The following is a 55,828-nucleotide window of genomic DNA, read 5'->3' as shown; positions in this document are numbered from 1 at the left end:
GGCACGATGCCGGTGGGATTGATCTGCCGGTGGCTCTGGTAGTAGTGCCGTTTGATGTGGTCGAAGTCGACGGTCGGCGCGACCGCCGGGTGGCGATACAGCCGCTGGGTGTAGGCGAGCAGGGCGGGATAGTCGACCAGCCGGCGCAGATTGCACTTGAAGTGCCCGTGGTAGACCGCGTCGAAGCGCAGCAGCGTGGTGAACAGGCGCCAGTCGGCCTCGGTCAGTTGCTGGCCGCACAGGAACGGCTCGCCCGACAGCCGCAGCTCCAGCCATTCGAGAGTCGCGAACACCGCCTCGACGGCCTCGTTGTACGCCGCCTGGCGGGTCGCAAAGCCCGCCTTGTAGACGCCGTTGTTGAGCCCGTCGTAGATGCGCGCATTGACCGCGTCGATCTCCTCGCGCAGGGCCTGGGGGTAGTAGTCGCCCTCGGCCGCGCCGACGCCGTCGAAGGCGCTGTTGAACATGCGGATGATGTCGGCCGATTCGTTGCTGACGATGGTGCCGCGCTGGGTGTCCCACAGCACCGGCACGCTGACCCGGCCGGTGTAGCGCGGGTCGGCGGCGGTGTAGAGCTGCCACACCGTCTCCGCGCCGTTGATCTGGTCGGGCACGACGCCCGGCGCCTGCGCGAAGGTCCAGCCGTCGTCGGCCATCAGCCAGTGGGTGACCGACAGGCCGATCATGTCCTGCAGGCCCTTGAGCTCGCGGAACAGGGTCGCGCGGTGCGCCCAGGGGCAGGCGCGTGCCACGTAGAGGTGGTAGCGCCCGGGGTCTGCGGCGAACCCGGCCGTTCCGGTGGGGCCGGCGCTGCCGTCGGCGGTGATCCAGTTGCGGAACTGCGTCTGCGGCCGGGCCAGGCGTCCGTCGCCGTCGACCAGTCCGTCATCGTCGCGATGCCAGCGGCCTTCGATCAGCATGCCCATCGTGCGAGGTCTCCAAGCGGTAGGCCTGCAGTGTGCCGCCTGCGGCCTCAAGCGCGCGTGCCTGTCGGGCCGCGACCGGCGCTTGACGCATCGGCGCGCAGACTGCGCGCTTACCCGCACGAGCATGCCAATGCACAGCCCACCGCAGAACCCGCACGACCTCTCGCGCCACGACATCCCCGGCATTCTGGCGACGATCGATGCGGAGGTGCGCGCGCGCTTCGATGCAGGCGAGGGCAAGGTCGCCGATTACATCCCGGCACTGGCGTCGGTGCCGCGCGCGCGCTTTGGCATGGCGGTCGCCACGCTCGACGGCGACGTCTACAGCGTCGGCGACGCCCAGATGCCGTTCTCGATCCAGAGCATCTCCAAGGTGCACACGCTTACGCTCGCCCTCGACGCGGCGGGCGATGCGCTGTGGAAGCGGGTCGGGCGCGAGCCCTCGGGCGATCCGTTCAACTCGTTGGTGCAGCTCGAACACGAGTGCGGCATTCCGCGCAATCCATTCATCAATGCCGGGGCGCTCGTGGTCGCCGATGTGCTGTTGTCGAAGTACTCCGACCCGGAGGCCGCGCTGCTGGCCTTCATGCGCGAGCGCTCGGGCAATGCCGAGGTCGGCCGCGACGAAGAGATCTCGACCTCGGAGCGCCGCAGCGGCTATCGCAACATCGCGCTGGCGAACTTCATCCGCAGCTTCGGCAATATCGAAAACGAGGTCGACGCAGTGCTCGACCTGTACTTCTTCCAGTGCGCGCTGCGCATGAACTGCGTGGATCTGGCGCGCAGCGTGCGTTATCTGGCCGGTCGCGGGGTGTGTCCGGGCACCGGCACGCGCGTGACCAGCGTCGAGCGCAGCACGCGCATCAATGCGGTGATGATGACCTGCGGCACCTACGATGCCGCAGGCGAATTCGCCTTCCACGTCGGCTTGCCGGCCAAGAGCGGGGTCGGCGGTGGCATCGTCGCGGTGGTGCCCAACGTGCTCAGCCTGTGCGTGTGGTCGCCGCCGCTCGACGACAAGGGCAACTCGCTGCTCGGCGGGTACGCGCTGCATCGGTTCACGCGGATGACCGGGCTGTCGGTGTTCTAGGGGCATCGCGCGCGCACCGCCCCTGGACGGTGCGCGCGATTGCGATCACGGGCTTTGGTAGTAGACGTCGTCGATGAACAGGTCGACCGGCTGGCCGGGGGCATCGCCGGCGAGCATGAAGAACTGCTTGACCGCGTGCAGGTCGAGATCGTGGAACGCGGAGAACGGGATGCTGACTTCGTGCCAGGCGCCGTCGCGGACCAGGCCGTACTGCTGGCCACCCGGTGCGAAGGGAATCCAGCTGTCGCCGAACGAGGTGTTGATGCCGACACGGAACGGTGCCTGGCTGGCGGTGCGCATGCGGAACTTCAGGCTGCCGCCGGCGTAGGCCCCCATGTTGCGCACGTCGGTGATGATGCCCAGCCCGAACCAGTTGCCTGGGTTGGCGCGAAACGCCATCAGTTCGCTGCCCTCGAACGGCGCGTCGGCGATCGGCGTGAGGTTGTTCCACAGGAACAGGTCGGTGTTGCTGCCGAAATCCAGTGCGCCGGCCAGGCCGCTGCGCTCGGTGAACACCCCGAACTGGCCGGCCGGTGCGGCGTTGTTGCTGCCCAGGTACAACTCGCTGTCGGGATGGTCCTGATAGAGCCGTATCCAGTCGACTTCCATGCGCCCGGGCAGCGGCGCGGTGACGTCCTGCGGCGTGTGCACACCGGTGTAAGTGCCACCGACGGCGATGTTGAGCAGCAGGAAGTGCGGGGCGTGGAACTCGTGCACCTGCGGCCCTTCGACATCGGAGATGTCGAACTCGAAGTACTGCTGGCCGTCGATCGAGACGCGGATGAAGTTCGGGTCCCAGGTCAGCTTGTAGATATGGAAGTCCTGGTGCAGGGCGACCGGGCTGTCGTACACCGTGGCGTGCGAGGCGTGCGAGCCGTTGTAGTCCCAGTGCACGGCGGCCCCGATCCGGCGATTGGCCATGCCGTCGGCGATCGCCTGCGCCGAGCCGGCCTCCATCATGTCGATCTCGCCGCGCGCCGGCCATACCCCCACCGCACCGAGCATCCAGTAGGCCGGCCACACGCCATTGCCGGCCTCGGGAATCTTGATCCGTGCCTCGAGCGTGCCGTACTTGAACTGCACACGCCCCTCGGTCTTGAGCCGCGCCGAGGTAAACGGGCTGCCGTCGAAGTTCTCGCGCCGCGCCTCGATGATCAGGCGGCCGTTCTCGATACGCGCGTTCTCCGGACGGCTGGTGTAGTACTGCATTTCAGAATTGCCCCAGCCGCACAGGCCGATCTGGCACCCCGTGCCCACGTCGTAGGTCCAGGTGTTGCCATCGATCGACGGGCCGTCGAAGTTCTCCTGCCAGACGGGGGTCTGGGCATGGGCGGCGGGGGCGAACGTGGCGGCTGCGCCCAGGCAGGCGACGAGCGGCAGGGCGAACAGGCGTACGCGATCCATGACGGACTCCTTGCATTCGAAAGGGGAACGGCGCGGTGGGGACGGCCGGCGTCGAGCCTGCGTGTGCTTGACAGCGCTGTCAGCCATCTTGAAGCGGTGATGTCGCGTTCCGCGATTGGGGTCACGGATTGGCGTCGGCGTCGAGTGAAATCAGCACGGCGCGTGAGCCGAGCATGTTGCGCGGCAGCACAGGGATGCGCCGGTGCGCACGCTTCGCGCACCTGCGGGGCATCTCGCTGAGGCGCTGCACGGGCGACGCAGCCCCGCTAAGCTGGGCGATCCGCCTTCCGTCCCTTGACCCCAATGCCGATTCGTCTGTGGTTGCTGTGTTGCGGACTGCTCGCCGGATGCGCCGGCGGCAGTGCGCCGCGCGACCCGTCGCCGGCGCAGGAGACCGTCTTGCCTACGACACCGTCCATCTCCGAGACCGCATTCGCTGTGCCCAGCGGCTATCCCGCTGCCGTCGCCGCGGCGACAGCGGCGGTGCCGCCCGCACTGCCTGACGTCGAAGGCCTGCGGCTGGGCCGGTATGCCGGCATCGAGGCGCTGCTGGTGGAGACGCCGCTGGCGACGGCTGCGATCGCGCTGCACGGCGGGCATCTGCTCTCGTATGTGCCAGCCGGACAGGAAGATGCGCTGTGGCTGTCGCCGTCGGTCAAGCCACTGCCGGACGCGATCCGTGGCGGCACGCCGGTGGTATGGCCGTACTTCGGCCGGCAGGGCCAGACCGGCGAGGTGCCAGCGCACGGATTCGTGCGCACGGTGCGCTGGCGGGTGCTCGCGGCCGCGCGTGCCGACGACGGCAGCGTCGCCATCGAACTGGCGCCGCCGGATTTCCCGGAGCTGGGTCTGCAACTGCGGATGACGCTGCGCATCGGCCAGGCGCTGGAACAGACGCTGGTGACCACCAACATCGGCCCGCGTCCGGTTGCGATCACCCAGGCGCTGCACACCTACTTCCGGGTCTCCGATGTCGCCCAGGTCCGCGTGTCCGGACTCGACGGCCTGACCTATCTCGACAAGAACGACGGCTACGCCGCGCATGTGCAGGCCGGAGACTGGCGATTCGACGATCCGCGCGATCCGAACCGCAGCGACCGCATCTATGGCGATGCGCCCGGACGCTACGTGCTCGACGATCCAGGCCTGGATCGCAGGATCGCGCTCGACGTTGCGGGCAGCCGGTCGCTGGTGGTCTGGAACCCGGGCGCCGCGGCCGCGGCGCGCATGGACGACATCGGCCAGGCCTGGCGCGGGTTTTTGTGTCTGGAGGCGGCCAACGCCGGGCCGGATGTCGTCGCGCTGGCGCCCGGCGCCACGCACCGCTTGACCCAGACCGTGCGCGTGCTTGCGGGCGCTGAGCGCGGGTGACCAATGGCCGGGGCGCGGCCGCAGCGTGCCCGGTATGCTTGGCAGTCGGCCGCCCGGCACTCGCCGTTGGCGGCATTCCGACCGCGTTTCGATGGAGATCGCGCTTGAAGAAGACCCTGCTGTCCGCGGCGACCGCCGTGGCGATGACGATGGCGGCCACCGCCGCTGCCCACGACCACCGCTGTCTCGAGGAGACCTGCACGCTGCAGGCGTTGTTCGCGAGCGAGCCAAGCGCCGGCGGCGCCTCCGCCTCGGGCGCTCCCGTCGCTGCGCAGCGCATGGGCAGCTGGGGCATCGACACCGCGGGCATGGACACCTCGGTACGGCCAGGCGAGGACTTCTTCGGCTACGTGAGCGGCAACTGGGCCAAGACCACGCAGATTCCGTCCGATAAATCGAGCTATGGCGCGTTCCTGGTCCTGCGCGATCTGTCGGAGGCGCGCGTGCGTCAGCTGGTCGAGGGGTACGACGCGGCCGACACCGCGCATCCCGACCGCGCCAAGGTCGCCACGCTCTATGCCGGCTTCATGGACCAGGCCGCGATCGAGGCGCTGGGCGCCCAGCCGCTGGCGCCCAAGCTCGCCGCGATCCGCGCGGCCGGCGACAAGGATGCGCTGGCCAGGCTGATGGGCCAGAGCCAGGGCGACTTCGGTCGCAGCTTCTTCGGCCTGGGCGTGTCCGACGACCAGCGCGACCCCGACCGCTATACGCTGTACATGAGTCAGTCGGGCCTGGGCCTGGGCGATCGCGAGATGTATCTGCGCGAGACCTTTGCGCCGCAGCGCGAGCGCTATCAGGCCTACATCGCGCAGATGCTCGAGCTTGGCGGCTGGGCGAACCCGCAGCGCAATGCCGAAGCGATCCTCGCGCTGGAGACCAAGATCGCCGAGGCGCACTGGACGCGCGCCGAGAGTCGCGACCGCGACAAGACCTACAACCCGGTCGAGCTGTCGGCGTTCGCGACCACCGCGCCGGGCTTCCCGTGGGCCACGTACTTCGCCGCGGCCGGCGTGCCGCAGGCACCGCGCGCGGTGGTGCGTCAGAGCACCGCGATCCCGAAGCTGGCCGCGATCTTCGGCCAGACCGATGTCGCCACGCTGCAGGCCTGGCAGGCGTTCCACACCATCGACAACGCCGCGCCGCTGCTGTCGAAGGCGTTCTCCGATGCACGCTTCGAGTTCCGCAACAAGTTCCTGTCCGGCCAGCCCGAGGAGCAGGAGCGCTGGAAGCGCGGCGTGGCGTTCGCCGAGAACACGATGGGCGAGGCGATCGGCCGCGACTATGTCGCCCTGTACTTCCCGGCCGATTCCAAGGCCAAGATGGATGCGCTGGTCGCCAACGTGAAGGTGGCGATGGGCGCGCGACTGGAAAAGCTCGACTGGATGGGCCCGGCGACCAAGGCCGAGGCGCGCAGGAAGCTCGACGGGTTCGGCCTGAAGATCGGCCACCCGGACCAGTGGCGCGACTACAGCGGCCTGGAGGTCGAGCCCGGCGATGTGTTCGGCAATGCCGAGCGCTCGATGGCGTTCGAGTGGGACTACCGCCGCAACCGCCTGGGCAAGGAAGTCGACAAGGGCGAGTGGGGCATGACCCCGCAGACGGTCAACGCCTACTACAACTCGGTCAAGAACGAGATCGTGTTCCCGGCCGCGATCCTGCAACCGCCGTTCTTCGATCCCGAGGCCGATCCGGCGGTCAACTACGGCGCGATCGGCGGCGTGATCGGCCACGAAATCATCCACGGCTTCGACGACCAGGGCCGCAAGTCCGACGGCGAGGGCGTGCTGCGCGACTGGTGGACGGCCGAGGACGCGGCCAAGTTCGAGGCGCAGGCGGCCAAGCTCGGCGCGCAGTACGAGGCCTACACCTTCCCGCAGCTGCCGGGCATGCACATCAACGGCAAGGTCGCGATGGGCGAGAACATCGGTGACCTGGGCGGCATCACGATCGCGCTGGAGGCCTACCGTCGTTCGCTGGACGGCAAGCCGGCACCGCAGATCGACGGCTTCAGCGGCGAGCAGCGGCTGTTCATGGGCTGGGCGCAAGTGTGGCGCACGCTGTGGCGCGACGATGCCCTGCGCCAGCAGCTGGTCAACGGCACCCATTCGCCGGGCCACATCCGCGCGTTCGCGCCGTTGCGCAACGTCGATGCGTGGTACGACGCATTCGACGTGCGCGAAGGCGATGCGCTGTGGATCGCACCCGAGGACCGCGTCCGGATCTGGTGATCGCCCGCCAGCGGTGACGGACCCAAAGCCGCCGGGCGATCCCCGGCGGCTTTTTCGTGTCCTTTCCTGCCATAGGTGTCCACCTATACCAGGACGGGTACATCGTTGATTGCGACGCCGGCTGCAGCGAACGCCGATCGGAGCTTTCGTGCTAATCGCGCTCCGAGGGCGGCAGTTCGAACGATGCGTGGAAGAGCCGCCGGCCCTCTGCGGCGATCGCCTCCCACTCCGAATCGCTGAATGCATCGGTGGGATAGCGAACCGGGCCGTCGCGCAACAGCGTGCTGAACGCGTCCGGCTGCGAGCGGCCGCCCAGTTCCACCCGTCGCCTTTCGACCCGGGCCTGGATCGCGGCCGTTCGAGGATCGAGTCTGCGGGGCTGTCGCATCGCCAGCGCTTCGACGTAGCCATAGACCTGTGCGGCGCGCCGGTCCTCGGGGTAGAGCGGGCCGCGTCCGTTCTGCGCCCGAGCGTAGCGCTGCAGCGCCTCGCGATTGCCGGCTTGGACCGCTTCCTCAAGATACGTGCGGGCTAGTGTCCGCCTACGCCGCGCCTCAAGCGGGTTGCGGATGATGCCTTCGCGGCTATCGAATTCACGCATCGCCACGTCGGGGTAGGCGTGCCGCGCACCGATATGTCCCGCTGCCGCCGCCTGCTCCAGCCAGGGGACGGCTTTGGCGAGAATATCGCTTGGAATTGCGCGGCATTCGTTGAAGCGGTCGCTGCTCGCGACCAGTTGGCGCTCGACGTTGTCCCGGATGACTTCACTGTTCGGGTGGTCGTCATCGATGTGGTCAATTCCCCGCCGGTAATCCGCCAGGGTCGCCTGCGGTGTGTACTCGCGCAGGGTGCGGTGGCAACTCCCGACCCGCGCGCCGACGATATAAGCAGCTTTTACATCGCCTGCGTCAGCCGGGCCGGCGTACCTGGCGACGACCTCGGCGATCGGGATGCGCCAGACCTCCAGTGCGTCGGCTGCAGCGCCGTCCAGGGTCGGGGAGGAGGTCAAGGCGGTGGAGGGCTGCGCGGTTACCGCCTCCCGGATGCGCGCGATGTCTTTCTTCGGCGAGTCATGCTGCGATACGGGGGATTGCGGGGGGGCACACGCCGTCAGGGCAAGCCCGATGCAGGCCGCCGACGCGCACTTGAAGAGCGAGTGCATCGGTTCACCGTCCTTGGAAGCTGTGCAGGATCTGGGCGGCCTGCTCGGCCGCGCGAGCACGCTGCGCCAGCGTGGTGGCGTCTTCGAGTTTGGCCAGGCGCTCGGTCGCCAGCGTTTCGGGAATCTCTTGAAACGCAGGGGTCTGCGCGTATGCCAACCAGAATGCCAGCGCACGCTCGGGGTCTGGGGGGAGCCAGCCGTCGCTGCCGTAGGCACGCGACGACGCCAGCAGTGCGTCAGGCTCGCCCATGCGCACCGCTGTCGCCAGCAGGTCACGCGCTTGGTTGCGGCGCTGCTCGACTTCGTCGGCGTTGTCGATGAGTGCGTTCAGCGAGGCGAACTCTCGGAACGCGAGATCGGGATACAGCGCCATCGCGCCGGGATGCCCCCGCACGGCCGCAAGCCGGACGAAATGGAATGCGTCCATATCCGGTGGATTCGCGCGAACACTGTCGGTGTCGGAACAGTGGCGGCGCGCTTGCTCCTGGATGAACAGTGTCAGGTCGATGTTGCGTGCATCGCTGAGCGGCCGGCCATCAATGGTGATGCTTGAGCCCATCGTGGCAATGGCTTCAGCAATCATCCCAGTCAATCGATTGTGGGCAGTCGGCGTATAGTCCAGACAGTAAGCCAGCACCATCCCGATCCGGAACGCCGCGTCGGCATCGCCCGCGCGCGCGGCCGCCTCCAACTGCGGGCGCATGACATCGAAGGGACCGTCGGGCACGTGCTGGGCCGCCGACGGTGCTGGGCCCCGTGTCGATATGGCATATGCTGGCGTTGAACTAGCCGGGGCGACAGACGGGGCCATGCGACGCGGCACCGAGTGCAAGATGAGTCCGACGATTGCCACCGTCGCTGCAGCGAGCAGCGCCCAGCGTCGGCGACTCATAGGCTAGCCGCCGCCGCACGGCAGAAGCCAATCGCATGTCTATTGTAGCCGTAGAACAAGCCAGGCCGATCAGAGCGGCTGGCGAGATCCGTACATGCCAGCGTCGGTGCAAAAAGGATGACACGCAACGTATCGTAACCTCCTGTCGAACGATGTTGCGAGTCTAACGCAGTCATGCGGCGGGAGCGGATGTGCCGGCTTCACTGGGCATGTCCGAACGCGTGGCATCGGCGATATAGGCGTCGACTTCGCGCTCGAGCAGGTCGAGTGGCACGACGCCTGTCAGCAGCACGCGGTTGTGGAATGCGCGCGGATCGAAACGGTCGCCGAGCGCGGTGCGCGCTTTGTCGCGCAGCCGGACGATCTCCAACTGGCCGATCATGTACGAGGTTGCCTGTCCGGGCATGACCACGTAGCGGTCGACCTCCGACGGCGGGATGCCGTAGTCGATCGCCTGTTGCCGGGTCCAGCGCATCGCGTGCAGTCCGGTGTCGACGACCAGACGTCGGGCGCGGAACAGCTCGGCGTCGAGCTGCCCGAGCCGGCCTTCCGGGTCGTCCGCGTACCAGCCTTCCTCGGCCGCCAGGCGTTCGGCGTACAGCGCCCAGCCTTCGCTGAAGGCCGAGATGCCGCCCAGCGCGCGGGTCTGGCGGAACTTCGGCAGCGCGGCGTTCTCGACCGATAGCGCGACCTGGAAGTGATGGCCCGGTACGGTCTCGTGGTAGACGAGCGTGCGCAGCCCAAAGCGCGTGAGCCGCTCGGGCCGCAGCGGCATCTGATAGACCCCTGGACGCGAGCCATCGAGCGGCGGCGCGGTGTAGCTGGCGGCCGCGCTGGCCCAGCGGTACTCGGGATAGGGCCGGGCGATCACCGCCGAGCGCGGGCGGATGTCGAACAGCGCATCGCTCCGGCGCTCGGCATCGCGCATCATCGTCTCGATGTCGGCCATGATCGCCGCGCGCCCGGCGACGTCGTCGGGGTACGCGAGATCGCGACGCAATTGCGCCAGCCGCGTTTCGACGCTGCCCTCACTGCGGCTAAGTGCGCGCAGGACCGCGTCCATCTCGCCCTCGATGCGCGCGACTTCGCGCAGCCCGATCTGGTGGATCCGCTGCGCGTCCAGGTCGGTCGAGGTGAAGCGGCGCAGCTGATAGGCGTAGGCCTGCTCGCCGTCGGGGAAGCGCCACAGGCCAGCGTCGTCGGTCGCGCGCGGCAACTGAGACTGGAGTTCGGCGATCGCGCGCGACCAAGCCGGATACACGCCGTCGCGCACCACGCGCGTCGCCGCATCCACCCGCGACCGGCGCGCAGCGGCACCGAGCGCATCGACGCCCTGCAACCGTTCGTCGAACGTCGCGACCAGTGGATTGCGCTGCGGGGGCGCGGCGATGAACTGGCGCATCTGCGCGATCGTCGCCTCGAGGATGAAGCGCGGCGGCAGAATACCGCGTGCGGCCAGCGCGCGCGCCTGCGCAGTGGCCTCGTCCATCCGAGTCTCGAACAGGCCCAGCCGCGCGAGGTAGTTGTCGGCGTCGCCGGCATCGCCGACCGGATGCACCACCGTCATCAGGTTCGGCAGGCTGACGTTGGCGCCGCTGAACTGCTGTAGCGGATAGGCGTAGTCGCCGTAGCGCTCGCCCTCCACCAGGCTGCGCAGTTGCCAGGCCATGAGTTCGGCCGACACGCGCTCGGTGTCGGACATCGCCGCCGCGTCGAAGCGGGCGAGCTCGGCCAGGCCGCGCTCTGCGAGCGCGATCGTCTGCGCACGGAAGGCCGGTGTCTGCGGCGTGAGTTCGCGATCCAGTTGCCGTTGCAAGGCTGGGTCGAAGTAGCGGCTGGCGGTCGCGGCCGACGGCTGTCGGCGCATCCAGTCGTCGGAGAACCGCTCGAAGAACGTCGACACCGAGTTGTCCGTGCGCGCAGCGCTGGTCGGCTGCGCTGTGTCCGCTACCGAGGCCGTCGGCGTTGTGCCGCACGCGGTGACAGTCAGCACCGCGGTCAGGGCAAGGGCCAGGGGCACGATGCGGCAGGATGCGGTCACGGGCGGCTCCGTCGGAAGCAGGGATCTTGGATTCTACGCACGCCGCTCAGGCGAGCAGCAGCACCGCGCCGATGATCACGCCCGATGCCAGCAGCAGCATCAGGCAGTAGCCCATGATGTCCTTGATCTTGAGTCCCGCGATCGCCAGCAGCGGCAACGCGAAGAACGGCTGCAGCATGCTCGTCCACGCATCGCCCCAGGCGACCGCCATCGCCACGCGCGCAAGGTCGGCGTCGAGCGCCTGCGCGGCGGGCACCATCACCGGCGCCTGCACCGCCCATTGGCCACCGCCGGACGGCACGAACATGTTGATCAGCCCGGCCGACAGGAACGTCCACAGCGGCAGCGTGGACGCGCTCGCGAACGAGACGAACCACTCCGACAGTGTGGTCGCCAGCCCCGATCCGACCAGGATCGCCATGATCCCGGCGTAGAACGGGAACTGCACCACGATGCCGGCGCCGCCCTTGATCGCTTCCTGCAGCGCGGCGAGCAGCCGGGCGGGCGTGCGATGCAGCACGATGCCCAGCATCAGGAAACCGTAGTTGACGATGTTGAGATTCAGGCCGCCACCGGAGGCGAAGTGGTCGACCAGGTAGACCAGACCGGCGGCACCGATCGCCAGCGACAGGATCCAGCCGTGCTCGAGGCGCATGGCCGGGGTGGCGTCGTGTGCCAGCGCCGGCGGCGCGGGATCGTCGGGCGGCGAAAAGAGCACCGCCTCGTCGTCGCCGGGCGTCATTGCACGGTTGATCAGTGGCACCGCGATCGCCAGCAGGGCGACGATCGTCAGGTTGAACGGCGCGAAGATCGTCTCACTGGTCGGGATCAATCCCATTGTGTCCTGCAGGAAATGGCCCTCGGTGGCGATCGTCAGCGGGATCGAACCCGAGAGGCCGCCGTGCCAGACGAGGAAGCCGGAGTAGGCACTGGCGACGAGCAGGCGGTAATCCACGCGCACATGGCGGGCGACCTCGCGCGCGAACAGCGCGCCGATGACCAGACCGAAGCCCCAGTTGATCCAGTTGGCCACCAGGGCCACCAGCGTGACCACGACGATCGCATTGCGCGGCGTGCGGCAGCGCGAGGCCAGCGCGGTGAGCGTGCGCGCGACAGGCGGCGTGCGCGCGAGGATGAAGCCGGTCACCAGCACCAGCAACATCTGCATCGAAAAGCCCAGAAGCTCCCAGAAGCCGTTGCCCCAATGGCGCACGAGGTCCAGGGGCGGTGTGCGTTCGATCGCGAGCGCGGCGCCGGCGGCGATCGCGGTGAAGATCAGCACAAAGACGTAGGCGTCGGGCAGATAGCGTTCGACCAGGCGGACGGACAGGCGCGTGGCGCGCTGGAACATGCGGGCGGCTCCGGAACACGGAAAAGCCGCCGAAGATACCCCGAATGGGCGACGCGACGCCCTGGGACGATGGTCGATACCCGGGCGTTGCACCGGCCGGCCGCGGCGCCGTCGCACGGCGCCGCGGCGCGGGGGCTCAGCCGTGCACGCGGAAGCGCAGCGCGTCGTCGATGAAGTCCTTGTCGCCGAACGGGGCCTCGTTGGAGCCGAACGGCATCTGAGCGCGCAATGTCCAGCTTGCCGGCAGCGACCACTGCGCAGCCGCGGCGGCGTCGGGCAGGGGGTTGTAATGCTGCAGGCTGGCGCCGATGCCGGCGTTGGCGAGCGCGCTCCAGACCGAGAACTGTGCGATCGCGCTCGCGTGCTCGGACCAGACCGGGAAGTTGTCCGCATACAGCGGGAACTGCTGCTGCAGGCTGCGGACCACGTCCTGGTCTTCGTAGAACAGCACGGTGCCGGCACCGGCGGCGAAGCTGTCGATCTTTGCTTCGGTGGCGGCGAAGCCGTCGGCCGGCACGATCGCGCGCAGCGCATCCTTGACGATGTTCCAGAACGTCTGGCTCTGATCACCGAACAGGATCACCGCCCGCGAGCTTTGCGAGTTGAACGACGACGGGCTCAGGCGCACGGCCTCCTGGATCAGTTCGGTCGTCGCCTGCTGCGAGATCGGCAGCGTCCGACCGAGGCTGTACTGGGTGCGGCGGCGGCGCGAGGCGTCGAGAAACGGATTGCTGGACATGCTGGGCTTTCCTGGTTGCGAGAGAGACAGGCCGCGATGCGGCGACCGGGAAAGTGTGGCGTCACCAGCGCGCCGCGGTAGCGCGGGGGACGGAAAGGATCGTTTCAGGCACAAAAAAAAGCCGGCAGCCCGTGGGATGCCGGCGCGTAAGCTGCTTTGGAATTCAGCGATAGACGCGATCGCAGCGTGTCTCGACGATACGGTCGCCGCGGGTCTCCTGGCGATTGCCCTGGACATTGCGGCCGATCGCGCCGCCAGCCACGGCGCCACCCACGGTCGCAAGCTTGCGACCGTTGCCGCCCCCGATCTGGTTACCGATCAGCCCACCGATGACCGCGCCCGCCGCCGTGCCGCCGATGCGATTGGGATCGGAGCTGTTGCGCTGGACTTCCACATCCTTGCAGACCACGCGGCTGCCGTCGTTGAAACGGCGCCCTTCGTCCTGCGGGCCGTAGTGCTGGGCATGGGCAGTTCCTGCGGCGGCCAGCGAGAACAGGCCGAGGCAGGCGAACGTGCGCAACGTGTTCATGACGATCTCCACAGGGATGATGGGGCGATGCTCGCAGCCAACCGGCCAACCGCGCATGAAACCCGCCCGGTCCCCGCGTTCTGGTTCAGCCGCCAGGGCGCCGCGTGACGTCGGCGTCGTCGTGCTCAGGCGTACTGCATCTTTCGGGTCATGCCCCCGTCGACGACGATGTGTTGACCGGTCACAAAGCCCGATGCAGGCGAGAGCAGATAGACCGCGAGCGCGGCAATGTCCTCGGGTGTGCCGACACGCCCTGCCGGGTGCTGCGCGTGGTCGCGCCTGGACAGCGCCGGACGGCGGCGCGATGCCGGCCGACGCCAGGCCTCGGTTGCGATCCAGCCCGGGCCGATCGCATTGGCGCGGACGCGCGGTCCCTCGCTGATCGCCATTGCATGGGTCAACGCCACCAGGCCGCCCTTGGCAGCGGCGTAGGGTTCGGTATGCGGCTCGGACTGGAGCACACGACTGGATGCGATCGTGACGATCGCGCCGTGTCGCTCGCGCAGCGCGGGCAACGCGTACTTGCAGCACAGGAAGGCGCCGGTCAGATGGGCATCGATGAACCGGCGCCATTGCGACAACGGCAGCGTCGCGAGATCGTCGACGTGGGGATCGGCGGGCCCGGCGTTGTTAATCAGCCCGTCGAGGCCGCCCAGGCGCGTGCAGGCCTTGGCGAAGAAGCTGCGCACCGACGCCTCGCGGGCGACATCGAGCGGGAAGAACCAGGCCCGATCGCCGACATCCCACTCCGCCAGACAGGCCGCGCCGGCGTCCCGGTCCAGGTCGCCGATCGCCACGCGTCCGCCGGCGCCGAGCACGGCCTGGGCGATGCCGCGGCCGATGCCTTGCGCGCCGCCGGTGATCGCGACCACGCGGTCGCGCAGTGGTGCTGGGTCGAGCGGCAGCACGGGCGGGGTCAGGGACATGGCGGCCTCCACGGTGAAATCGGCCGCAGGCTCGCACGGCCGGCATCGCGGCCGGGTGCAGGCCTCAGCTGCCGCGGGCCTTCTTCGGCACGCTGGCGGCGACCTTCGGCGCCTCGGCATCGACACGCATCAGCGTTCGCGTGACACCCAGCACTTCGATCCGGCCGCCCGCTGCGCGGAAACGCGCCAGGTCCGCCGCGATTCGATCGCTGGTCACGCTCGCGCCGCGATCGCCGGGCTTGCGCGGGCCGGCGAACAGGTGGCCGGTGCTCGACGCGGTCGTCGGGGTAGTCGCTGCGGCCGGGGCCGCTGTCTTCTTGGTACGGGACATCGAACGCTCCTTCAGTACATCGCCAGGGGGATACCGCGTCGTCCGCGGTCTTCGTAGTCGTCGCGGACCGAGCGGCAGTAGGGACCGGCCATCTCGAAACGCCGGCAGATCTCCGGTCGGGTGTCGTAGATCGAACAGCACATCCGCGCCGGATCGATCGCCACGCACCAGCCTTCCTCGTCGCGGGCCATGACCTGCAGCCCGGCATCGGTGACATCGATGAACCGGGCGGGCACGTCGTCGTCGCTCTGCAGGACCACCGTCAGCCGGCAGCAGACCGCGTCGCAGCGCGCGCAGTCGATGTCGGGCGCGGTCATCGGCCCGAATCCGGGCGGCGGATCGGGTGAGACGTAAACGAGGTGGAGACGCGGCGGTTCATCACGCTTCCTGGGGAGCGTCGCCCGGAGCGGGCGGTCACACGTGGGGGAAGCGAGGCGGCGGCCAGGGCGGTCGCGCGGGACGCACGGATGGGCAAGAGCCCGGTGCCTAGCATAACACCGCGCGTCTGTGGGGCCGTCGGCGCCTGGCCGGGCGGTTCAGGAATGCCGGTTGATGTCGCTGGTGTCGCCATCCCGGTGCGCGGCGCCGCTCTGCTGTTCGCGTTCGTTGGGCTGTCGCTGGCGACGAACGCCGATGCCTGGAGGGACCTGCCCCGCATCGACAACACGCTCGAAGGGCTGATCCATGGCGTCTGTGCAGGTGTCGATGGCCCTGAGCCGCCGGGCGGCGCGACCGCCGCGCGGCGGGGCGCGTTCACGCCAGCCGCACCCCCCCCGGTCACAGACTGCGGTTCGCCGACGCGACGAATGCCACGTCGTGCAACTACCGACGTATGGAGAACGACATGATCAAGTGGGCCATCATTTTCGCCGTCATCGGCCTGATTGCCGGTGCCCTCGGGTTCAGCGGTGTCGCCGGCGCCTCGATGGGCATTGCCAAGTTCCTGTTCTGGGCGGCGATCATCATTGCCGTCGTGCTGTTCGTGCTGGGCCTGACGGTCGCCAAGAAAGTCACGAGTTGACGACGCGGTCGCTCGCAGTGCCACGACCGCCGGCTTGCCGGCGGTTTTTTTTGGCGGGCCGATACGAATGGGCCCGTTCGACACTCAAGCCACCTTGACGCGCGCGCCGATAGGGTGGGCGCCACCGCTTGTCAGACCGAGGATTTCCGTGGAATCGACCGTGCACCCCTTCTCCGAACTGTTCGCCCAACTCGGGCTGCCCGATGACGACGTGTCGATCCGCGCGTTCATCGCCCGGCATGCGCCGCTGCCCGACGACGTGCGGCTGGAGGAAGCGCCGTTCTGGACGCCTGCGCAGGCGCAGTTGCTGCGTGAGGAGCGGCTCGAGGATGCGGACTGGATCGTGGTCATCGACCAGCTCAATGTCGCGATGCACGCCACGCCCGACCCATAAGGGGCGCTGCCGTGCGTTGCTGGCCCTGCTGGCGACCGCATTCGCGGCGTGCGTTGCGCAGGCCGCCGGTCCCACGTCCGACGCAGTGCGCACAGTCGCTCGCATCGGCGTCAACGTGCCGCCGGTGGATCGCGATCCGGGGCTTGACGATCACACCGTGCTCGTTCGCGGCCGCCGCATCGTCTAAGTCGCGCCGTCCGTCCGGGCCATCGCGCGCCGCCGACAGCGCCGGCGGCGCGGGCCCCGCACGTCAGGGGGTGCCGGGCGTCCCGGTGCACACCCGGTCGGGATGGTCGCTCCGCAGCAGGATCGCGTCGTTCGCCCCGCGGGTCCACAGCACATTGCCTTGGTCGTCGGCGTAGCGGGCGCCCTGCATGGCCGGATCGCTCTGGGTCCGCAACACGACGTGCGTGCCATCGATCGCCACGCTTGCCTGGCCTTGCCCATCGAAGGTCGCATCCACCGGCGTGCCTTCGCAGTCGTAATGCACGACGCGCGCGATGGGCGCAGCGTCGGTGGACGGCGTTTCGGGATCCGGCGGTGTCGTCGCGTCGGGCGAGGGCGGCGGCACGGTGTCGTCGGCCGGTGCCTGCGCTGGCGAGCAGCCGGCGATGGCGAAACCCAGGACTGCGATGATCAAGGGTGAAGCGTGGCGCATGGTCGTCTCCTTGCGTGTGGACACCTGGGACGGACATGGGGGGAGGCGCGTTTCGCAGGCTACCCGTCCCCCGGGCGGCGGGTGTGAAGACCGCGTGGAAGGTCGGTCAGCCGTCGATGTCCTCAGACGCCCGGCAGATCTGCGACGGCATACCGTCCACGGTGATGTCGGCTTCGTCCGAGCCCTTGGTCCACAGCACATTGCCCGCGTCGTCCGCATAGCGGGCTCCGCTGGCGGCCGGCGTCGTGCGCAAGGTCAGCGTGCGCCCGTCCACTTGCATCAGCGCGGTGTCGCCGTCGTCCTCGTAGGCGACGGTGTAGCTGCGCTCGCCGCAGTGATAGCTGACCGTCGACGATGGCGTGCCCTCCGCCTCGCGGGCGGCGAGCGAGCCGGTGGGCGGCGGTGCCTCGATCGCCGCGGGGGCAGGGGGTGGCGAGGCGGGATTGGCGTGCGTCTGTTCGACGCGGTCGTTCGAGCAGGCCGCAAGGACCAATCCGATCAAGGCGGCGGGCAGGGCGGCATGGCGCATGGCGAGTCCTCGTGCGTGGTTGGCAGCCGCCGGGGCGCCCGGCGTGACGGGCTGCCATCGTGGACCGGTGCACGTCAATGTCAGGTGCGCAGGTTCGCCAGACCATCGTGACCGAATGCGAACATCCTGACCGGCACCATGGACGGTCATCCGACGAGGCCCGCCATGCCCATCCATCGTGTCTTCGCCTGTGTCCTCGCGCTGTGCGCGGCGTCGCTGGCCGCCTGCCAGCCCAGTGGCGACACTGCCACGCGTCCCGACGCCTCCGCAGCGGCTGCCGAAGGCGCCCCCGCACAGGGCGCGGCGATCAACGACGATGTCGTCGTGTCGACGAACGAGCCGTTCTGGCAGGCGCGGGTCGAGGGCGATACAGTCGTGGTCACCGGGGTCGAGGCACCGGCACGCCGGTTCGTGCGGGCGTCGTCGTCGATGACAGCGGATGGCCGACGTATCGAGGCCCGGGACGAGGCAGGCGATGTCGTCCTGATCGTGCGTCGTATGCGCTGCGAGGACGACATGTCCGGGGCACGGTTCCCGCTGACGGCGTTGCTGACGCTCGACGGCGACGGTCCACATCGCGGCTGCGCCAGACCGGCCTCGATGCCGCCACCGCGGCCGCCCGGCGAGACACCATAATCGCCCGCAGCCCCCGACCGACGGGGCTGCGGCCTCGTGTTGGCGAAGGGTGTCGGCGCCACGGCCGCACGCGTGGCAAGCGTCGGCAGGCACCTGCGTGCGCGTTGGAGTGCGGCGCCCCATCGCGTGGTCCTGCCACGTCCTCGTCTTACGTTGCTCTATCTGGGGAAGCGCGCGGGCGAGCCCCCGCAGCAGCGGGCGGCTGCCCGGCGCGCCGGGCGCCTGCGCGATCAGGCGCTGCCGATCTGTTCGATCGCGACGATATCGCCGACCCAGACGAAGTGCGGCACCGTGGGATCTTCCAGGTCGTCGAGCCGCAGCCGGGCGTTGTGGCCTTCGTCGCCGTCTGCCGTGCGGAAGATTTCCAGTGTCGGGCGCGCCGACACCACGCCTTCGATCTGCGTGCCGTCGGCGAGGGTCACCTTTACGATGGCTTCATCGTCGAGCAGGCGGATGTTGCGTTCGAGCGCATCGATCTCGGTGCGCTCGATATGGATGCGCGGCGGCGTCTGGCTCATCGAAAACCTCCGGTCGGGAGGCCGCATGATGCCGCAACGCTGGGCCAAGGCCGGGTGAGGGCGGGCGTCAGCGTTCGGGTTCGAGGGGGTCGCGCAACAGGCGGTCGTACTCGCTGCGGATGACCTCGTAGCATTCGCAGGCGCGTTCGAGCAGCGAGGCCGACTCGACAACCTGGATCAGCCCGCGGCTGTAGCGGATGCAGCCTTCCTCCTGCAGCCGGCGCGCCGCTTCGGTCACGCCCTCACGGCGCACGCCCAGCAGGTGGGCGATCTGTTCCTGGGTCATCTTGATCTCGGTCGTGCCGATGCGGTCGTTGACCAGCAACAGCCAGCGCGACAGTTGCCGGTCCACCGTATGGTGGCGATTGCAGACCCCGGTCATCGCCGTCTGCGTCAGCAGGGCCTGCGCATATCGCAGGACGATGGCCTGGAACGCGCCGCCCAGCTGGAACTCGCGTTGCGCGGCGTCGGCCCGCAGCGCGAGCGCTTCGCCGCCGACCTGCACCACCGCACGCAGCGGAATGCTGCGCGCGCCAGCCAGCAGGCCGGCGCCGACGACGCCTTCGTTGCCGATCATCGCGACTTCGCTGGTGTCTCCGTTCTCCAGCGCGTACAGGACCGAGACGATGCCTTCGCGAGGGAAATACAGCGTGGAGCGGGACGCGCCTGCCTCATGCAGGACCTTGCCGACCGGCAAGTCGACCAGTTGCAGATCCTTGCCCAGGCGATCGCAGACTTCCGGTGGCAGGTCCTGAAGCAGTCCATTGAGAGGCGCCCAGGGCGCATTCCTGTTCATGCGGTGTACTTGGATCCGGCTCGTTCATTCAACGATGAATTCTCGTTGCTGAATGGGGTGTCGTATGTGCGAAACCGCGCATACGCTCTGCTGAATACGTTCGGTACCGCACAGACGGCGTGAAAACGGCGCTGCAACGTCACGTGGGCAACCTTGGATGGTGCGCTAGGAACGGGCAACGACAGGAGCGTCGCATGAGAACGGATGATGTCGAGCTGTGCCGCATCTACGGACAGATGGCGCGCGAGTATCTGGGGACGGTGTCTTGGGAAGAGTGCGTCGCTCAGCTGGAAGCCGGCTGGCTGCGGCTTCGACGCGACGAGAGCATCGCCTGGGACGACGCCGAGCCCCTGGTACGGGCCTTCTGGGAACTGGCCGACTGAGTCGCTGTCTGTCCTGCTCACGTGCTGTCCGTTTCACGTATGCGTGAGCGCCGACGCGCTAGCGTCCGATGTCATTCGCTCGAGGGACGGACGATGGCACAGATTCGAATCGGTCGCTACGACGGCCCCGCGGGCGGCTGGGGTTCGGTGCAGTCCCTCGCCCGACACGGCCTGGGCCACGACGCGCCCAGCGTCGAAGGTGCGCGCCAACTGGCACGGCAGAACAAGGTCGACGGGTTCGCCTGCGTCAGCTGTTCGTGGCCCAAACCTGCCGAACCCCACGCCTTCGAGTTCTGCGAGAACGGCGCCAAGGCGACGATGTGGGAACTGGACGAATCGCGCGCCGACGCCGCGTTCTTCGAGGCCCACCCGCTGTCGGAGCTGCGGCAATGGGCCGACTACGATCTCGAAGCCCAGGGCCGACTGGTCGAGCCGATGCGCTACGACGCGCAGCGCGATCGCTACGTGCCGATTTCGTGGGAGGACGCGTTCGCGCTGATCGGTCGTGAACTGCGGGCGCTCGAGCGCGAGCGCGTGGTGTTCTACGCGTCCGGCCGCGCATCGCTGGAGGCCTCGTACATGTACGGCCTGCTGGCGCGCGTGTACGGCAACAACAACCTGCCCGACAGCTCCAACATGTGCCACGAGAGCACGTCCGTTGGACTGCCCAGGAGCATCGGCGTGCCGGTGGGCACGGTGCTGCTGGAGGACTTCGAACACTGCGACTGCATCCTGTCGTTCGGCCAGAACGTCGGCGTCAACAGCCCGCGCATGCTGCACCCGCTGCAGGACGCCAGCCGACGCGGCGCGGAGATCATCACCTTCAATCCGCTGTACGAACGCGGCTGGGAGCGGTTCACCAATCCGCAGGAGCCGCTGGCGATGGCGACCGGGCAGTCGACGCGCATCAGCAATGCCTACTTCCAGGTGCGCGCCGGCAGCGATCTGTCGGTGCTGCAGGGCATCGCCAAGGCCTTGTTGGCGCTCGATGATGCGGCCGTGGCCGCCAACGAACCGCGCGTGCTCGACCTGGCGTTCATCGCCGAGCATACGCACGGCTTCGATGCATTCGCCGCGTCGCTGCGCGCCAGCGACTGGGCGGACCTGGAGCGCGAATCGGGTCTGTCGCGCGCCGACATGGAAGCCGTCGCCGGCGTCTACGCCCGGGCCAAGGCCACGATCCTGGTCTATGGCATGGGCCTGACCCAGCATCGCCACGGCGTCGACAACGTCCGCATGCTGTGCAACCTGGCGCTGATGCGCGGCAATGTCGGCCGCCCGGGCGCCGGCATCTGTCCAGTCCGCGGGCATTCGAACGTCCAGGGCCAGCGCACCGTCGGCATTTCCGAAAAGCCCGAACTGGTCCCACTCGATCGCCTTCAAGCACAGTACGGATTCGAGGCGCCGCGCAAGAAGGGGCGCGATACGGTCTCGACCGTCGAGGGCATTCTCGACGGCTCGGTCCATGCCTTCATCGGGCTGGGCGGCAACTTCGCGCGCGCCGCACCCGAGACCGGGCCGCTGGAGGCGCGCTGGGGCGGCATGGCGCTGACGGTGCAGGTGGCCACCAAGCTCAACCGCAGCCATTTGCTGTGCGGCCGCACCGCGTTGCTGCTGCCGTGCCTGGGCAGGCTCGAGGAAGATGTGCAGGCGACCGGCCCGCAGCGGGTCACCGTCGAGGACAGCACCACGTGCATCCACGGCTCGTTCGGGACCAGCCGTCCGGCCAGTGCGCAGCTGCGCTCGGAGCCTGCCATCGTCGCGGGCATCGCGCTTGCGACGGTCGCCGGTCAATCGCAGGTGCCCTGGCAGGCCTGGGTGGACGACTATGCCAAGGTCCGCGACGCGATCGAGGCGACCTATCCCGAGCAGTTCCGCGACTTCAATGCGCGGCTGCATGTGCCCGGCGGTTTCCCGCGTCCGGTCGCCGCGCGCGAGCGGCGCTGGCAGACAGAAAGCGGCAAGGCCGAGTTCCACGTGCCCGACGTGCTGTCGGCGACCGGCTTCGAGGATCGCCCAGGTCGCTACCGGCTGCTGACGATCCGCAGCAACGACCAGTTCAACACCACCGTCTATGGGTATCGCGACCGGTTCCGTGGGATCGAGGGCACGCGCCGCGTCGTGCTGATGAATGCCGACGACATCCGCGCGCTCGGCATCGAAGAGGGCGAGGAAATCGCGCTGGCCACCGATGTCGACGATGGCGTGCGCCGCGAGGTCGGTGGCCTGCGCGTGGTGCCGTATCTGATTCCGGCTGGCTGCATCGCGGCCTATTACCCCGAATGCAATCCGCTGATCCCGGTCGCCCACCACGCGATCGACAGCCATGTGCCGGCCGCGAAGTCGGTGCCGGTCCGGATCGTGCGGGGACACAACGACGCGCCGGTGCCCGCAGGCCCGGCGCCGGAATGACTGGCGGTTGCATCATTGGGAAGTGCCGCACGGCCCTGCGACCGTGCGGCGCGCGGGTCAGAGCATGGCCAGTTCGGCGTTGCCGAGCGTCCGGCCGTAATGGCGTCGCAGGCGCAGCTTGCGCTCCAGGTCATCGACGATCGCGCCACTGAAGTCCAGGCCGGTCAGTTCTTCGACCATGTTGATGCCGCCCGGCGTGTCGACGTTCACCTCCATCAACTTGTCGCCGACGATGTCCAGCCCGACGAAGTACATGCCGTCGCGGATCAGTTTCGGCGCCACCAGTTCTGCCAGGCGCAGCGCATCGGCATCGGGCACCGCCATTTCGTACTTGCCCCCGGCGCTGATGTTGCTGCGCGCATCGCCACTGTCGTTGTAGCGCCGGATGCAGGCGTAGGTCCCGTCGACTTGCAGCGGCCGGCCGTTGAGCATCAACAGCCGCAGGTCGCCGTTCTTGGCGGCAGGCAGATATGCCTGCGCGATCGCGTAGCCGTCTCGGGTCACCGCGTCGATCATCTGATTCAGGTTGCCGGCGCCGTTGCCATCGACGACGAACACGCCCTGGCCGCCCGATCCCTGCAGCGGCTTGATCACGCCACAGCCCTCATGTGCGGTCAGGAAGGCCTTGATCTCCTCGGCGTCGCGGCTGATGCAGGTGACCGGACGCACATCCTCTGGAAAATGCTGGAAGTAGGTCTTGTTGGACGCGTCGGTCAGATGCGTGGGATCGTTGACGACCAGCACATCGTGCAGTGCGACCAACTGCGCGAACAGCAGTGCGCTGCCAGGCGCCCAGGGGCGTTCGACCAGTTCCTCGGCCGGGTCGCTGCGCAACATCAGCACGTCCAGGTCCTGCACCGAGATCCGTTCGGTCTGGCGCTCGGGCCCCTGGAGGTCGGCAAGCAGCGCGCGGTCGTCCTCGTAGCGGTCCAGGCGCGGAATGCGGGCGCAGGCGCGAATGGTGCCGCCAGCGTCGTAGGTGAAGTCGCCCAGGCCGATCAGGGCGACCTGATGGCCGCGATGGACCGCCTGCCGGGCGAGACGAATGGTCGTGTAGTTGTCCTGCTCGGTGTCGACATCGTTGACGACGAAGCCCAATCGCATCGGGGTGTGCTCGCTGGCGCTCATGGTGTGGGTTCCGGGGGGCGGTGGGTCTGGTGGAGGCATTCGACCGGCGTGCGACGGCACGCGTCGAGGCGGGTGGAAAAGTCGTCGGCCGCGGCGTAGCGGGGCAGCAGTGCGGGTGGCACGACCCAGCCGTCCTCGATCAGGGTCTGGAGCAGGTCGAGTTGCGAGAGGGCGAACTTGCCCAGGAACAGCGCATCGAACGTGCCGTCGGCGGCGAGGTAGGCCAACAGGTCGCGCACGCCGCGCAGGTAGACCGCATCCTTGGTCAGCCCGCCGCCACGGCGCGCACGCAGCGCGACATCGAAGGCATCGTCGGTCGGCAGGGCATGGTGGGTGTGCAGCCGGTCGAAGATCGCCGGCAGGCCCTCGCCGTTGGCGGCCATGGCCGCGGCGACGACGCGTGCAGCGAGCACGCGCAGGCGCTCGCCGGGTAGATAGCCGGCCAGATACTCAGCCAGCACCCCCAGCCCTTCCTGGGTCGGATCGTATTGCGCCAGCCCCACCTGCAACTGGCGCAGCGCCTGCTGCTGGCCGTTGTGACGGGTCACCACGTGGGTGCCGATCTCATGCTGGATCAGCGGATCGACGCGGGCGTGAGGCAGCCGGATGTTGCCGTCGATGTAGAACGTGCCGTGGGACACCATCAGCATCGAGCTGATGTCGGTATCGACCACGACATCGATGTGGAAGTCCGGCGCTTGCGCGCGATACCAGTCGATCTCCGCCTCGACCGCTGCGCGAACCTCGTCGATGCCGGCATCGGCGACCAGCGGCTCGCCTGCCGGGACGTCGGTGAGAATGCGCCGGGCCAGGTCCAGCAGGTCGGGTTCGACATCGCCGAACAGCGCGATGCTGGCCGCGATGAAGTCCGGTCGGTCGCGCGCCTGGACCAGGTCGATCATGCGGCTGAGCTCGCGCTGCTTTTCGGCCAGCAGCGCCTGCAGCGCCGAAGGCGCGACGTCGCCGATCGGCAGCGCATCGAGCTGGTGGCGGGCCGCCTCGAGGTCGGTCTCCAGGTCGGCGTAACGCAGTTGTGGCTCGACCATTCGTCCGGTGGCGTCGAACTGGCGCCACAAGGCTTCGCCGTCGAGCGGCGACAGCGCGATCAGCCAGTCCAGTTGCGCGTCCATGCGCGCCAGCGCGTCGTCGATCTGCGCGGCGACCGGGGGCAGGGCGCGCGCCTGCGGACGGGCCATCGCGACGCTCTCGGCGCTCACGCCAGGAACTCCGGCCGGACCGCCTCCACGGCCTGCTGCAGCCCGTCGCGCAGGGCGTAGAGCGCGGGAATGTCGACCTGGCCACGCCATTCGTCCATGAAGATCTTCTTGTACTCGGGCGAGATCGTGCAGACGCGATCGCCCCAGTGCGCATAGACCCATTCTGGGAAGTGGCCGCCGGTCGGGAATCGCACATTGCAGCGCACGTCGGGCAGTACACCGCGCACCGGATGCCGGCGCAGCACGTTGGCGAAGCGTCGCGCGGTGCCGCCCCAGCGCGCATCGTCGAGCGTGGTGACGCCCAGTTCGATGTCGGGGTTGTCCGCCTGCTGCGCCGGATCGGCGTGCGGGCCATCGCGGCGATGGTTGTAGCTGTGGATGTCGATCAACAGGGCGCAGCCCCAGCGATCGACCGTGCGATCGATCAGCTCGCCCACCATCGCGTAGAAGCGGTCGTAGAGCGCCAGCGAGGCCGCGCGTTCGGCCTCGGTCAACGGCGAGGCCCACACCTGCAGCCCCCAGGCCGCTTCGGGCGTGGCGTAGATGGCCTGGTCACGCGGGCGGTTGAGGTCGACTTCGAAGCGCGACGTGCGCACACGCAGGCGCACGTCGCCGATCTGACCCAGCAGGCTGGTCAGCGGATCCTCCTCGCGCCAGCGCGTGTCCTCGTCGAGCGCGACACGCTCGCGCAATGCGGGACGCAGCAAGTGACCGTCGTGGATCGCAGTCGTGATGACCGGGCCATCTGCGGCGACCAGATCCCATGCGTCCTCGCGCAGCCGCAAGGCGGGCGGGATGCTTGGCGTCAGGAAAGTTTCGGAATGGGGGCGACGTGGATCGGGAGCGACTGGCATGGCGCGCATGCTCGCAAGCGGCCTATGATGCGGACGTGACCGCACAGGCCGCTGCGCTTGACGGCGCATTAACCGCGGGCGTGACCGATGGGCGTTGTCGGCGGGCGCTGCGCTGGCTATCGTCGCCGGCTGTGCCGTCGTGCTCTTCTTGGATCCTCGCCATGCCTTGCAAACGCCCGCTGACTGCCGCGCTCGCGGCCGGCCTACTGTTGTCCGCCGCCGCCCACGCCGACGAAGGCATGTGGTTGCCAGGCCAATTGCCCGACCTGGCTGCGCAGATGCGCCAGGCCGGCTTCCGTGGCGACGCGCGGGCGCTGGCCGACGTGACCCGTCCCCCGCTCAGCGCCGTGGTCCGCGTCGGCGGCGGCACCGGTGCCTTCGTCTCCGGCGATGGCTTGCTGCTGACCAATCACCACGTCGCCTACGGCGTGATCCAGTACAACAGCAGCCCCGAGCGCGACATCATCGATGCGGGCTTCATCGCCGACGGCCGGGCCGACGAGCGTCCGTCCAATCCCGATTTCCGCGTGCTGGTGACGGTCGGCTTCGACCAGGTGACCGACGCGGTGCTTGCGGATGCGCGCGGTCTGGAGGGGCGCGCCTACCATGACGCGATCGACGCGGCCGGCAAGCGCCTGGTCGCCGACTGCGAGCACGACGGCGAGGTGCGTTGCAGCGTCGCCAACATGGACTACGGCAGCGACTTCTACCTGATCCGACAGCTGGAACTGCGCGACGTGCGCCTGGTCTACGCGCCGCCGCGCGCGATCGGCAACTACGGCGACGAGATCGACAACTTCATGTGGCCCCGGCACAGCGGCGACTTCACGCTATTGCGCGCCTACGTCGGGCGCGACGGGCGCCCGGCCGACTACAGCCCCGACAACGTGCCCTATGCACCGCCGGCGCACCTTCAGATCGCCCGCAACGGGCTGCATGCCGGCGACTACGCCATGCTCGCCGGTTATCCGGGCACGACGTTCCGCCATCGCACGGCGGCCGAGTTCGAAGCGCAGGTGGGGCAGGTGCTGCCGCAGCGGGTGGCGGTGTTCGATGCCTTGATCGCGGCTGTCGAGGCGGTGGGCCGCGACGATGCCCAGGTCCGCACACGTTATGCCGCGCAGCTGCAGACGTTGAAGAACCGCCGCAAGCGCGCTGCCGGCGAGCTTGAAGGGCTGGTGCGCAGCGATGCGGTGCGCCAGCGCCGCGACGACGAGGACGCGATGCTCGCCGCGACCAGCGGCGACGACGCGCGCGACATCGCCGCGCTCCAGGCGGTGCTCGCGCAGGGCAATGCGGCCGGCGAGGGCGAGCAGTTGCTTGAGCTGATCGCCAGCCAGACGCAGCTGCTGCGCAGCGCGCTGCTGCTCGAACGCCTGCGCATCGAATCGGCCAAGCCCGACGCGATGCGCGAGCGCGGTTACCAGCAGCGTGATCTCGCGCTGATCGAGGGCGTGCTGCGCCAGGCGCAGCGACGGTATGCCCCCCAGGGTGAGAAGGCGCTGCTGACGGTGCTGCTCGGCCGCTACCAGCAATTGCCCGACGCGCAGCGGTTGCCGGCGTTCGACGCGGCGTTCGGCCGCACACCTGCCGCTTTGGCAAGCGCGCTCGATGCGCTCTATGCGGGCACCGTGCTCGGCGAAGAAACGCAGCGGCTGTCGCGTTTGCAGGCCGCGCGCGACGGCCGGGCACTGGCCGACGATCCGCTGATCGCGCTGGCAGGGCCGCTGGTCGCCGCGCAACTGCAGGCCGAGGACGCCCGCAAGACGCGCGAGGGCGAGCAACTGCGGCTGCGCCCGGCCTATATGCGCGCCCTGGTCGCCTGGCGGGCCTCGCAGGGTCGGGCAGTCTATCCCGACGCCAACGGCACCTTGCGCGTGAGCTTCGGGCGGGTCGAGCCGCTGTCGCCGCGCGATGCGGTCGCCTATGCGCCGGTCACCACGGTCGCCGGCATCGTCGAAAAGCACACCGGCCAGGCGCCGTTCGATGCCCCGGCACCGCTGCTCGATGCGATCGCGCGCGGCGACTTCGCCGGCACCGACGAGCCGACGCTGGGCAGTCAACCGGTGAACTTCCTGACCAACCTCGACACCACGGGCGGCAACTCCGGCTCGCCGGTGCTCGATGCCCGCGGCGAGCTGGTCGGGCTGAACTTCGACAGCAACTGGGAATCGGTCAGTGCCAGCTGGTGGTTCGACCCGCGCACCAAGCGCGCCATCCATGTCGACATGCGCTACATGCGCTGGTTGATGGCCAAGGTCTATCCGGCGCCGGCGTTGCTGCAGGAAATGGGGCTGCCGACCCGATGATCGGGGCCGGGGCGCGGGCATGACGCGACGGCGGTTGCCGCTGCGCGACGGCGTGCCCGCGAGTCGGTTGCAGCTGCCGGCCGGGCCCTGGCGCACGGTGCTCGAGGCATTGTGCGCACGGTTCCCGCAGATTCCACGGCCCACCTGGGAATCGCGCTTCGCGCGCGGGTGTGTGCTGGCGGCCGACGATGCGACGCCCCTGACGCCGGACGCGGCGTATCGCGTGGGCCTGGAGATTGCCTACTACCGCGAAGTCGACACAGAACCGGTCGTCGCGGCGATCGAGCGCATCGTGCATGTGGATGCGCACCTGGTGGTCGCCGATAAGCCGCACGGCCTGCCGGTGATGCCGGCAGGTGCCTTCGTCCGGCAGACCTTGCTGCACCGGTTGAGCGAACGGCTGGGCAATCCGCATCTGGTGCCGCTGCACCGGATCGATCGCGCGACCGCCGGGTTGGTGCTGTTCTCGGCCGAGCCCGGGACGCGCGCGGCCTACCAGGCGCTGTTTCGCCAGCGGCGCATCGACAAGCGCTACGAGGCGCTGGCGGCGCCGCTGCCCGATCTGGCGTTTCCATACGTGCACCGCAGCCGGATCGAACGCGGCGTGCCGTTCTTCCGCATGCAAGAGTGCACGGGCGTGCCCAACAGCGAGACCCGGATCGACGTGCTCGAACGCGGGCCCATTGACTGGCGCTATCGGCTCGAGCCGGTGACCGGCCGCAAGCACCAGTTGCGCGTGCATCTTGCTGCGCTCGGCGCGCCGATCCTGCACGATCCCTGGTACCCCGACCTGCGCGAGACCGACGACGGCGCGCCTGCGCTGCAATTGCTCGCCGCGTCGCTGGCGTTCGATGACCCGCTCGACGGCCGCCGCCGATGCTTCGATTCCCAGCTGCGCCTGCAGCCGTGAGGCGGCTCGGGATCGGCGGTCATGGGCGCGGTGCATAATCGGCGCGCTTGTTCGCCGCCGGATGTCCGCCATGTCGCGCTCGTGTTCGTTGTTGCCGTTGCCCGTCCTGCTCGCGCTGCTGGGCGCTGTGTCCGCGCCCGCGCCCGCGCTGGCCTGTGACACCGGCCTCGTGTTCGAGGACCGCAACGGCGACGGCCGGCAGGGTGCGGACGAGCCCGGTATCGCGGGCGTGGGCGTATCCGATGGCGTGCGGATCGTCGAGACCGACGCCGACGGCCGGTTCGGTGGCCTGGCCGGCGGCTCGGAGTTCGTCATCAAGCCGGCGGGCTATGCGCTCGCACGCGATGGTGCGTTGCCGCGGCACTGGGCGTCGCCCGGCCGCGGCGACGATTGCCGCTTCGCGTTGCGCCCGCAGACGCCGGCCGCTGCGCTGGACGTGCTGGTGTTCGCCGACCCGCAGGCCGGGCGTGAGGCGGAGGTCGATTTCTATGCGCGCAGTGTGGTCGCGGCGGCGGCGCGGGCACCGGCGGCGCTCGGTCTGGTGCTGGGCGATGTCGGCAACGACGTGCCGGCGCTCTATCCGGCGATCAATGCCGCGACCGCGCAGCTCGATGTGCCGTGGCTGCATGTGCCGGGCAATCACGATCTGGATGTCGAAGCGGCCGACGATCCCGGCTCGACCGCGTCCTATCGCGCGGTCTATGGGCCGGAGACCTATGCCTGGGAGGAGCCGCAGGCCAGCTTCCTGATGCTCGACAACGTCCTTCACCAGCCCGGCCAGCGCCCGGCTTACGTCGGTGGCCTGCGCGAGGACCAGTTCGCGTTCGTCGAGGCCTATCTGGCGCGGGCGCCGACCGACCGGTTGCTGGTCGTCGGTGCGCACATTCCCTGGTTCGACACCGCCGCCGCGGGCGCGCCGGAGACCATGCGCAGCGCCGATCGCGCGCGGTTGTTTGCGTTGCTGGCGCGGTTCCCGCGCGTGCTGCTGCTCACAGGCCACCGCCACACCCAGCGCCACGTGCGCCACGGCGCGGCGCAGGGCTGGCAGGGCGCCACGCCCTTGCACGAATACAACGTCGGGGCCGCGAGCGGGGCGTTCTGGAGCGGCGCGCCGGATGCCGATGGCCTGCCCGCGGCGACGATGGCCGACGGCACGCCGAATGGCTTTGCGACGCTGCGCGTCGAGGCCGACGGCAATTACCGGTTGGCCTGGCGCCCAGCGCGGTTGCCTGCAGACGATCCGGCCACCACTGCGGCGATGGCGCTGCATGCGTCGCGCGTGCTGCGCCAGGGGGCGTATCCGGCCTGGGGGGTCTACGCCAATGTCTACATGGGCGAGCCCGATACGCGGGTCGAGTACCGCATCGGCGATGGTGACTGGCGGCCGATGCGCCGGGTCGAGCGCGCCGACCCGAGGCTGGTGCTCGAGAATGCGCGCGACGACCTCGCCGACGGCCTGCGCGGACGTGACCGCTCGCCGGAAGCCGACCTGTCGCCGCATTTGTGGCGCGGTGCGCTCGCGACCGATCTGCCGGTCGGTACGCATCGGGTGGAGGTGCGTGCGTTCGATCCCTGGCAGGGCGAACAGCGGGCATCGACGGTCTATCGGCTGGCGGCTTCGCCGGGCGATTGATCGCCAGCCAGTGCGCGGGCCGCAGAAGCGGCGCTGTGGCCGTGTCGGTCCGAAGTGACGGCGGCCCGCGGCCGCCGGTTCACTCCGACAGCGGACGGCGTTCCGGGCCGGGCCGCTTGGCGAGCTTGCGCTGCAGCGACCTGCGATGCATGCCGAGCAGGCGCGCGGTCGCGGAGATGTTGCCGCCCGTCTCGGCCAGCGCCTGCTGGATGTGCTCCCACTCCAGGCGGTGCAGCGGGATCATCGTCGGGCTTTCGACGCTCGGCCCGTCGTCGATGTCGCTTGTGGCACGGTCCGGGGCCGGCTCGGTGTTGTGCAGGATCCGCAGCAGGGTGTCGGCCGATACTGGCTTGGGCAGGTAGTCATCGGCGCCGCGCTTGATCGCCTCGACCGCGGTGGCGATGCTGGCATAGCCGGTGACCAGCAGGATACGCATGTCGGCGCGGATCGCGCGCAGCGGCTCGATCAGCGACAGGCCCGAGGCATCGGCGAGCTTGAGGTCGACCAGCGCGAAGTCCGGCGCGATGCGCGCAGCGATCTCGAGTGCGGTCGGAATGTCGGGCGCGACTTCACAGTCGATCCCGCGGCGGGTCAGGGCGCGCCGCAGCGCTTCCAGGTACAGGGTGTCGTCGTCGACCAGCAGGCCTTTCATCGTGTCGTTTCCTTGGGAGCATCGGCGTGGCGCGCGTCGATCGGGACGCGGAAGTGCAGCACCGCGCCGCCGCCGTCCGCCTCCTCCAGGTCGAGCTCGCCACCCAGTTGTTCGATCGCCGCATGCGACAGCGCCAGACCGACGCCGAGGCCGTCGGGCTTGCCGCTGCGGAACAGGACCGGCAGGAACGGCGCCTGGGCGTCGAATCCGGTGCCGTAGTCGCGGATCGCGCCATCGAGCATGCCGTCGTCGAGTTGCAGGCGCAGGTCGACCTGTTGGCTGCCGTTGGCCGCGCTGGCGTCGGCGGCATTGTTGAGCAGCGCCAGCAGCAGGTGGCCGATCGTGCGGTCCACCCGCAACTGCGGCTCGACATTGCCGCGGCGCATCAGCACCACGGTCGGGCGCACCAACTGCCAGTGGTCGAGCACCCGGCCGATGTCGACCAGCCGGCTGGCGGCCGGGTCGGCGGGATTGGCGAGCGAGCGCACCCGATCACGGCAGGTATCCACCAGCCGCCGCAGCATGGCGATGTCCTCGGCCGTGCCGGCAGGCAGGGCCGCGGTGTCGACATCGTCGAGCACCAGCGTCATCGTGCCCAGCGGGGTGTTGAGTTCGTGGGCGACGGAGGCGGCGTGGGTGGCCAGCGCGAGGATGCCCTCGTTGCGGACGAAGCGGTCGCGCAGGTCACCAAGCTCGCGTTCCCGGCGGTCGCGGGCGCTCGCCAGCCGGGTCAGGAAGTACAGCACCAGCGCCACGGAGACGAAGAAGTTGACCGCCATGCCGGCCAGGTGCAGGTCGAACCGGTCGTGCAGGTGGGGCAACGGCTGGCCGAAGTGCACCGACAGCATGTAGCCGCTCACACACGACAGCGCCGCGGCGACCGCCCAGGCCGGCGGCAGCGCCATCGCGGTCAGTGCGATCGGCAGCAGGAACAGCGAGGCGAAGGGGTTGGCGATGCCACCTGTCCAGGCGACCAGCCAGGTCAGCACCGCGGTATCGACCAACACGTGCGCAAACGCTTCGACCGGCGCCGCGTCGCGGCTGCTGCGCAGGCGCAGGTGCACCGCGACGTTGAACACCGCCAGCACCGCCACCGCGGTCCACAGCGGCCAGGCCGGCAGGCCCATGTCGAAGCCACGCGTCGCCCACAGGATGGTCAGCGACTGCCCGCCCACCGCAGCCCAGCGCAGGCTGTAGAGGGTGCGCAGCAGGGCGGTGGCGGGGGGTTGCGACTGCATGGGCCGCCATCGTAGTGCACCGGCGCGCGGGCGCCTATCGCGACGGCGTTTCGCCCGGCGTCAGCGTCGACCCGGACAAGCCGGTAAACTGCGCGGATGTCCGCTCAGCCCGACGCCCCGCCGTTGTCCGATCCCCGTCCAGAGCCTGCGGCCGCGCCGCCGTTCGGGGCCGCGCCGCGCCGCGCCACGCGCCAGGTCCGGGTCGGGGGTGTCGCCGTCGGCGGCGACGCGCCGGTGGTGGTGCAGTCCATGACCAACACCGACACCGCCGACGTGGTGTCCACCGCGCGGCAGATCGGCGAGCTGTGGCGTGCGGGCTCCGAACTGGTGCGCATCACCGTCAATACGCCCGAAGCGGCCGCCGCGGTGCCGCGGATCGTCGAGCGGCTGGCGATGCAGGGCATCGAAGTGCCGATCATCGGCGACTTCCACTACAACGGCCACCAGTTGCTGGCCGGCGAGCCGGCCTGCGCGCAGGCCCTGGCCAAGTACCGGATCAATCCGGGCAATGTCGGTTTCGGCAAGAAGAAGGACCTGCAGTTTGCGCAGCTGATCGAGTTCGCGATCCGCTACGACAAGCCGGTGCGCATCGGCGCGAACTGGGGCTCGCTCGACCAGTCGCTCGCCGCGACCCTGATGGACGAGAATGCTCGCCGCGCCGTGCCCTGGGATGCCGGGCGCGTGCTGCGCGAGGCACTGATCCGCTCGGCGGTCGATTCGGCCGAACGCGCGGTGGAGCTGGGCCTGGGACGCGACCGCATCGTGCTCTCGGCCAAGGTCAGCGGCGTGCAGGAGCTGGTCGCGGTCTATCGCGACCTGTCGGCGCGTTGCGATTTCGCGCTGCACCTGGGGCTCACCGAGGCCGGCATCGGCAGCAAGGGCATGGTGGCCTCCAGCGCCGCGCTCGCGCTGCTGATGCAGGAAGGCATCGGCGACACGATCCGCATCTCGCTGACCCCCGAGCCCGGTGCGTCCCGAACCAAGGAAGTCGTGGTCGCGCAGGAGCTGCTGCAGACCATGGGCCTACGCGCGTTCACTCCGATGGTCACCGCGTGCCCGGGCTGCGGCCGCACGACCTCGGAGTTCTTCCAGGAACTGGCCGGTGTGGTGCAGGACCATGTGCGCGAGAAGATGCCCGAGTGGAAGATCACCCACCCGGGCGCGGAGAACATGACGCTCGCGGTGATGGGCTGCGTGGTCAACGGCCCCGGCGAGTCGCGGCACGCCAATATCGGCATTTCGCTGCCGGGCACCGGCGAGGCGCCGTCGGCGCCGGTGTTCATCGACGGCGAGAAGGCCGTCACGCTGCGCGGCGAGACCATCGCCCAGGACTTCGTCGCGCTGGTCGACGACTACGTGCACCGGACCTACGGTCGCGGTGTCGATGCCGGCTGATCACGCGCTGGCGCGCGAGGCCGCGCACGAAACCGGCGGCCTGTTGCGCTGGCACGGCTGGAAGCTGGCGCTGCTGTTCGCCGGCGTGTTGCTGCCGATGTGGGGCTTCATGGAACTGGCCGACGAGGTCCACGAGGCCGAGGCCATCCCGTTCGACGAGCCATTGCTGCTGTACGCCAACCAGATGGCGCGCGACGGCTTCGACCGCGTGTTCCTGTTTTTCTCGCAGATCGGCTATGCGCGTGGCGTGGTGCCGGCCGACATCGGGCTGGTCGTGCTGCTGCTGGCGCTGCGGCGCTGGCGCGACGGCCTGTTCGCGGCGCTGGCGACCGGCGGCTCGGCGCTGCTGAATCTGGGAACCAAGCAACTGTTCGCGCGCGACCGGCCCAGCCTGTGGGCGTCGATCGCGCCGGAGGCGACCTACAGTTTTCCCAGTGGCCATGCGATGGGGTCGATGACGCTGGCGCTGGTGCTGGTGCTGCTGACCTGGCCGACGCGCGCGCGCTGGTGGACGGTCGCGGCGATGGTGGTGTTCGTGCCGATGGTCGGGCTGTCGCGCATCTACTTGGGCGTGCATTACCCCTCCGACATCCTCGCCGGCTGGGCCGCGGCCTCGGCCTGGGTGGTCGGTGTGTACCTGCTGCTCTACCACTCGCCGCTGCGCCGGCGCGGGCGCACGCTGGCTTCGGGCCGGTAGGCCGCAACGCGCAACGGGACAGCGGCCGGGGCCAGGCCTGCGCTGCGCAGCCGCCAAGCGGGCAGGCCTACAGCGGCAACTGGATATCCGACAGCCGCCAGCGCAGGCCCTTGCGCGTGAGCACGAAGACGATCGGCCGTCCGGACTCGTCGCGCACGGTCGCGGTGAAGCGCGATGGCGAGTGATAGCGCCAGTGCGCATCGGCCAGCGGGCGCGCGATCGCCACCGACCGGCGGCGTGGCGCCGCTCGACAGGTCCCACAGCCGCCGTCCGCGCATCAGTGCGCTCAGCCCGACCGGCGTGACCATCATGTCCACGCCCGTGCCCACGGTGCCGCTGGCGGCCTGCAGCGCGAGCGCGCCGAGCAGGCTCGATTGCACATCGACGCCGGCGCGTCGTACGAGCGCTTCGGCCAGTTGCAGGCGCAGGCTCTGGCGCAATGCCGGGAAATCCACCTGCCTGGACAATGCCCTTGAATCCTCGCGCTGCACCGCGTCGCGGATCGCGTGCATGGTCAGGAACGGTCCGGCCGCCGTGTAGGCCAGCAGCAGGGCGGCGATGAGTGCGGACAGCCAGGCGAGTTTCTTCATCGGGCGACGGGCCGAACAGGGGAGCGTCGCCATTGTGGGACCGCACGCCGTCGAGCGGCTGAACACCGCCGCGCCAGGCTCAGAACTCCAGGTCCAGCGCCGCGCACAGATAGTCGACGAACGGCGCCAGCACGGCGAGGTCGGCGGCGATCGTGCGGTCGAGGCCGGGACCGGCCATCGCCGCATCATCGAGCGGTCGCAGGAACACCCAATTGCGATGGCGCAGATCATCGATGTAGACGAAGTCGGCCGGAAAGCCGCGCGGCGGGCGGACCAGCATCTGGCTGTCGTCGAGCGCGAAGCGGCGCCGCAACTTGGGCGCGTGCGCGGCCGCCTTCCAGCCGCCGGGGTTCTCCAGGATGAACTGGCGGACCTTGCGCTGGGTGTGCGGCTCGGGATGCCAGAGCCCGGCGCCGACGAAGCTCGCGCCCGGCTCCAGGTGCACGTAGAACGACGGCGCGGCGACTTCCCGCCGCCGCTCGTGGAACAGCCGGGCGCCCTGCCAGGTCTTGTACGGCGACTTGTCGTGCGAGAAGCGGGCGTCGCGATGGATGCGGAACAACGAGCCGCCGACGGTGCGGGTGTCGGCGCGGAAATGCGGGCTGATCGCGGCGATGTCGGGCTGCAGGTCGCCGACCAGCCGCAGGAACGGCTGGCGCACGTGCGCTTCGTAGTCCTTGCGGTGGGCCTCGAACCAGGCCTTGTCGTTGTGGCGCGCGAGTGCGCGCAGGAAGCGGAAGCTCTTCTCGCTGAAATAGGCGGTCATGCGGGGGCGGTGGGGTAGAGGTGCGAATGCAGGCCATGGCCCCAGTCGACGAGCGCGTCGAGCAAGGCCTGGTGCGTGGGAGACTGCGCATGGTCGGCGCGCAGCGCGTCGATCTGCGTGAAGTAGCCGTCAAAGTCCTGTTCCGACGCGGTCGTGCCGGGGCCGAGCCGCAGGCGACGGTACTCGTCCCAGCGGTGGCGCTCGTCCGGCGACAGGGTGTCGGGCCAGTTCCGGGCGCGGTAGCGGAACAGCAGTTCGTCCAGGCGCGGGTCCTCGAAGCCGAAGTCCGCCCCGTGCAACTGCGTCGGCGGCGTGGCCCGGACCCGGGCGACGCGGCGGCGGTCGCCGTCGCCGAGGAAGCCGTCGTACAGCGAGCCGTCGGCATCCGACGGCCCGTGCGCGCGCTCGGTCGCGAAGACCGCGCGGATCTTCGCCGCCAGTGCCGGACCGGCTGCGCGCAGTTGCGCGGCGCGGCGCTCGACCAGCGCTGGATCGATCGACAGGCGTGCGAAGTCTTCCGCGCGCAGGTGCGACCAGGCGACCAGGGCCGGGCAACGGTTGCTGTGCACTTCCTTGAGCGGAATGCGGGCGATGCCCTCGGGCAGGTCGGCGCCGCGCACGAACACGCGCGCGGCGATGGTGTCGGCGTCGAGATCGAGCAGGGCGTCGGGCTCGGCGTCGAGGTCGAACACCACGATGCGGCTGTCGATTGTCGGGTGTCGCGCCAGCGGCAGCACCGGGGCCGCGCACAGCCGCGAGGCCGGATAGCGCTGGGAGACGTGCAGCACCGGGGTCATCGCGACCGGATCGAGCATCGCGGCCGCATGGCGCTTGTCGCGCAGTTTGGCGGCGTAGTCCCACAGCCGCGGCTGGGCGCTGCGCATCCGCCGCGCCAGGCCGATCAGCGCACGCACATCCGACAGCGCTTCGTGGGCGTCACCGGTGCGCACGTCGTTGGCCAGCGCCAGGTGTTCGAGCTTGAACGAGGTCGCGCCGTCGTCGCGCATGGGCCAGACCAGCCCCTCGGGACGCAGCGCATGCCACAGCCGCATCACATCGAGCAGGTCCCAACGGCAGTTGCCGCCGCGCCACTCGCGCTCGTAGGGATCGTGGAAGTTGCGGAACAGTCCGAAGCGGACGAACTCGTCGTCGAAACGCAGCGAGTTGTAGCCCAGTGTGCAGGTGCGGGGGCGCGCCATCTCCTCGAAGATCCGCGCGAATGCCTCCGCTTCGGTCATGCCGTCGCGCTGTGCCTGCTGCGGCGTGATGCCGGTGATCAGCGTGGCGACCGGCGAGGGCAGCAGGTCGTCGGCCGGGCGCACGAAGAAATCGATCGGGTCCTCGATCTGCACCAGATCGGCATCGGTGCGGATCGCCGCGAACTGGGCGATCCGGCTGCGACGCGGGTCGGCGCCGAAGGTTTCCAAGTCGTAGAAGAGAAAACTATCCGTCATAAGCAGTGCTATCGGCTCTTTTTTGCTGCAGGCCGTTGCGACGGCCTTACTGCGATGGGGGCGGCAGGTTCGTCGAGGCGCAGTCGTAGAAGAGAAAACTGTCGGTCATAAGCGATGCTATCGGCTCTTCGTGGCTGCAAGCCGTGGCGATGGCGGCACGATCATGCGGGTGTGTCCTCCAACGGCGTCAGCTGCGCTCGCACCTCGGCGTCGATCGCCGGCCAGTCGAGCGCGTCGAGCGTGGTGTGGCCGGCCGTTGCGCGTTCGAGGATGCCGCGCTGCAGATCGGTGCGGTGCATCGCCAGCGAGTACGGGATGCGCATGAAGGTCACCATCGCGTAGTGCGGGACGAAACGGCCGGGGTGGCGCGCCTGCAAGGCAAGTTCGAGTTCGCGCTGCAGCAGGTAGTCGGCATCGTCGACCCGATCGCGCATCTCCAGGTAGTTGTCGAGCGCCATGCGCTGGATCGCGGCGGCGTCGGGCCGGCGCTGCGCCTCGAACGCGGCGAACGCGTCGGCGGTATCGGCATGCGCGTCGAGCTGGTCGGCCAATGCCACGCAGTCCTCGAACGCGCAGTTCATGCCCTGGCCGTGGAACGGCACCATCGCGTGCGCGGCATCGCCCAGCAGCACCGCGCGGCTGTCGAGATGCCAACGGTCGAGATACAGCGTCGCCAGCTGGCCGACCGGATTGGCGGCCCAGTGCGCACGGAACTCGGGCATCAGCGCCAGCGCGTCGGGAAACTCGCGTGCGAAGAACGCCTGCGCCGCGTCGACATCATGGATCCGATCAAACGCCGGACCGCCGTCGGTCCCTGCGTGGTGTGGCAGGAACAGCGTGACGGTGAAGGTGCGCTCGTCATTGGGCAGGGCGATGCACATGTAGTGGCCGCGTGGCCAGATGTGCAGTGCGTGCGGCTCGATGCGGAAACCTCCGTCGGCCGACGGTGGGATCTCCAGTTCCTTGTAGCCATGATCGAGCAAGTCGACCCGCTCGCCCAGGTCGCGCACGCGCTGCATCGCCGCGCGCAGCGCCGAGCCGGCACCATCGGCACCGACCAGTGCGCGGAAGTGGACCTCATGCGTTGCACCGCTGCCGGGATCGCGGAACACCGCGTGGCGCGAGTCGAAGTTGACCGCGTCCAGGCCGGCATCGAAATGCAGCCGGGCGCCGGCGGCCTGCGCCAGGTCGAGCAGCACGACATTCAGATCGCCACGATGCACCGACCAGATCACCTCGTCGTCGTCGCGACCGTAGCGCTGCAGCTGCGGCGCGGCGGCGCCGGTGTGGACCATGCGTCCGCGCATCATGATCGCGTGTCGCATCACCGCAGCGTCGGCATCGGCCGCGCGCAGCGCATGTCGGCCGCGCTCGGCCAGCGCCAGGTTGATCGAACGCCCACCAGCGTAGCCCAGACGCCGCGGATCGCCGCGCTTCTCGTACAGATCGACCTCCCAGCCCCGGCGTCGCAGCAGGATGCCGAGCAGAGCGCCGGCCAGGCCTGCGCCGACGATGGTCAGTTGGCGTGCGCTCATGGCGTGGCACCGCTGACGAACGCCGACCCGTCGGGCGCGACGGCGCGGAAGCGGTCCGCGATCGACAGCAGCGCGCGCCGGACGCTCGACAGCGCGTCGGCGAGCGGACGGCGTGCCAACGATACCCGGGTACGGTGGCGCGGCATCGCGTCCGCATCCGCGCGGCTGTGCCAGGCCTCGCTGCGGATGTCCCATGCGTCGGCGTCGACGATCACCGCATCGCCCTGCAGCCAACTGCGGTCGCCGAGGATCGATGCGAGCGTGTCATCGCGGTCCTGTGCGGGTGTCGCAAACGCCTCGGGGCCGGTCGCCGGGCGCGCGCGCAGACGATCGGCCGCGAGACCGAGCGCATCGAGGTCGGCCACCTGCAGGTCGAGCGCGACCCCGCCGACTTCGGTGTGGCGGTCGGCGACATGGACCTGGATCTGCCAGCATGGCACGCGCGTGGCGACGTCGAGCCGATGCGCACGCGCGGAGGTCCAGGTCTGCGCGAAGGCATCGAACCACGCCTGCCAGCCCGCGGGGTCGGCGTCGAGCGCGAAGGCGTGCCAGAACTGCGTTTCGAGGTGCATCCGTCGCGGGTCGGTGCCGATGCTGACTGCGTCGGCGAGATGCGCGTCCGACAGACCGGGACGCGGCAGGGCCCGCCAGCCGCGGAACAGGCCCAGGCGACGCGTCGGCAGGCGCATCGGTAGCCGGACAGTGGCCTCGACCCGGCAATCGCGCAATCCGATGTCGCCGTCGACAGCGATCACGCCCGCGGCGGTGCCGCGCGGGTCGCGCAATGGCCGGATGTGTTCGTCGTCATCGAGCACCCACGGCGCCACGCCCGCCTCGCGCAGCGCCTGCGTGAGCGCATCGCCCTCGGCATCGGCCTGGTCGGCATCGGCGGTGGGAGGAAAGTCGGCGTCAGCCGTCATCGTGTCTCGCTCCATCGCCTCACCGCGCGTGCGAACCGCAGCACGTCGGTGTGGTCGTTGTAGAGCGGCGCCGGCGAGATGCGGATCACGTCGGGTTCGCGCCAGTCGCCGAGCACGCCGTTGTCGGACAGGTGCTCGAACAGGGCGCGGCCCTGCTCGCGGCCGCCGCGCACGCGCAGCGACAGTTGCGCACCGCGCCGTGCAGGATCGGCGGGCGTGACGATCTCGAGCACCTCCGACAGCTGCGCGTGGATCAGCGCTTCCAGATACCCGGTCAGGCGCTCGGACTTGGCGCGCAGCGCCGGCATCCCGGCTTCGGTGAACAGGTCCAGCGACGCGCGCAGCGGCGCCAGGCCGAGGATCGGCGGATTGCTGAGTTGCCAGCCCTCGGCGCCCGGCGTGGGCTGGAAGTCCGGCCCCATGCGGAAGCGCGTCGCCGCATCATGGCCCCACCAGCCGGCGAAGCGCGGGCGATCGGTCGTGGCGTGGCGCGCATGCACGAAGGCGCCGGCCACGGCCCCCGGCCCGCTGTTGAGATACTTGTAGTGGCACCACACAGCGAAGTCGGCGTCGCTGTCATGCAGCCGCAGCGGCAGGTTGCCGGCGGCATGGGCGAGGTCGAAGCCGACCACGGCGCCGGCCGCGTGGCCCAGGCGCACGATCTCCGCCAGGTCGAACGCTTCGCCGGTGCGGTACTGCACGCCCGGCCACAGCACCAGCGCCAGCCGGTGCCCGTGTTCGGCGATCGCCGCGGCGATCGCGTCCATGCCGAACAGGCCGTCGGTGCCGGGCTGCACCTCGATCAGGTCGGTCGCCGGGTCGAAGCCGTGGAAGCGGACCTGCGATTGGAGCGCATAGCGGTCGGACGGAAACGCGCCGGCTTCCATCAGGATCGCCGGACGTTCGGTGGTCGGGCGGTAGAAGCCGACCATCAAAAAATGCAGGTTCGCGGTCAGCGAGTTCATCGCGACCACTTCCTCCGGTTGCGCGCCCACGACCTCGGCCAGTTGCGCGCCGACCAGTGCGTGGTAGGTCATCCACTGCGAGTTGCCGCGGAAATGGCCTTCGACCGCCTCCATCGCCCACTTGTCGAGCACGTCCTCGACCTGCGCGCGGGCGCCGCGCGGTTGCAGGCCCAGCGAATTGCCGACGAAATACGCCTGCTCCACATCGCCGAAGCGCGGCATGTGGAACTGCGCGCGGAAGCGCCGGAGCGGGTCGGCGGCGTCGGCGGTCGCGGCGTAGTCGTCGGTGAACAGAGCGTGGGTGTCGGTCATCGTGAAAAGCCGGTGGTGTCGCGCGAGGCGACGCGAAAAGGAGACTCAGGCGAAACGGTTGGCCGGCAGGCCCAGCCAGTCGAGCGCCGTGCCGTGATAGAGCCGGGCGCGGGATGCGTCGTCGAGCGCCAACTGCTCGATCCCGGCGCCGGGTTCCTGCTCGCCGAGCGGGAAGGGGTAGTCGGTGCCGAGCATCACCCGGTCGGCGCCACAAGTGTCGAGCAGGTACTGCAGCGCCCGCGGATCGGCGACCCAGGAATCGAAATAGAGCCGCTTGAGATAGCCACGCGGGTTGTGCGGGTTGTCGGTGGCGACGAGGTCGGGACGCATGTTGAAGCCGTGCTCGATGCGGCCGATCGTGTATGGGAAGCTGCCGCCGCCATGTGCCATACAGATGCGCAGCTTCGGCAGCCGCTCGAGCACACCGCCGAAGACCAGGCAACAGGCCGCGCGGGCCTGCTCGGCCGGCATGCCGACCAGCCAGGGCAGCCAGTACTTGGGCATCGACTCGCTGCCCATCATGTCCCAGGGGTGGACCAGGATCGCAGCCCCCAGGTCGGCCGCGGCCTCGAAGAACGGGAACAGTTCCGGCGCGTCGAGGTTCCAGTCGCCGACATGGCTGCCGATCTGCACGCCCTGCAGGCCGAGCTGATCGACGCAGCGCTCCAGCTCCTGGATCGCCAGCCGCGGCGACTGCAGCGGCACGGTGCCGATGCCGGCGTAGTGCCGCGGATGGGCGGCGACGGTCGCCGCCATGTGGTCATTGAGCGCCTGGTGCAGTTCCAGCGCGTGCGCGGGCTTGGCCCAGTAGGCGAACATCACCGGCACGGTGCTGATCACCTGGACCTGCACCCCGAAGCGGGCGTAGTCGTCGATGCGCTCGCGCGCGTCCCAGGTCCGAGACCAGATCTCGCGGAAGAACCGCCCGTCCTTGTAGATCCGGTGGCGTCCGTCGGCGGTGTGGTGGATGACCGGGAACCGCGCCTCGCCATACTTGGCCGCCAGGTCCGGCCAGTCGCGCGGCAGGTAATGGGCGTGGATGTCGATCTTCAGCATGGCCCGATTGTAGGCACTGGCGGCCATGGGCACCCGCTGCGGCGCGGCAGGCGGTCGATCATCCGGCGGCCGGCCCGGTCGCCTGTTCGTATCGGGCGGGGCGCGGGTTGACGTGGCCGCAGGCCGCGCAGGTGCGCAGGTCGATCGCGCCGTAGAAGCGGTCGAACACCGGCGGGAAGTCCTGCTCGATGTCGTGAAGCGTGAAGTAGTGCTCGAACAACGTGTGGTTGCAGCGCTCGCAGAACCACAACAGACCGTCGCGCTCATGCGGCAGGCGCTTGCGCTCGATCACCAGTCCGACCGAGCCGGCGCTGCGCTGCGGCGAATGCGGCACCTTGGGCGGCAGCAGGAAGGTCTCGCCGGCGCGGATCGGAATGTCGCGCGGGCGGCCGTCCTCCTGGATGCGCAGCACCATCTCGCCCTCGAGCTGGAAGAACCACTCCGGGCCCTCGTCGTAGTGGTAGTCGGTCCGCGCATTGGGTCCGCCGACGATCATCACGATGAAGTCGCCGTCGTGGATGCACTTGTTGCCGACCGGTGGTTTGAGCAACTCGCGATGCGCGTCGATCCAGGCCTGCAGGTTGATCGGGTTGGGCAGCATCGGGCGTCTCCGGTCAGTGGCGCGCGGTGCGCAGCGCGCGGACGTCGGGGCGGGCAGGGCGCGCCACGACGATCATCAGGTGCGTTCGGCCGCGTCGCGCGCGCTCGCCACGCATTTGAGCTCGATCGCGATCGGCGTCGGCAGCGCATCGATGCCGAGCGTCGTACGGCAGGGCGCCGCGGCAGGGTCGGGAAAATGCTCGGCCCAGACCGCGTTGTAGGCGGCGAAGTCCGCCATGTCGGTCAGGTAGACGGTCACGTCGACCAGGTCTTCCCAGCACGCGCCGCTGGCCTGGAGCACGGTGCGGACATTGGCGAGTACCGCGCGGGTCTGCGCCGCGATGTCGCGCGCGACCACGCGGCCGTCGGCATCGAGCACGTTGCCCGGCACCGCGTCGGTCGTCGGGTCGCGCGGGCCGATGCCCGACAGGAACAGCAGGCCGCCGGCACGGCGCGCATGCGGGTAGCGCCCGACCGGAGCCGGCGCGGCGGCGGCGTGGACCGCGTCAGTCATCGCGCTCGCCACGCGCGGCGAGCGCCGCCACCTTGGCGACGGCGGCGCGGTAGGCCGGCGTGATCTGCTCGGGACCGGAGACGTCCATCGACAGCTCGCGCACGCGGCCGTCGCCCAAGGCATACACCCAGCCGTGCACCGCCAGCGGCTGCCCGCGCGCCCAGGCGTCGCGGACCACCGTGGTCTGACAGACGTTGAGCGCCTGCTCGATCGCGTTGAGCTCGCACATCCGGGCGTGGCGCTGGGTCTCGTCCTGGACCGAGGCGAGCAGGTCTTCGTGCTTGTAGGCGAGGTCGGAGACATGGCGCAGCCAGTTGTCGACCAGGCCGACCCGCGTGCCGGTGAGGGCGGCCTGGACGCCGCCGCAGCCGTAATGGCCGACCAGCAGGATGTGCTCGACCTTGAGCACGTCGACGGCGAACTGGATCACCGACAGTGCGTTGAGGTCGCCATGCGAAAGCACATTGGCCACATTGCGATGTACGAAGACCTCGCCGGGGTCGAGCCCCAGGATCTGGTTGGCCGGTACCCGCGAATCGGAACAGCCGATCCACAGGTACTTCGGGGTCTGCTGGCTGGACAGACGGTTGAAGAAATCCGGGTCGTCGCGCGAAACGCGTTCGGCCCAGTCGCGGTTGCGTTGCAGGAGGTTGTCGAGTTCGCCCATCGCACCATTATTCCAGAGACAGGCCGATGTTCTTCGCCTCGGTGAAGAATCGCATGGCCTCCAGCCCGCCTTCGCGGCCTAGCCCCGAGTCGCCGCTGCCGCCAAACGGGGTGCGCAGGTCGCGCAGCAGCCAGCCGTTGATCCAGACCATTCCCACGCGCAGCGCGGCCGCCAGGCGGTGGGCGCGGGCCAGATCGCGGGTCCACAGCGACGCGGCCAGGCCATAGCGGCCGGCATTGGCGAGCGCGAGCGCCTCGGCGTCTTCGTCGAAGGTCTGCAGCGTGACCACTGGCCCGAAGATTTCCTCCTGATTGGTCGCGCAGTCCGGTCCCAGGCCGTCGATGACCGTCGGCGCGACGAACCAGCCGGGGCGGTCGAGCGCGTGGCCGCCGCACAACACCCGGCCGCCTTCGTCGCGGGCGCGCTGCAGCGCGGCAAGCACCTTGTCGAGATGCGCCTGCGACACCAGGGGCCCCATGCGCACATCCGGGTCCATCGGGTCGCCGACGCGAAGCGCGGTGGCCTCGGCGACGAAGCGCTCGGCGAACTGCACCGCAATGCGCCGCTCGACCAGGATCCGCGAGCCGCACAGGCAGATCTGGCCGCTGTTCTGGAACGTCGAGCGCACCAGGGTGTCGAGCCGGTCTTCCCAGTCGCTGTCGGCGAAGACCAGCGTGGCGTTCTTGCCGCCGAGTTCGAGCGAGGTCTTCTTCAGCAGGCCGCCGGCGAGCGCGCCGATCCGCCGCCCGACCGCAGTGCTGCCGGTGAACGACACTGCCCGCACCCGGGGATCGATCACAAGCGCCTCGCCGACCTCCGCGCCGCTGCCGTGGACGAGGTTGAGTACGCCCGGCGGCAATCCGGCCTCGGCCGACAGCGCGGCCAGCAATGTCGCCGTCGCCGGGGTGATCTCCGACGGCTTGGCGACCACCGTGTTGCCGGCCGCCAGCGCCGGCGCGATCTTCCAGGTGAACAGATACAGCGGCAGGTTCCACGGCGAGATCGTCGCGACCGTGCCCAGCGGCTGGCGCAGGGTGTAGTGCAGGCCGGCCTCGCCATGGTGCGATTCGCTGGCGAACTGGGTCGCGGCATGTGCGAAAAAGCGCAGGTTGGCGACCGCGCGCGGGATCTCGGCATCGCGCGCCAGTGCGAACGGCTTGCCGCCGTCCAGGGACTCGGCGTGGGCGAACTCGTCGTTGCGGGCCTCGAGCAACGACGCCAAGCGTTCGAGCAGGGCCGCGCGTTTGCTGTTGGGCAGCGCGGCCCAGCCGGGGGCGGCGCGTTCGGCGGCCTGTAGCGCGAGATCGACATCGGTGACATCGCCCGCGGCGACCTCGGCGTACACCCGGCCGGTCGCGGGGGCATGGACCGGCCACCAGCGATCCGCCGCCGGGTCCCGTGCTGCGCCGTCGATCCAGTGGGTCAGCCGCTGCATGGCGCCAGCTTACCTGAGTGCGCGCCGGGGCCGGGGGGCGGCCGGCCCGGCTCCAGGGTCAGTGTTGGCAGCCCGGGCACCAGTACAGCCGGCGGCCGGCCAGGCGGAGCTCGGCGATGGTGCCGTCGCCGCGCGGGCACGGCGCCCCGGCGCGCTCGAACACCGCGAAACCGAAGGTCGCCCGGGTGCGCGCCAGATAATCCTTGCCCGGCGGCGGCGTGTCGTCGAGCTTGGCGCGATAGGCGCGCCGGGGCACGTCGAGCAGGGCATTGGCCAGCCGCCGCCGCTCGCCGACGGTCAGGTCCTGCAGGATGCGATGCGGCGACAGCCGCGCCTGGAACAGCACCTCCGAGCGCAGGTAATTGCCCATTCCGGCCGCGAAGTCCTGCGCCAGCAGCAGTGCGGCCAGCGTGCGCTTGCCGAAACGCGGTTCGCGCATGTGCGCCAGCAGGGCTTTGGCGTCGATCGCCGGATCGAGGACGTCCGGGCCGAGCTTGGCGAGGTAAGGCTGGTCGCCGAGCGCATCGGTGCGCCACAGCGAGACCGACGGCGCGGCATAGAGCGCCGCGACACCGCGCACGGTGACCAGCAGCACGCGCGGCCGGGTCTCGCCCGGCAAGGCCTCGGGCGTATCGACAAAGCGCCAGAAGCCGAACAGGTGGCTGTGCGTGTACAGCGTCCAGCCCCCGTCGACCGCGGTCAGCAGCGCCTTGCCGCGCGCCTCGACAGCCAGCACCCGATGGCCTTCGAGCAGACGGCGGCGTCGCTGCAGCGCCGGATCGACGAACCGCACGCAGCGCAGCGTCTCATCGACGAGCAACTGCGACAGGTGGTCGGCGAGGGCGTGGGTTTCCGGACCTTCGGGCATGGGCGCATCGGAGCAGCCCGCACGTCGTCACGCCGTGACCCTGCCGGACACCGCGTTGAGGGGGGGGCCGCGTGGGGGCTCAGATCGAGGCCATGCGCCCGCCGTCCACCGGGAGGCTGACCCCGTTGATGTAGGCCGCGGCCGGCGAGCAGAGGAATGCGATCACGCCAGCGGTCTCCTCGGGTTCGGCGAAACGCCCGGCTGGCACCGCGGCCTGCATCGCGGCGATGACGGCATCCTCGGACTGGCCGCTGCGCGCGGCGCGATCGGCGACGATCTGCGCGATGCGCTGGGTGCGCGTGTAGCCGGGCAGCACGTTGTTGACCGTGATCCCGTCGGCCGCCAGTTCGCGGGAGAGCGTCTTGGCCCAGCCGGCCACCGCACCGCGCACGGTGTTGGACACGCCCAGGCCCGCGATCGGCTCGCGCACCGAGGTCGAGACCACGTTGACGATCCGGCCCCAGCCGGCGGCGCGCATGCCCGGCAGCAGCACCTGGACCAGAACCTGTCCGGCGAGCAGGTGGCGCCGGAACGCGCCCAGATAGGCGTCGGCCGATGCGGTATGCGCCGGCCCGCCGGGCGGACCGCCGGTATTGTTGACCAGGATCTGGGCCGGGACCGTGGCGACGTGCGTCTCCAGACGGCTCCGCAGAGCTTCCAGGTCGTCCATGTCGGCGACGAGCGCATGGTGCGCCTGGCCGGCAGGCGCCGGCAGCGATTCGCATACAGCTTGTAGGGCATCGCTACGTCGGGCGAGCACCGTCACGCTGGCGCCCAGCAGGGCCAGCTCATGCGCCGTGGCGCGCCCGATGCCTTCGGAGGCGCCGCAGACGAGCGCGTGGCGGCCGGTGAGGTCGAGGTCCATGGGCGGGTCTCCTGGAGCGGATGTGCACGTGCGGTAAGGATCGCGCGAGTCGAGCCTGACGATCCACTACGCGAAGAGGCGTGAGCGAGGACCTGGCCTCGGCGCCAATGTCGATCCCGTTGCGTCGTGTGTCCGGGAGATGCCGGTGGACGCGAGTGGCGGGCACACGGCACGGTCCGGGGTGCCCCAATCCTGCAGGGCGATGCGCCGAGCGACGCGCCAAGCACGGTCGCGCCCCACGCCGATCTCATCCACGCTCGGCGGCACATCGCAATGCGGCCGCACGCCACGGCCAGCGGGCAGACCGGGCCAGTCGAACCGGAATCGCAGCAGCGGGATCCCCAGCGCGACCCCGCTGTGCGGCAAAACCAGGCGCCAGCTGTAGCCGCTGGTGTTGCCTTCGTGCGCGCCGCCAACCTCTTCGCCGACGAACACGGCGCGGCCGACGTGGTGGAGCATCGACGCCAGTTCGGCGGCGCCGGAGAACGTGCGGCCGCCGGCCAGAACGACGAGCCTGCCCGAGAACACCGGTGTGGACGGTGCCCAGTGGCTCATCAGCCCCTCGGGCGGGACATTGAGCCGGGTCAGGCGACCATCCCCGGTCGGGCGTTGGAAATGGATCTCGTCTTCGTCGTAGACCTCCGTCTCGAAGATCTGTCCGGACGCGGACGTGACGCTGATCCGTTGGCCTCGGGCGTCGACGGCGCGGTATTTGCGCAACGGCGTGTCGACCAGGAAGGAGAACAGGATGCTCTCGTTCGGCTCCGAGCCGCCCCCGTTCTCGCGCAGGTCGAGGATCAGACGCTCGGCGCGACCGCGCTGCAGTTCCTCGAACAGGTGGCGCATCTCGTCGCGGAAGGTCGTGCCCGCATCGCGATACACACGGTTGGAGAAAGAGGGCACCTCCAGGTAGGCGAGACCGGGCGCGAGCCATTCGAGTGAGGCGCGCCGCCTCTCCCGTTCGGGCGCACGCGGGCGTTCGGCCATGGGGTGCGCGGCGACGCTCCTGTGCACGATTCCGCCCGCAGGCGGCGCATAGGTCAGCGCGAATGCGGACTCGCTGCCACGGCGCCTGTGCCGAAGTACGGCGTAGCAACTACCGGGACATTCGCGCATAGCGCTGGTCGCGATCCGCCCGTCGTGCTCGACCAGCGACATCAGTTCCTGCAGCAGGGTGTCACCGTGCTCGCCGTTGATCGACAGCAGCCGGCTGCCGAGCGGAATGTCGGCCGCGTCTCCGTAGCCTTCGCTCACGAAGATGCCTTCGGTGCTCCAGTGCAGGTCGAGCGGCAGCAGCCGCGCGGTGCGTCGCTGCTGGGCCGCCGCTGCGGAGGCCGGGCGGACGGTCAGGTGGCCTTCGCCGATCCGGCTCGTCAGTTCGGCCACCGCCACATACACCGACATTGCGTCGTGCGCGCCGTCGGCCGCGGCCAGTGCGCGCGCCTTGGCCGACGTCCAGTCGTCCGGCGACTGATGCCAGTGGATGTCCGGCAGCGCCGCCTCGGTCGCATCGATCGCCAGCAGGATGTCTTCGCGCGCCTGGATGGGGGTGATCGAACGCGCCACGGGCACTGCCTCGGCAGCGGCGGCCGATGTACTCGCGAACAGACTCGCGGCGAGGAACGCCGCCCGGAAAGAGCAAGTTGGCGGCACGCGACAGACCCGCTATAAGCAAAATACCGCCGGTATCCTATGAGGCAATATTTTGCCGAGTCAAGTCACCCCGTCTTTCATGGCGTTCGTCGCCAACAATGTCCGCGAACGGCGCTTGGCCGCCGGCCTGAGCCAGAAGGCACTGGCGGCGCGTTCGGGTGTCAGCCAGCGGATGATCGGCGCGATCGAGGCCGGCACCAGCAGCGTCAGCACCGCGACGCTGGACCGGATCGGGATCGCGCTCGATGCCACGCTCGCAGAATTGGTGACCGACCCCTCCGCACCGCGAAGCGTGGTGGTGGACCGGCTGGGCTGGACGGGTGCGCACGGCGGCAGTGGCATCCTGCGCTGGAGCGTCAACGCCGTCCGCGAAGTCGATGCGTGGGCGTGGCAGCTGCAGCCAGGCGACCGCTACCAGGCCGCCGCCGACCCTGCGGGTTGGCACGTCATGCTCTTCGTGCTGCAGGGACGGCTGACGCTCGAACTCGATGACGTTGAGATCGAGATCGAGGCGGATGCGCACGTGTTCGAGAGCGCGACGACGCACGCTTACAGCAACCGGACCGACTCGCCGGTGCGGTTCTATCGCTGCACGGTGTGGTAGGTCGTTCGCGGCGACGCAGCTCGTCTGCGGGCGGGGCGCTCTCTGGGCCTTCGCGTCAGGCGCGCGCGCCCAGCGACTGCACCATGCGGTCGCGCAGCTGGGCGTCGTCCTCGGCCTGCGGCGGGGCGATCTCGCCGGGCGCGAAACCGCGCTCGAGCGCATCCTCGGCGTCCAACCCGTCCCAGGCGACGAACTCGGCGTCGAGCAGCATCGCGCGCGCGGTGTCCTCGCTGTCGTAGGGCAGGGTGTTGCCGTCGCTGTCGAACACCTCGGCGGTGCCGGCCTCGAGCACGCGCAGGCGCGCCCAGATCACGGTCCGTCCGATCGTCGCCAGCCACCATTCATCGCGGGTCATCGAACAGGTCCTTGCAGAGTCAGGGGGCGATCGACCACAGCCACAGCACCGCGCAGGCGGTCAGTGCGCCGAGGATCACCATCAGCGAGATCCGCGCCGGGGTGGCCAGACCGGTGAACTGGCGGTCGGGGACCTCGTAGTAGCGACCGGCCAGCAACCAACGCAGCGCCGCCGGCTGCAGAAACGCACCCTCCGCGAACCGCGCCCGCACCTGCGGATGGCGGTCGCGCAGGTGCACCAGCGACAGCGGCCAGAAGATCACGAACGCGGTCACCCCGCCGATCGCGACGCCGAAGAAGCACAGGGCGAGGAAGAGAATCACGGCGTGGTCAATACTCCGCCTGCCCCGGTGCGCGCGGGTAGGGGATTGCGTCGCGGATGTTGGACAGGCCGCAGACGTAGACGATCAGGCGCTCGAAGCCCAGGCCGAAGCCGGCGTGGGGCACGGTGCCGTAGCGGCGGAAGTCGCGGTACCAGCCGTAGTGCTCGCGGTCGAGACCGAACTGGTCCATGCGCGCATCGAGCACGTCGAGGCGCTCCTCGCGCTGCGAGCCACCGATGATCTCGCCGATACCCGGCGCCAGCACGTCCATTGCCGCGACGGTCTTGCCGTCGTCGTTGAGGCGCATGTAGAACGCCTTGATGTGCTCGGGATAGTTCGCGACCACGACCGGCCGGCCCACGTGCTGCTCGGTCAGCCAGCGTTCGTGCTCGGTCTGCAGGTCCAGGCCCCATTCGACCGGGAACTCGAACTTCTGCCCGGACTTGCGCAGCAACTCCACCGCCTCGGTGTACTCGATGCGCTCGAACGGGGCGTTGACGAACTTTTCCAGCCGCGTGATCGCATCCTTCTGCACGCGTTCGGCGATGAACGCCATATCGTCGGCGCGCTCATCGAGCACCGCGCGGAACAGGAACTTCAGGAAGTCCTCGGCCACGCGTGCGTCTTCGGCCAGATCGGCGAACGCGATCTCCGGCTCGATCATCCAGAACTCGGCCAGGTGACGCGTGGTGTGGCTGTTCTCGGCGCGGAAGGTCGGGCCGAAGGTGTAGACCTTGCTCATCGCCAGGCAGAAGGCCTCGACGTTGAGCTGGCCCGACACGGTCAGGAACGCCTCCTTGCCGAAGAAGTCGCGCGAAAAGTCGACCTTGCCATCGCGCAGCGGCAGGTTGGCCAGGTCCAGCGTCGAGATCCGGAACATCTGGCCCGCACCCTCGGCATCGGACGTGGTCACGATGGGGGTGTTGATCCAGTAATAGCCGTTCTGGTGGAAGTAGCGGTGCGCCGCCTGCGCCAGGCAGTGGCGGATGCGGGTGACCGCGCCGAACAGGTTGGTGCGCGGGCGCAGGTGCGCGACTTCGCGCAGGAATTCCAGCGAATGCGCCTTGGGCTGAATCGGATAGGTCTCCGGGTCCTCGACCCAGCCCACGACCTCGATCTCGCGCGCCTGGATCTCGAAGCTCTGCCCCTGGCCCTGCGAGCGGACCAGCGTGCCGGTGGCGATCACCGAACAGCCGGCGGTCAGCCGCCGGATCTCCGACTCGTAGTTGGCCAGTGTCTGCGGCGCCACGACCTGGATCGGCGCAAAACACGAGCCGTCGCTGACGTTGACGAAGCTCAGGCCCGCCTTGGAATCGCGGCGGGTGCGGACCCAGCCACGGACGGTGACGTCGCCGCCTTCGGGAAGATGGCCGGCGAGGGCCTGTTGGACGCTGGTCGTGGTCATGCCTTGAATCCCGGAAATCCGCACCGATGAATGGCTGCACAGTCTACCGTGCCGCCGCCGCGCCGCGGATGTCCGCTCAGCTGCCGCTGTCGACCGCAGGAGTACACTCGTCCCATGGCCATCGCACTCGCTCCCGCCGCCCTCGAACGGGCCCGCCGTTTCCTTTCCGCCAGCCCCGATGCGCTGGGGTTGCGCTTCGGCGTGGCCAGGACCGGCTGCTCGGGATGGGGCTATGTCGTCGACCTCGCCCACGAGGAACGTCCCGGCGACGCGGTCTCCGAGCAGGATGGCGTTCGGATCTATGTCGATGCGCAGAGCCAGCCGATGGTCGACGGGACCGAGATCGACTTCGCGCAGAAGGGGCTGAACCAGGAGTTCGTGTTCCGCAACCCCAATGCCGCCGCCGAGTGTGGCTGCGGCGAGAGCTTCACGACCGACGATTCTTACCGGGTGGCTGGGGCCTAGTTACGGCTTTAGCGCTCTGACTATGAGTGCTTTATGTCTAAGAATCTCAGGAAGTCCCTGACATCTTGCTTGGTGTAGCCCCCGCGATCGCCTCCGACGCAGCGATGTACTCCCGATGCCATGCTGTTTTCTTACAACACCGGAAGGTTCTGGGTTTTTCAGTTGCCACTCGCTGTCTAGGCGAAGGCTCTCGACTGCCTGAGCGCGTGAGGTAGCGACCGGAGCAATCCGAATATAGATACACCCTTGAACTCTCGTTGACGCCCCTCGTTCGCCATGACGACCTGAGCAACGTGACCTGGGCGGGGTTCGAGAATGAAATCTTGCGCGTCGCTGGTGATCTGGTGATCGACTCCACATCTGGACGACAAAAACTCCGGCCTGTCCCCAGGTCAACCGCTGCAGTAGAGAAGCTGGCTGGCATGCAAGTCCATGCTCGATCAATGCGAAGGTGCGACTTCGGACGTTGCCGGTCCGATACCTTCGAGGCGCCATGTGCTGAGCGACGTCTCGCCCGATCGCCAGTAGAGGACAGTCCCGAAGCACGGCTGCCTGCGGCTGCGCCGCGTTCGCTACGAGTACGACGACGACCAGCTGGTGCGGGTGATCGACGCGCGCGGCAACACCACGCGTTTCGAGTACACCGGCGCCAAGCTCCAGAAGGTCACCGACGCGGCCGGCCGGGTGACAGCGCTGCACTACAACGCACCGCCGGTCCCCCGGAGCGCCTATCGGATCGGCAGCGGCACCAGCGGCGGAGGCGGAGGCGGAGGCACCGTCAACCGCTCGATCGTGTCGGGCGAGGGCTTGCGTGGCGAGCAGCAGCGAAGGCTCTCCAAGATCGTCGCGCCGGACGGCGGCGAGACGGAGATCGAGCACGGCTACGATCGCCTGAAGAAAGAGTTCTCAATGACCGTGAAGTACCCGGAGACCGCCTCGGGTCGCCGGGTGGACCACCTGACCGTGGACGTCGACGGACGTTTGGTCAGCCACGAGGTCAACGGCAACGTGCTGCTCAGCAGCGTCGGCAGCCGAAAGAACGCGACCTACACGGACGAGCGGGGCAATCGGACCAGCATCACCCGCGATGCGTTTGACGAGGTGACCAGCAAGACGTTCCCCGATGGGACGAGGGCTACGGTGACCTATGAGGCCGGTTCCTTGGATATTCGGGAACTGGTCGATCAAGCGGGCGCTGTCACGCGGGTCAGCTACGACACCCGTGGTAATCCCATCCGAATTGAGAATGCGGTCGGAAAGGCGGAACAGCGGACACTGCGTTTCGAGGTGAACACGCGTGGCGAAACCACCAAAATCATCCATGAGGGAGGACTCAGCGCAGCTGGCGAAACCGATCCCGACGTGGAGGTGCAGCTTGGTTATGACGCCAATGGCAACGTGACCTCGCTCACCGACGGTGAAGGACATGTATGGAGCTACGCTTACGATGCGCGAGGCAACCTGCTGGAGGCAACCAACCCGCTAGGCCACGTATGGACATACCAATACGACGCGCTTGGCAATAGAAGCTCCGCTACCGATCCGAATGGACTGACCTCGCAGTACGTCTACGACGGAACCGGACGTGCGCTGAGCGTCACGGATGCGCGCGGGCAAACCACGCAGATCTCCTATGATCCCGCCGGGCGGCGGGCGACGCTGACGAACCCGCTGGGTGCGATCCGACGTCACGCGTATGACGCCGTCGGCAGGCTGGTTGAGACAATAGATGAAGCGGGGCAGCGGCTGCAGGCCGCATACGACGCCCAAGGCCGCCTTGCGGGGGTGACAGACGGCGAAGGCAATGCCACTGCGTTCGGGTATGCGGATGTCGGTGGCCTTGACCGTGGCGGCGCGTTGACTTCCAGCATCAGCTACCCGACGTTCCAGCAGTCGCTGCGATACAACAGTCGACTGGAGGTGAGCCGAATCGATGACGCCGTGGATGATTCCACCCGCAGTACATTGCTGGCGTACGATGCGCGAGGTCTGTTGACATCCTTTGTCGATGCCTACGAGGCGACACAGAGCGGAGAATACGATGCGTTGGGCCGACCGACCAAAGGCACCGACGCTCTCGGAAATGCGGTCACGCTCACCTACGATCGGCGCGGAAATGTCGTTCGATTGACGGATCGGCGCGGCAAGGTCACGACGCTCGAGTACGACCGTCGGGACTTGCTGGTGCGGGAGATCAACCCACTTGGCCAGTCCACCCAGTATCGCTATGACAGCGCAGGCCGCTATCAGGAACTACAACGGGCCAACGGCGTCAAACTGACGTTCACCTACGATCCGGGTGGTCGCTTGGTCGAGCGGCGCTCATATGCGCCAGACGGCTCACTTGAACTGACCGATACCTTCGAGTGGGACGACGGGAATCGCCTGTCCCAGTGGGGCACACAAGGCGCGAACGGCACGCGCACGTACGACAATGCCAATCGGCTTCTCAACGAGTCCGTCACGATAGACGGAGTGACGCTGACGCGACAGTACACGTACTACGCCAATGGCCAGGTGCACACGGCAACCGGACCTGATGGTGTCACCCAGACCTACGTCTATGACGGCAATGGCGAACTGGCTCGGGTAGAGATCCCCGGTGAGGGGGCGATCAGCGTAACCGATCGTCGATGGACCGCGCCGTCACGAGTCGTGCTGCCCGGTGGAACCGTGCAGGAGATCGAATATAACGGTTTGCTCAATCCGACGCGTCTGCGCGTCCGAGGTCCGAATCAGACCACGCTGTTTGATCAACAGAGCGAGTACGGTGCTTTAGACGAGGTGCTTCGTCGAACCACCCAGAACCTGAGGGTGGATTACCGCTACGACGCGGCGACGCAGTTGACGCGCGCGCAGCCATCCAGCGGCAATACGGAAACGTTCGAGCTGGACGCCGCGGGTAACCGGTTGTCAGATAACGCAGTACCTGACACTTGGCAATACGATGACGCCAATCGGCTGATCCAACGGGGCACGTTCAATTATCAGTACGATGCAGCCGGCAACCTTGTACAGAGAACCGATAACGGCAGGTCAGGCGCACAACGGGTCACGTCGTTCGTGTACGACGGCTATAATCGGATCACTGAGGTTCGCGATGGCGATGACGCGCTCATTGCCCGCTACGCCTACGATCCGTTCGGTCACAGGGTCGTCAAGGAGATCACGGCGGTTGGTGCAGCCAACGGCGGCACGCTGGGCAAGCGGCTGTTCCTGCATTCGGGCGCCGGCCTTCTGGCGGAAACGGACGCGGCAGGAGCCGTACTGCAAAGCTACGGGTGGCAGCCAGAGGGCACCTACGGTACGGCACCGCTGTTCATGCGTACCATGGAGGGCTACTACTACTATCACAACGACCCGCTGGGCCAACCGTGGCTACTGACAAACAAGGCGGGCGCGGTGGTGTGGCAGGCAAGCCGCATCCAGGCGTTTGGCACGGTGGCCCTGGCACCCGGGGCGCAAGTAGTGCAGCCATGGCGGTTTCCCGGTCAGTACTTCGACGCCGAAACCGGGCTGCACTATAACCTGCACCGCTACTACGATCCGGCGACCGGCCGGTACGTCACCGAGGATCCGCTCGGATTGTCGGGTGGCTTGAACTTTTACCTCTATGCAAACGCTAGTCCGACGAGATACACCGATGCGACGGGTGAGATCGCTTGGGTGGCATTGGTGCCGATCGTCATCGGCGCGATCGAACTTGGCTTCACCCTGTATGACCTCTATCACTTCTACCATACGTTCAATGATCCATGCGCCACTGGATGGGACGTAACCGAGGCAGCTGGTTGGATTGCGGTTGGCGGCCTTCTCCCCGGCGGCGGTTATGGGCCAGCAGCACGGAAGTTTCGTGGTGGCTCCCATCGAGATATGAAGAAGCCAAGGAATGATGGGCTCGATTCCCATCACATGCCAGACAAGCATGCCGACCCCAATGTGCACCAGCTCGATGGGCCGGCTATTCAGATGGATCCAATTGACCACGGGGCGACGAGGGCGGTCTCAAGAATCAAGTGCAACACGTGATTTGAAGTCGATGATTTCCCTCTCCATCACCTGGGCTGGTGTTGCCCAGCCGAGCGTCTTGCGCGGTCGCCCGTTCAT

The 55,828-nt window shown here is 68.9% G+C and carries 53 protein-coding genes and 1 pseudogene (1 of these 54 cut by a window edge); 16 read left to right on the top strand and 38 right to left on the bottom strand.

What is annotated here, in order from left to right; translation table 11 throughout:
- Positions 1–926: the 5' portion of a glutathione S-transferase family protein gene (locus tag ABE505_RS12405; RefSeq protein ID WP_346445581.1), read on the bottom strand. Its footprint begins 31 nt before the window's first position; 926 of the gene's 957 nt are visible here — the first part of the coding sequence; its start codon is at positions 924–926; its stop codon lies beyond the left edge, outside the window.
- Positions 927–1,056: 130 nt separating this feature from the next.
- Between ABE505_RS12405 and ABE505_RS12400 the strand changes: the two genes are divergently transcribed.
- Positions 1,057–2,016 carry a glutaminase gene (locus ABE505_RS12400; protein ID WP_346445582.1) on the top strand — a complete coding sequence of 320 codons (960 nt, stop codon included), beginning with the start codon at positions 1,057–1,059 and terminating at the stop codon, positions 2,014–2,016.
- Positions 2,017–2,061: 45 nt separating this feature from the next.
- On the opposite strand, the gene ABE505_RS12395 is transcribed toward ABE505_RS12400, so the two are convergent.
- Complete coding sequence (locus tag ABE505_RS12395) at positions 2,062–3,420, bottom strand: glycoside hydrolase family 16 protein (protein WP_346445583.1); 1,359 nt, start codon at positions 3,418–3,420, stop codon at positions 2,062–2,064.
- A gap of 543 nt (positions 3,421–3,963) precedes the next feature.
- Here ABE505_RS12395 and ABE505_RS12390 point away from each other — a divergent pair.
- Both ABE505_RS12390 and ABE505_RS12385 read left to right on the top strand, forming a co-directional pair.
- Positions 3,964–4,791: pseudogene (locus ABE505_RS12390) on the top strand (D-hexose-6-phosphate mutarotase); the annotation flags it as partial.
- 104 nt (positions 4,792–4,895) lie between these two features.
- Positions 4,896–7,019 carry a M13-type metalloendopeptidase gene (locus ABE505_RS12385; protein WP_346445584.1) on the top strand — a complete coding sequence of 708 codons (2,124 nt, stop codon included), beginning with the start codon at positions 4,896–4,898 and terminating at the stop codon, positions 7,017–7,019.
- Between the two features lie 151 nt (positions 7,020–7,170).
- Here the strand turns inward: ABE505_RS12385 and ABE505_RS12380 are convergent, their stop codons facing one another.
- The 10 genes from ABE505_RS12380 to ABE505_RS12335 form a co-directional block, all read right to left on the bottom strand.
- Positions 7,171–8,181, bottom strand: coding sequence for a hypothetical protein (locus ABE505_RS12380; RefSeq protein ID WP_346445585.1), 1,011 nt, complete (start codon positions 8,179–8,181; stop codon positions 7,171–7,173).
- Positions 8,182–8,185: 4 nt separating this feature from the next.
- Positions 8,186–8,884, bottom strand: a complete 699-nt coding sequence (locus ABE505_RS12375) for a hypothetical protein (RefSeq protein ID WP_346445586.1) — start codon at positions 8,882–8,884, stop codon at positions 8,186–8,188.
- A 361-nt stretch (positions 8,885–9,245) separates the two neighbouring features.
- On the bottom strand, positions 9,246–11,114 hold the full coding sequence (locus ABE505_RS12370; protein WP_346445587.1) for a DUF885 domain-containing protein: 1,869 nt from the start codon (positions 11,112–11,114) through the stop codon (positions 9,246–9,248).
- 46 nt (positions 11,115–11,160) lie between these two features.
- On the bottom strand, positions 11,161–12,465 hold the full coding sequence (locus ABE505_RS12365) for a TIGR00366 family protein (RefSeq protein ID WP_346445588.1): 1,305 nt from the start codon (positions 12,463–12,465) through the stop codon (positions 11,161–11,163).
- Between the two features lie 136 nt (positions 12,466–12,601).
- Positions 12,602–13,204 (bottom strand): nitroreductase family protein, encoded by a 603-nt coding sequence (locus tag ABE505_RS12360; RefSeq protein WP_346445339.1) that lies wholly within the window; start codon positions 13,202–13,204, stop codon positions 12,602–12,604.
- Positions 13,205–13,367: 163 nt separating this feature from the next.
- Positions 13,368–13,733 (bottom strand): glycine zipper 2TM domain-containing protein, encoded by a 366-nt coding sequence (locus ABE505_RS12355; protein ID WP_346445340.1) that lies wholly within the window; start codon positions 13,731–13,733, stop codon positions 13,368–13,370.
- Between the two features lie 125 nt (positions 13,734–13,858).
- Positions 13,859–14,659 (bottom strand): SDR family oxidoreductase, encoded by an 801-nt coding sequence (locus tag ABE505_RS12350; protein ID WP_346445341.1) that lies wholly within the window; start codon positions 14,657–14,659, stop codon positions 13,859–13,861.
- Positions 14,660–14,723: 64 nt separating this feature from the next.
- Entirely contained in the window at positions 14,724–14,990 is a 267-nt protein-coding gene (locus ABE505_RS12345; RefSeq protein WP_346445342.1) for a hypothetical protein, read from the bottom strand.
- Positions 14,991–15,001: 11 nt separating this feature from the next.
- Complete coding sequence (locus tag ABE505_RS12340) at positions 15,002–15,307, bottom strand: YkgJ family cysteine cluster protein (protein WP_346445343.1); 306 nt, start codon at positions 15,305–15,307, stop codon at positions 15,002–15,004.
- A 219-nt stretch (positions 15,308–15,526) separates the two neighbouring features.
- Positions 15,527–15,676 carry a hypothetical protein gene (locus ABE505_RS12335; protein WP_346445344.1) on the bottom strand — a complete coding sequence of 50 codons (150 nt, stop codon included), beginning with the start codon at positions 15,674–15,676 and terminating at the stop codon, positions 15,527–15,529.
- A gap of 158 nt (positions 15,677–15,834) precedes the next feature.
- Here ABE505_RS12335 and ABE505_RS12330 point away from each other — a divergent pair, with 158 nt between their 5' ends.
- Positions 15,835–16,011, top strand: a complete 177-nt coding sequence (locus ABE505_RS12330; RefSeq protein ID WP_346445345.1) for a DUF1328 domain-containing protein — start codon at positions 15,835–15,837, stop codon at positions 16,009–16,011.
- A 148-nt stretch (positions 16,012–16,159) separates the two neighbouring features.
- Entirely contained in the window at positions 16,160–16,405 is a 246-nt protein-coding gene (locus ABE505_RS12325) for a DUF2789 domain-containing protein (RefSeq protein WP_346445346.1), read from the top strand.
- Between the two features lie 250 nt (positions 16,406–16,655).
- Here the strand turns inward: ABE505_RS12325 and ABE505_RS12320 are convergent, their stop codons facing one another.
- Both ABE505_RS12320 and ABE505_RS12315 read right to left on the bottom strand, forming a co-directional pair.
- Positions 16,656–17,063 (bottom strand): MliC family protein, encoded by a 408-nt coding sequence (locus ABE505_RS12320; protein ID WP_346445347.1) that lies wholly within the window; start codon positions 17,061–17,063, stop codon positions 16,656–16,658.
- A 106-nt stretch (positions 17,064–17,169) separates the two neighbouring features.
- Positions 17,170–17,592: an MliC family protein gene (locus ABE505_RS12315; protein WP_346445348.1), complete on the bottom strand. Its 423-nt coding sequence runs from the start codon at positions 17,590–17,592 to the stop codon at positions 17,170–17,172.
- 165 nt (positions 17,593–17,757) lie between these two features.
- On the opposite strand from ABE505_RS12315, the gene ABE505_RS12310 reads away from it, so the two are divergent.
- Positions 17,758–18,228 carry a hypothetical protein gene (locus ABE505_RS12310; protein ID WP_346445349.1) on the top strand — a complete coding sequence of 157 codons (471 nt, stop codon included), beginning with the start codon at positions 17,758–17,760 and terminating at the stop codon, positions 18,226–18,228.
- Between the two features lie 230 nt (positions 18,229–18,458).
- Here the strand turns inward: ABE505_RS12310 and ABE505_RS12305 are convergent, their stop codons facing one another.
- Together ABE505_RS12305 and ABE505_RS12300 are read right to left on the bottom strand one after the other, a co-directional pair.
- Positions 18,459–18,746, bottom strand: coding sequence for a DUF3247 family protein (locus ABE505_RS12305; protein WP_346445350.1), 288 nt, complete (start codon positions 18,744–18,746; stop codon positions 18,459–18,461).
- A 67-nt stretch (positions 18,747–18,813) separates the two neighbouring features.
- Entirely contained in the window at positions 18,814–19,542 is a 729-nt protein-coding gene (locus ABE505_RS12300; RefSeq protein WP_346445351.1) for a Crp/Fnr family transcriptional regulator, read from the bottom strand.
- Between the two features lie 194 nt (positions 19,543–19,736).
- Between ABE505_RS12300 and ABE505_RS12295 the strand changes: the two genes are divergently transcribed.
- Positions 19,737–19,925 carry a hypothetical protein gene (locus tag ABE505_RS12295; RefSeq protein WP_346445352.1) on the top strand — a complete coding sequence of 63 codons (189 nt, stop codon included), beginning with the start codon at positions 19,737–19,739 and terminating at the stop codon, positions 19,923–19,925.
- Positions 19,926–20,018: 93 nt separating this feature from the next.
- Positions 20,019–22,337: an FdhF/YdeP family oxidoreductase gene (locus ABE505_RS12290; protein ID WP_346445353.1), complete on the top strand. Its 2,319-nt coding sequence runs from the start codon at positions 20,019–20,021 to the stop codon at positions 22,335–22,337.
- Positions 22,338–22,394: 57 nt separating this feature from the next.
- Here ABE505_RS12290 and ABE505_RS12285 read toward each other — a convergent pair whose 3' ends face one another.
- From ABE505_RS12285 to ABE505_RS12275, 3 genes are read right to left on the bottom strand one after another with little or no spacing between them, the layout of a single operon-like run.
- Entirely contained in the window at positions 22,395–23,465 is a 1,071-nt protein-coding gene (locus ABE505_RS12285) for a glutathione synthetase (RefSeq protein ID WP_346445354.1), read from the bottom strand.
- A complete protein-coding gene (locus tag ABE505_RS12280) occupies positions 23,462–24,682 on the bottom strand; it encodes a tyrosine/phenylalanine carboxypeptidase domain-containing protein (protein ID WP_346445355.1) in 1,221 nt (406 codons plus the stop codon). The genes ABE505_RS12285 and ABE505_RS12280 overlap by 4 nt, the downstream gene beginning before the upstream one ends.
- Complete coding sequence (locus ABE505_RS12275; protein WP_346445356.1) at positions 24,679–25,536, bottom strand: N-formylglutamate amidohydrolase; 858 nt, start codon at positions 25,534–25,536, stop codon at positions 24,679–24,681. Before ABE505_RS12275 ends, ABE505_RS12280 begins: the two co-directional genes overlap by 4 nt.
- Positions 25,537–25,697: 161 nt before the next feature.
- Between ABE505_RS12275 and ABE505_RS12270 the strand changes: the two genes are divergently transcribed.
- The 3 genes from ABE505_RS12270 (at position 25,698) to ABE505_RS12260 (ending at position 30,388) form a co-directional block, all read left to right on the top strand.
- Positions 25,698–27,845, top strand: coding sequence for a S46 family peptidase (locus ABE505_RS12270; protein ID WP_346445357.1), 2,148 nt, complete (start codon positions 25,698–25,700; stop codon positions 27,843–27,845).
- A 19-nt stretch (positions 27,846–27,864) separates the two neighbouring features.
- Positions 27,865–28,755, top strand: a complete 891-nt coding sequence (locus ABE505_RS12265) for a pseudouridine synthase (RefSeq protein ID WP_346445358.1) — start codon at positions 27,865–27,867, stop codon at positions 28,753–28,755.
- A 70-nt stretch (positions 28,756–28,825) separates the two neighbouring features.
- Complete coding sequence (locus tag ABE505_RS12260; protein WP_346445359.1) at positions 28,826–30,388, top strand: calcineurin-like phosphoesterase C-terminal domain-containing protein; 1,563 nt, start codon at positions 28,826–28,828, stop codon at positions 30,386–30,388.
- Positions 30,389–30,467: 79 nt separating this feature from the next.
- Here the strand turns inward: ABE505_RS12260 and ABE505_RS12255 are convergent, their stop codons facing one another.
- Positions 30,468–31,040: a response regulator gene (locus ABE505_RS12255; RefSeq protein WP_346445360.1), complete on the bottom strand. Its 573-nt coding sequence runs from the start codon at positions 31,038–31,040 to the stop codon at positions 30,468–30,470.
- Positions 31,037–32,278, bottom strand: a complete 1,242-nt coding sequence (locus tag ABE505_RS12250) for an ATP-binding protein (protein WP_346445361.1) — start codon at positions 32,276–32,278, stop codon at positions 31,037–31,039. Before ABE505_RS12250 ends, ABE505_RS12255 begins: the two co-directional genes overlap by 4 nt.
- A gap of 96 nt (positions 32,279–32,374) precedes the next feature.
- On the opposite strand from ABE505_RS12250, the gene ispG reads away from it, so the two are divergent.
- A complete protein-coding gene (gene ispG, locus ABE505_RS12245; protein ID WP_346445362.1) occupies positions 32,375–33,673 on the top strand; it encodes a flavodoxin-dependent (E)-4-hydroxy-3-methylbut-2-enyl-diphosphate synthase in 1,299 nt (432 codons plus the stop codon).
- Positions 33,663–34,370 carry a phosphatase PAP2 family protein gene (locus tag ABE505_RS12240; RefSeq protein ID WP_346445363.1) on the top strand — a complete coding sequence of 236 codons (708 nt, stop codon included), beginning with the start codon at positions 33,663–33,665 and terminating at the stop codon, positions 34,368–34,370. Before ispG ends, ABE505_RS12240 begins: the two co-directional genes overlap by 11 nt.
- Here ABE505_RS12240 and ABE505_RS12235 read toward each other — a convergent pair.
- The 14 genes from ABE505_RS12235 to ABE505_RS12170 form a co-directional block, all read right to left on the bottom strand.
- Entirely contained in the window at positions 34,319–34,960 is a 642-nt protein-coding gene (locus ABE505_RS12235) for a DUF2939 domain-containing protein (RefSeq protein ID WP_346445364.1), read from the bottom strand. The two genes, ABE505_RS12240 and ABE505_RS12235, sit on opposite strands and share 52 nt — an antisense overlap.
- A gap of 79 nt (positions 34,961–35,039) precedes the next feature.
- Positions 35,040–35,726, bottom strand: coding sequence for a DUF2461 domain-containing protein (locus ABE505_RS12230; protein WP_346445365.1), 687 nt, complete (start codon positions 35,724–35,726; stop codon positions 35,040–35,042).
- Complete coding sequence (gene sbcB / locus ABE505_RS12225; RefSeq protein WP_346445366.1) at positions 35,723–37,180, bottom strand: exodeoxyribonuclease I; 1,458 nt, start codon at positions 37,178–37,180, stop codon at positions 35,723–35,725. Before sbcB ends, ABE505_RS12230 begins: the two co-directional genes overlap by 4 nt.
- Before the next feature lie 161 nt (positions 37,181–37,341).
- On the bottom strand, positions 37,342–38,715 hold the full coding sequence (locus ABE505_RS12220) for an NAD(P)/FAD-dependent oxidoreductase (protein ID WP_346445367.1): 1,374 nt from the start codon (positions 38,713–38,715) through the stop codon (positions 37,342–37,344).
- Positions 38,712–39,635, bottom strand: a complete 924-nt coding sequence (locus ABE505_RS12215; RefSeq protein WP_346445368.1) for a hypothetical protein — start codon at positions 39,633–39,635, stop codon at positions 38,712–38,714. Before ABE505_RS12215 ends, ABE505_RS12220 begins: the two co-directional genes overlap by 4 nt.
- Positions 39,632–40,912, bottom strand: coding sequence for a kynureninase (gene kynU / locus ABE505_RS12210; protein ID WP_346445369.1), 1,281 nt, complete (start codon positions 40,910–40,912; stop codon positions 39,632–39,634). The genes ABE505_RS12215 and kynU overlap by 4 nt, the downstream gene beginning before the upstream one ends.
- Positions 40,913–40,957: 45 nt before the next feature.
- Complete coding sequence (locus ABE505_RS12205; RefSeq protein WP_346445370.1) at positions 40,958–41,968, bottom strand: amidohydrolase family protein; 1,011 nt, start codon at positions 41,966–41,968, stop codon at positions 40,958–40,960.
- Positions 41,969–42,026: 58 nt separating this feature from the next.
- Positions 42,027–42,569, bottom strand: coding sequence for a 3-hydroxyanthranilate 3,4-dioxygenase (locus ABE505_RS12200; RefSeq protein WP_346445371.1), 543 nt, complete (start codon positions 42,567–42,569; stop codon positions 42,027–42,029).
- A gap of 75 nt (positions 42,570–42,644) precedes the next feature.
- On the bottom strand, positions 42,645–43,082 hold the full coding sequence (locus tag ABE505_RS12195) for a RidA family protein (RefSeq protein WP_346445372.1): 438 nt from the start codon (positions 43,080–43,082) through the stop codon (positions 42,645–42,647).
- A complete protein-coding gene (gene can / locus ABE505_RS12190) occupies positions 43,075–43,749 on the bottom strand; it encodes a carbonate dehydratase (RefSeq protein WP_346445373.1) in 675 nt (224 codons plus the stop codon). Before can ends, ABE505_RS12195 begins: the two co-directional genes overlap by 8 nt.
- A 7-nt stretch (positions 43,750–43,756) precedes the next feature.
- Entirely contained in the window at positions 43,757–45,184 is a 1,428-nt protein-coding gene (locus ABE505_RS12185) for an aldehyde dehydrogenase (protein WP_346445374.1), read from the bottom strand.
- Between the two features lie 58 nt (positions 45,185–45,242).
- Positions 45,243–46,052 carry a DNA-formamidopyrimidine glycosylase family protein gene (locus tag ABE505_RS12180; protein WP_346445375.1) on the bottom strand — a complete coding sequence of 270 codons (810 nt, stop codon included), beginning with the start codon at positions 46,050–46,052 and terminating at the stop codon, positions 45,243–45,245.
- 79 nt (positions 46,053–46,131) lie between these two features.
- Entirely contained in the window at positions 46,132–46,917 is a 786-nt protein-coding gene (locus tag ABE505_RS12175) for an SDR family oxidoreductase (protein WP_346445376.1), read from the bottom strand.
- Positions 46,918–46,983: 66 nt separating this feature from the next.
- Entirely contained in the window at positions 46,984–48,483 is a 1,500-nt protein-coding gene (locus tag ABE505_RS12170) for a S41 family peptidase (RefSeq protein ID WP_346445377.1), read from the bottom strand.
- Between the two features lie 166 nt (positions 48,484–48,649).
- On the opposite strand from ABE505_RS12170, the gene ABE505_RS12165 reads away from it, so the two are divergent.
- Positions 48,650–49,174 (top strand): XRE family transcriptional regulator, encoded by a 525-nt coding sequence (locus ABE505_RS12165; RefSeq protein WP_346445378.1) that lies wholly within the window; start codon positions 48,650–48,652, stop codon positions 49,172–49,174.
- Between the two features lie 55 nt (positions 49,175–49,229).
- Here the strand turns inward: ABE505_RS12165 and ABE505_RS12160 are convergent, their stop codons facing one another.
- Genes ABE505_RS12160 through asnS form a run of 3 tightly spaced genes read right to left on the bottom strand, consistent with a single transcriptional unit; the run spans position 49,230 to position 51,256 of the window.
- Positions 49,230–49,529: a hypothetical protein gene (locus ABE505_RS12160; RefSeq protein WP_346445379.1), complete on the bottom strand. Its 300-nt coding sequence runs from the start codon at positions 49,527–49,529 to the stop codon at positions 49,230–49,232.
- Positions 49,530–49,548: 19 nt separating this feature from the next.
- Positions 49,549–49,851 carry a hypothetical protein gene (locus ABE505_RS12155; RefSeq protein WP_346445380.1) on the bottom strand — a complete coding sequence of 101 codons (303 nt, stop codon included), beginning with the start codon at positions 49,849–49,851 and terminating at the stop codon, positions 49,549–49,551.
- A 7-nt stretch (positions 49,852–49,858) separates the two neighbouring features.
- On the bottom strand, positions 49,859–51,256 hold the full coding sequence (asnS, locus tag ABE505_RS12150; RefSeq protein WP_346445381.1) for an asparagine--tRNA ligase: 1,398 nt from the start codon (positions 51,254–51,256) through the stop codon (positions 49,859–49,861).
- A gap of 114 nt (positions 51,257–51,370) precedes the next feature.
- Between asnS and ABE505_RS12145 the strand changes: the two genes are divergently transcribed.
- Positions 51,371–51,721, top strand: a complete 351-nt coding sequence (locus ABE505_RS12145; protein ID WP_346445382.1) for an iron-sulfur cluster assembly accessory protein — start codon at positions 51,371–51,373, stop codon at positions 51,719–51,721.
- Positions 51,722–52,273: 552 nt separating this feature from the next.
- Complete coding sequence (locus tag ABE505_RS12140; RefSeq protein ID WP_346458281.1) at positions 52,274–55,750, top strand: RHS repeat-associated core domain-containing protein; 3,477 nt, start codon at positions 52,274–52,276, stop codon at positions 55,748–55,750.
- Positions 55,751–55,828 lie beyond the last annotated feature (78 nt).

This window comes from Luteimonas sp. TWI382 (assembly GCF_039674545.1).
In the GTDB taxonomy this organism is placed as follows: domain Bacteria; phylum Pseudomonadota; class Gammaproteobacteria; order Xanthomonadales; family Xanthomonadaceae; genus Luteimonas.
Note: the sequence above shows the minus strand (reverse complement) of the source record. Positions and strands in the feature narration are given on the sequence as shown.

Coding starts and splice junctions, on each gene's coding strand:
- ABE505_RS12305 (WP_346445350.1), bottom strand. CDS start 18,746: ATGAGCCAGACGCCGCCGCGCATCCATATCGAGCGCACCGAGATCGAT.
- kynU (WP_346445369.1), bottom strand. CDS start 40,912: ATGACCGACACCCACGCTCTGTTCACCGACGACTACGCCGCGACCGCC.
- can (WP_346445373.1), bottom strand. CDS start 43,749: ATGGGCGAACTCGACAACCTCCTGCAACGCAACCGCGACTGGGCCGAA.
- ABE505_RS12300 (WP_346445351.1), bottom strand. CDS start 19,542: ATGAACAGGAATGCGCCCTGGGCGCCTCTCAATGGACTGCTTCAGGAC.
- ABE505_RS12260 (WP_346445359.1), top strand. CDS start 28,826: ATGTCGCGCTCGTGTTCGTTGTTGCCGTTGCCCGTCCTGCTCGCGCTG.
- ABE505_RS12205 (WP_346445370.1), bottom strand. CDS start 41,968: ATGCTGAAGATCGACATCCACGCCCATTACCTGCCGCGCGACTGGCCG.
- ABE505_RS12395 (WP_346445583.1), bottom strand. CDS start 3,420: ATGGATCGCGTACGCCTGTTCGCCCTGCCGCTCGTCGCCTGCCTGGGC.
- ABE505_RS12220 (WP_346445367.1), bottom strand. CDS start 38,715: ATGAGCGCACGCCAACTGACCATCGTCGGCGCAGGCCTGGCCGGCGCT.
- ABE505_RS12265 (WP_346445358.1), top strand. CDS start 27,865: ATGACGCGACGGCGGTTGCCGCTGCGCGACGGCGTGCCCGCGAGTCGG.
- sbcB (WP_346445366.1), bottom strand. CDS start 37,180: ATGACGGATAGTTTTCTCTTCTACGACTTGGAAACCTTCGGCGCCGAC.
- ABE505_RS12365 (WP_346445588.1), bottom strand. CDS start 12,465: ATGTTCCAGCGCGCCACGCGCCTGTCCGTCCGCCTGGTCGAACGCTAT.
- ABE505_RS12145 (WP_346445382.1), top strand. CDS start 51,371: ATGGCCATCGCACTCGCTCCCGCCGCCCTCGAACGGGCCCGCCGTTTC.
- ABE505_RS12255 (WP_346445360.1), bottom strand. CDS start 31,040: ATGAAAGGCCTGCTGGTCGACGACGACACCCTGTACCTGGAAGCGCTG.
- ABE505_RS12250 (WP_346445361.1), bottom strand. CDS start 32,278: ATGCAGTCGCAACCCCCCGCCACCGCCCTGCTGCGCACCCTCTACAGC.
- ABE505_RS12175 (WP_346445376.1), bottom strand. CDS start 46,917: ATGGACCTCGACCTCACCGGCCGCCACGCGCTCGTCTGCGGCGCCTCC.
- ABE505_RS12180 (WP_346445375.1), bottom strand. CDS start 46,052: ATGCCCGAAGGTCCGGAAACCCACGCCCTCGCCGACCACCTGTCGCAG.
- ABE505_RS12240 (WP_346445363.1), top strand. CDS start 33,663: ATGCCGGCTGATCACGCGCTGGCGCGCGAGGCCGCGCACGAAACCGGC.
- ABE505_RS12350 (WP_346445341.1), bottom strand. CDS start 14,659: ATGTCCCTGACCCCGCCCGTGCTGCCGCTCGACCCAGCACCACTGCGC.
- ABE505_RS12295 (WP_346445352.1), top strand. CDS start 19,737: ATGAGAACGGATGATGTCGAGCTGTGCCGCATCTACGGACAGATGGCG.
- ABE505_RS12310 (WP_346445349.1), top strand. CDS start 17,758: ATGCCCATCCATCGTGTCTTCGCCTGTGTCCTCGCGCTGTGCGCGGCG.
- ABE505_RS12355 (WP_346445340.1), bottom strand. CDS start 13,733: ATGAACACGTTGCGCACGTTCGCCTGCCTCGGCCTGTTCTCGCTGGCC.
- ABE505_RS12160 (WP_346445379.1), bottom strand. CDS start 49,529: ATGACCCGCGATGAATGGTGGCTGGCGACGATCGGACGGACCGTGATC.
- ABE505_RS12375 (WP_346445586.1), bottom strand. CDS start 8,884: ATGCGCCCGCAGTTGGAGGCGGCCGCGCGCGCGGGCGATGCCGACGCG.
- ABE505_RS12320 (WP_346445347.1), bottom strand. CDS start 17,063: ATGCGCCACGCTTCACCCTTGATCATCGCAGTCCTGGGTTTCGCCATC.
- ABE505_RS12285 (WP_346445354.1), bottom strand. CDS start 23,465: ATGAGCGCCAGCGAGCACACCCCGATGCGATTGGGCTTCGTCGTCAAC.
- ABE505_RS12360 (WP_346445339.1), bottom strand. CDS start 13,204: ATGTCCAGCAATCCGTTTCTCGACGCCTCGCGCCGCCGCCGCACCCAG.
- ABE505_RS12275 (WP_346445356.1), bottom strand. CDS start 25,536: ATGCCAGTCGCTCCCGATCCACGTCGCCCCCATTCCGAAACTTTCCTG.
- ABE505_RS12340 (WP_346445343.1), bottom strand. CDS start 15,307: ATGACCGCGCCCGACATCGACTGCGCGCGCTGCGACGCGGTCTGCTGC.
- ABE505_RS12380 (WP_346445585.1), bottom strand. CDS start 8,181: ATGCACTCGCTCTTCAAGTGCGCGTCGGCGGCCTGCATCGGGCTTGCC.
- ABE505_RS12165 (WP_346445378.1), top strand. CDS start 48,650: ATGGCGTTCGTCGCCAACAATGTCCGCGAACGGCGCTTGGCCGCCGGC.
- ABE505_RS12315 (WP_346445348.1), bottom strand. CDS start 17,592: ATGCGCCATGCCGCCCTGCCCGCCGCCTTGATCGGATTGGTCCTTGCG.
- ABE505_RS12185 (WP_346445374.1), bottom strand. CDS start 45,184: ATGCAGCGGCTGACCCACTGGATCGACGGCGCAGCACGGGACCCGGCG.
- ABE505_RS12235 (WP_346445364.1), bottom strand. CDS start 34,960: ATGAAGAAACTCGCCTGGCTGTCCGCACTCATCGCCGCCCTGCTGCTG.
- asnS (WP_346445381.1), bottom strand. CDS start 51,256: ATGACCACGACCAGCGTCCAACAGGCCCTCGCCGGCCATCTTCCCGAA.
- ABE505_RS12230 (WP_346445365.1), bottom strand. CDS start 35,726: ATGACCGCCTATTTCAGCGAGAAGAGCTTCCGCTTCCTGCGCGCACTC.
- ispG (WP_346445362.1), top strand. CDS start 32,375: ATGTCCGCTCAGCCCGACGCCCCGCCGTTGTCCGATCCCCGTCCAGAG.
- ABE505_RS12345 (WP_346445342.1), bottom strand. CDS start 14,990: ATGTCCCGTACCAAGAAGACAGCGGCCCCGGCCGCAGCGACTACCCCG.
- ABE505_RS12335 (WP_346445344.1), bottom strand. CDS start 15,676: ATGGATCAGCCCTTCGAGCGTGTTGTCGATGCGGGGCAGGTCCCTCCA.
- ABE505_RS12215 (WP_346445368.1), bottom strand. CDS start 39,635: ATGACGGCTGACGCCGACTTTCCTCCCACCGCCGATGCCGACCAGGCC.
- ABE505_RS12290 (WP_346445353.1), top strand. CDS start 20,019: ATGGCACAGATTCGAATCGGTCGCTACGACGGCCCCGCGGGCGGCTGG.
- ABE505_RS12400 (WP_346445582.1), top strand. CDS start 1,057: ATGCACAGCCCACCGCAGAACCCGCACGACCTCTCGCGCCACGACATC.
- ABE505_RS12200 (WP_346445371.1), bottom strand. CDS start 42,569: ATGCTGCCCAACCCGATCAACCTGCAGGCCTGGATCGACGCGCATCGC.
- ABE505_RS12195 (WP_346445372.1), bottom strand. CDS start 43,082: ATGACTGACGCGGTCCACGCCGCCGCCGCGCCGGCTCCGGTCGGGCGC.
- ABE505_RS12330 (WP_346445345.1), top strand. CDS start 15,835: ATGATCAAGTGGGCCATCATTTTCGCCGTCATCGGCCTGATTGCCGGT.
- ABE505_RS12270 (WP_346445357.1), top strand. CDS start 25,698: ATGCCTTGCAAACGCCCGCTGACTGCCGCGCTCGCGGCCGGCCTACTG.